Origin of the sequence: Arenibacter amylolyticus, from assembly GCF_002150785.1 — a bacterium.
Taxonomy (GTDB): Bacteria; Bacteroidota; Bacteroidia; order Flavobacteriales; family Flavobacteriaceae; genus Arenibacter; species Arenibacter amylolyticus.
In genome coordinates, this window is the sequence record NZ_MTAZ01000020.1 from 1 (window position 1) to 57,671 (window position 57,671).

Here is a 57,671-nt window from a genome sequence, read left to right on the forward strand (position 1 = left end):
GGTACACTGTACCTTTGTCTCTCGGCCCTGGACAAGCAAAGAAAATGAAAGAAAGTTTAATTGTGGTTAAAGGTATTAATTGAAATCCGATGAATAATTTCTACTCAAACCAACATTAATTAGTCATGATCAAATAATGGGGCTTCACTTTTTAAGGGCGCTATAGCCCTATATAATTCAAACACCACTACAGTAAACCGTAATTATATCACTATATGAAACTTTTTATTCTAACTTATATATCCATTATAACAGCGCTCTCTCTTTTTCTTTTCAACGATAACGATAAGGAGTTAAAAGAAAGCATTAAACGCGGGTACGATATCTATAACGATTTTTGCGTTACCTGCCATCTGCCCAATGGCGAGGGAGTAGAAAACACTTTCCCTCCGCTGGCCAAGGCCGATTATTTATTGAAGAATAGGGAAGAAAGTATCCGAGGTGTCAAATTTGGGCAACAAGGGGAAATTGTAGTAAATGGCGTTACCTATAATAATACCATGCCGGCTATGGGATTGGACGATGAAGAAATTGCCGATGTAATGAACTACATCCTCAACTCATGGGGCAACAAAGGGAAAGACATTGTTACCCCCGAAGAGGTCTCTAAAATACAGAAGAAATAATTTTAGGATTTTTGGGCGTCGATCACCTTTTTTACAGAACCATATTTCTTCAATAAGGTTTCCGCCTCCTTATACTCCAAATTTAGCTCTTCCACCAAGTAACGTGTACCCCGGTCTACCAGTTTAATATTGCTCAACTGCATGTTCACCATTTTATTTCCCTTAACCCTTCCAACCTTGATCATGAGGGCTGTGGAAATCATATTGAGCACCAGTTTTTGGGAGGTTCCACTCTTCATTCTGGTACTTCCAGTGACAAACTCCGGGCCTACATTTACCGCAATGGGTATTTCCACTGCCATGGCCAAAGGCGATCCAGGATTATTGGTGACACAGGCCGTAAGCAAGCCGTTGGACTTCGCTTCTTTTACTCCCCCAATTACGTAGGGCGTAGTTCCAGAAGCAGCTATCCCAACCACTGCATCATTCTCATTGATATCATAGGCCAAAAGATCCTTCCACGCCTGTTGGGCATCGTCCTCTGCATTCTCCACTGCGTTCCGGATGGCAGAATCACCCCCCGCAATCAAGGCAATCACCCTATCGTGAGGCAATCCGTAGGTAGGCGGAATCTCTGAGGCATCTAGGATCCCCAATCTACCACTGGTTCCCGCTCCAATATAAAAGAGTCGGCCCCCTTTATTAAATCGTTCTACCAAGGCGTTTACCAATTGGGTAATGGCAGGAATTTCATGCTCTACCGCTAGGGCTACCTTCTTGTCCTCCTCATTAATATTTTTTAAGATCTCATCGGTATCCATTAACTCCAAATCGTTGTAATGGGAGGGCATTTCGGTTATTCTTTTGTACTCGGACATACTTGCTACTGTTGTATTGTTCATTATTCTATTTTATACCAAGCGTACAGGATCTTTCCACCTAACCTTGTTTCTTAGATTAGTGGCAAAAGCTTGGGTTCCTGCTTTATTGCTCTATTTCGTTTTTATTATTTCTTTCTAAAATGGACTTCCTCCTCATTTACCAACTGCATAGATTAATCCCTTCTTTTTCTCTTCTTCTCAATAACCAACGAGTTTCACATTGGGAGTTTATAAGAGTTCAAATCGCTTGTCGCGATAATACCCTAGTAGGGAATCTTTTGGATCCAACTCGGTAATCAGGGTGTCTATATCCTCTAGGTCACAAATTTTATATCGTTGAATGGTATTCAGTTTTTCAGATATTACGGGGGCTACTATTTTTCTGGACGCCTTGATCATGGATTTCTTCAACTGCACAATTTCCCAATCAAATTCGGTAAGACCATGTGATAGGTCAATAGAGTGGGTTCCCAGAAAACACAGATCCACAGAAATCTCGGACAACATATGGATGGCACTACCACCAACCGTAATTTGAGAATCCTTAGACACCCGGCCTCCTATAAAAATGACCTCTACATTAGGCTTTACTAATAACTGGCTAGCTACGGGGAGACTGGGCGTAAAACAGGTCAGTTTTAAATTGGGCGGCAACAATCTTGCCATTTCCATATTGGTAGTTCCTCCAGTAAATAGGATTACCTGTCCGTCCCTTAACAAAGAGATTGCCTTTTCACAAATTATAGACTTTTCATCCTTGGAATACACCTGAACGCCCTGATAGTTATAATTGTGAAACCCTAAGGAAATAGCGCCCCCGTGGACCTTTTGGAGCTTCTTTTTTCGATGCAATTCCGTTATATCGCGTCTCACTGTGTCAACAGATACATTCACCAGGTCGGCCATATCGGGTAACAACACCCTATTATGCCTTCTAACCTCGTTTAATATTATTTGTTGTCTCTCCGCTTTTAACATAATTGTAACAATAAGAACAAAGATAAACATTTAAGCATGCGATTGCAGTATTTTGAAGGCAAATCAAAAAAATATTGCAAAAAATTGCAAACCATGCGTTTTATTGCCTATTTTTGGAAAGACATCTGTGTGTTTTGTTTCATAACTTGCAAAAAATTGCAATAAACCGAATCAATTGGAACAGCTGCCTCACTGAATTATTAACGTAAATTTTACAAATTGAGCTAAGATTAAAAGTCATCTAACCTTTTTAACAGTACCCTTTTCACAACCGATTTAAATAACTCATTAAACTAACATTGATTATGGAAAAACGATTTCAAAAATCATTTTTGTTCTTGGCGTTTCTGTTTACCATACAAATATGGGGACAGTCTAAAACCGTCACAGGGGAAATTTACGACCCCGAAGGAGTACCTATCCCAGGTGCGGGAATCTATGTAAAGAATACCACCAATGGTACCGTATCCGATTTTGACGGGAAATTCTCCCTTCAAATTCCGGTAAGTAGCAATACCGTGCTGGTATTTTCTTCATTGGGCTTTATGCAACAAGAAGTAACTGTTGGCAACAGAACCAACTTCACCATTACCCTACAGACCAATGTAGAGGGCCTAGATGAGGTGGTAGTAGTAGGATATGGTAGCCAGAAAAAAAGAAATGTCACCGGAGCGGTAGCCGCAGTAGATACCGAAATTCTAACGTCAAGACCAATTACAGACGTGGCTAGAGGGTTACAGGGAGCCACTCCCGGACTTACCATTACCTCCCCTAGTGGACAAATTGGTGAAAATCCAGTCATTAAACTAAGGGGATCTGTAGGAACCTTGGGGACAGGAGGTGGCGCACAGCCATTAATCTTGGTAGATAACGTGGAAATCCCTAGCCTACAATCTATTAACCCAGAAGATATAGAGGAAATTTCTGTTCTAAAGGATGCCGCTTCTACTTCTATATACGGAGCACGTGGAGCTTGGGGAGTTATCCTTATCACTACTAAAAAAGGAAGAAAGAACAGCGCCCCTACCGTAAGCTATTCTAACAACTTTTCTTGGGCAACACCTACGGTTACCCCAAAGGTAGCCCCAGCAGCAGAAGGCGCCGAAATGGCCTTTGCCGCGGTTAATAGAAGAATACCCTCCTTGCAGTCCTTTGGTATAGTTGGTATGCGAATAGACCAGCTAGCCATTCAAAAAATGAGGGAATGGGACCAGCAGTACGCCGGACAAGACCTAGGAATGGAAATGGTAGAAGGCAGGGATTACGAAATAAGGGATGGAAACCTTTTTTTCTATAGATCATGGGACCCTAGAAAGCTTTTCGTAAAAAAGTGGGCACCACAGCAAAAGCAAGATTTCTCGGTTACTGGTGGAGGTGAAAACACCACCTACTACCTTGGACTGGGTTATTTAAACCAAGGCGGGGTATACAAAACCAATCCAGACCAATACGAGCGTTACAACCTTAACCTCAGCATTAATTCTACGGTAACGGACTGGTTGGATATCAGAGCCAAAGTATCCCACAACAATTCGGCCACTACAGAGCCGTTTAAGTTTGGATCTAATACCTATGACGCTTGGTACTATACCACTAGATGGCCAGCCTACTATCCTTATGGAACAGTAGATGGGAAGCCATTTAGAAACCATATTTCCGAAGTGGAACAAGCTAAAATGAACGAAAATAACTATAGCTTATCCAGAATTAATTTAGGAACCACCATCACTCCTATAGAAGACCTATCGGTTAATTTCGACTTTACCCATGACAGGGTGGAAGAGCACGAAAAACAAGTAGGAGGTACCCTTAAGGCCTACAACTTCTGGGCACAAGGAGCAAACTTCTCCTATGTTCCCTATAGTAGCTCTGCCTATGACCGTGTACAATACAACTCGGAGTGGAGTAGAAGGAATACAGCCAAAGCCTACCTAACCTACGACAAGGACCTAGGAGACCACAACTTTAAATTTACCCTAGGGGGAGATATGGAGAAATATGATTACTGGTTCCATTACTCCCAAAGAAGAGATCTACTAAATCCAGACCAAGGAGAGTTGGCCCTTGCCACTGGCGATCAATATGCCAATGGTAGTAGAAGCAAATGGAATACCTTGGGCTTCTTTGGAAGAGCAAACTACTCCTACAGAAATAAGTTGTTATTGGAGTTAAATGCCAGATATGATGGATCTTCCAGACTATCTTCCGATAATAAGTGGGGCTACTTCCCCTCGGTATCTGCCGGTTATATCCTTACCGAAGAGAACTTTATGGATGCGTTAGATCCTACCTTGTCCTTCTTAAAGCTTAGGGCCTCTTACGGATCCGTAGGAAATCAAAACACCTACCTGTCCAGCATTTATAGAATTATGTCTTCCAGATCTTCTGGATGGCTTATAAACGGGAACAATCAGGTTACCACAGGGACTCCAGGAGCATTGCCTTCCTCGTTAACTTGGGAAACGGTTACTACGCTAGACTTTGGTTTAGATGCGAAGTTTTTTGACAATAAGCTAGGATTAACCTTTGACTGGTACGAGAGAACCGTTAGCGATATGCACAGCTCTGGTGTTACCTTGCCAAATACCTTTGGTACCTCCTCTCCAAGACGTAACTATGGAGAACTACAGACCAAAGGATGGGAACTGAGCTTGGATTTTAAACATCAATTTAACAATGACCTTAGGGTGAATGCCTTAGTAACCCTAACCGATTTTAAAGAGAAGTTGACCAAATTCTCCAACACCACTAAGAGTATCTACTCTAACTATGAAGGTAGAGTGCTGGGTGAGATATGGGGTTATGAAACAGATAGATTCTTTACTGAAGACGATTTTAATGCCGATGGTAGTTATGCCGATGGTGTACCCAATCAGGATATTTTTGAAACCAACTCCTGGTTTAAATACGGTCCTGGAGACGTAAAGTTTAAAGACCTTAATGGCGATGGCGTGATAGATTACGGTACCAATACCGTGGGCGACTCTGGCGATATGAAGGTCATAGGAAACTCTACCCCTAGATACCAATACGGGATTCAGTTGGGCGCCAATTTTAAAGGAGTAGACCTAAGCATGTTTATGCAAGGAGTAGGTAAGCGCGATTTCTGGGCTAACGGTCCGGTATTTATCCCAGGATATAGGTATGGGGAAGGATGGTACGAGCATCAGTTAGATCACTGGACTCCCGAGAATCCAAATGCCTACTATCCAAGACCCAATGACCAGCAGCAGAGCAATAGCAGGATGAACTTTTTACCACAAACAAAGTATATGCTGAATATGTCCTACCTGCGTATGAAGAACATCACCTTGGGATACTCTTTCCCAGAGTCTGTCCTAAACAAGTTAAAGGTAGATCGACTAAGACTGTACCTAAGTGGTGAAAACTTATTTGAATTTAGTGGAATACAAATTCCGGTAGATCCAGAGGTAGACTATACCAACGCAGGTACCAATGACACCTCAACTTTTGGAAGGGTCTATCCATTTAGAAGATCGTATTCATTTGGACTTCAACTTTCCCTATAATTTTAAACATTGAAAAATATGAAGACTATACATAAAATATCACTACTTTTCCTTTGCTTTATAGCATTCGTAGGATGTGAAGATGACTTATTGGATGTACCACCACAGGATATGTTGGTAGACGAAACCTTCTGGACAAGTGAAGGGAACGTAAAGACCTTTGCCTTTGGTTTCTACTCTGGATACTTTAGTGGTTACGGTTCTGGGTACACCTGGGGAAATTATTTCTCCGGACAATCCCTAAACGATGATTTTGCTCCCACCAACCCGCCAAGGTTTGCCTTGCAGGTACCCACTTCTGGTGGTGGATGGAGTTTTAGCTGGGTTAGAAAGGCCAATATATTCATAGATCGTGTGCAAACCGTTCCTATGGAACAGGAAGCCATAGACCACTGGACGGGAATAGGAAGGTTTTTTAGAGCCATGGAATACCATGACCTGGTGGCCCGATTTGGGGATGTTCCTTATTTTGACCAAGAATTATCAGAAGAGGATAACGAACAATTGTACAAGACAAGGGACGAAAGAACCTTTGTAATGGATAAGGTATTGGAAGACCTTCAGTTTGCTGCTGCCAACGTAAGGGCATCCGTAGATAACGATGGCTTAGAAGTAAACAAGGATGTAGTATTGGCCTTTATGTCGCGCATCATGCTATATGAAGGAACTTGGCAGAAATACCATGAAAACAATAGTGCAAAAGCCACCGAGTATTTGGAAGCTGCCAAATGGGCCGCAGATCAAATTATCAACTCTGGCAACTACTCCTTGGCAAACTATAGGGAGGTATTTAGCTCCTTGAGCCTAGCCTCTAACCCAGAGGTAATCCTATACAGAGAATACGAGCCAGGCCTTATTACCCACGCCCTAAACAGCTATAACAATAAGGAACCACAAACCGGAATTTCCAGGAATGCCATTGAGTCCTATCTTGCAGAAGATGGATTGCCTATCTCCTTATCTCCTTTGTACCAAGGTGACCAAGGTATAGAAAAGGTTATGGCCAATAGGGATGGTAGAATCTACGAGACTTTTGTATCTACCGAACTAAGGATCAACGGGGTAGCACCCAACCATTCCACAACAGGAATCGCCACCCATAAGTTCTTAAACGAAAGTATTAAGGACGATCCTATAGGAAGCTCTAACCTTAACCCAACAGACGCTCCAATTATCCGATACGGAGAGGTGCTACTGAACTATATTGAGGCTGTTGCAGAGTTGGCAACCCTAGGAGGCGCCAGCGTAACACAGGGAGACCTGGATAAATCCATCAATGTATTGCGAGACCGCGTAGGTGTAAACCTGCCACATCTGCAAGTATTGGGAGATAATCCTGCTGTAAATGGTGTAATCTATGACGACCCTAATAGAGATCCGGAAGTTCCAAGTCTGCTTTGGGAAATACGCAGGGAAAGAAGAGTGGAGCTGATTATGGAAGGTTTTAGATTGGACGACTTAAAGCGTTGGAAAAAGTTAGAATACGTAGACCAGGTAGCCAACCCAGAAATTAATCAGGGAGCTTGGATCAAGAAATCTGACTATCCAGATAGCGAGCTAAACGATATAACGCTAACAGACGGTGAGGAAGGCTATATCATACCAACCTCAGCAGCTGCATCACTCCGGGTATTTGACAATGAAAGAGTGTATTTAAGCCCACTCCCATTAGACCAGATTACCCTGTATGCCGACCAAGGCGTAACTTTGGAGCAAAACCCAGGATGGTAAGCACCACTAATTCCTGATTGCAAATCTAAAGTACTTCAGAGCATAGCTCTGAAGTACTTTTTTTTCATTATTATTCACTTGTTACCTACCTAAAAGGACATTTTATAACATCAAATTCCATTTTAACACCAATGAGAATAAACCCCTTACACATTATACTTCTTGGGATGCTCAGCATCCTATTCCTGGGATGTGCCTCTTCCAAAACATCGGCTTATTTAAACAAACAGCCCATCCGCACAGCGGCCACCAATAAAAAAGCGGTAAAATGGGACCCAAATACACCGTATAATATAGAAGAATTTAGAGCTGCATGGGTAGCCACTGTTGCTAATATCAACTGGCCCAGCTCCCCCGGACTCCCAGTCCATGAACAAAAAAAGGAAGCCCTAGAATTGCTAGATCTACTGGAAGAAAACAATTTTAATGCAGTTATTTTCCAAGTACGGCCACAGGCAGATGCCCTCTACAAAAGCAACCTAGAACCTTGGTCTTATTACCTTACAGGAAATCAAGGAGCTGCCCCGGACACAGCCTATGATCCCTTGGAATTCTGGATTCAAGCTGCCCACCAAAGAGGATTGGAATTACACGCTTGGCTAAACCCCTACAGGGCACACCATACGGCGGGAGGGGAAATAAGCGATCAATCCATCATAAAAACCAACCCAGAATTAGTGGTTTCCCTAGAAAATGGTATGTATTGGATGGATCCCTCCCTACAAGGAACCCAAGACCATTCCCTGGCAGTAGTGATGGATATTGTAAATCGCTACGATGTAGATGGCATTCATTTTGACGATTACTTCTATCCCTACGACTCCTATAACAACGGCAAAGATTTTCCAGATGACAGTAGCTGGCAAGCCTACCTGGCAACTGGCGGCAAATTATCCCGAGCAGATTGGAGACGCCAGAGCGTAAACACCTTTATAAAAACCGTCTATACCGAGATTAAATCCTCCAAACCCCATGTGAAATTTGGCCTTAGCCCCTTTGGTATATGGAGACCGGGATACCCAGAATCTGTGGTAGGTCTAGACCAATACGATAAACTATATGCCGATGCCAAGCTTTGGCTAAACGAAGGTTGGGTAGATTACTACACCCCGCAACTCTATTGGAGGATTAATAAAAAAGGCCAAAGCTTCCCAGAACTATTGGGATGGTGGCAAAGCGAAAACCACAAACAACTTCACCTATGGCCCGGTCTAAATATTGGCCTAGGAGGCGATGAGAAAAATACCGATGAAGTAATTAACCAGATTATGATTACCCGTGGCATGGTTCCCAAAAGCAAAGGTGCCGTTCATTGGAGCATTGCCCCCTTGGTAAAGTACGATAGTTTGGCAATGGCCATAAAACAAGGGCCCTATAACAACAAATCATTGGTACCCGCTTCGCCATGGTTAAATAACTCCCCCCTCTCTCCACCAAGCCTACAAATAAAAAAGCAGCTAGGGGAAGTTGAGTTTTCCTGGGAACACCCAATAGAAAACAAGGTATTTAGATGGGTTTTATATTACCAACGGCAAGGTAAAGGCTGGGAACACACCATCCTAAATAAAGGAGATAGATCCATCACCCTACCGCTTAGCCTAGAAAATGGTAAATTCCCCCTGCGCAAAGTAGGACTAACCGCAGTGGATAGGACCGGCAACCAAAGTGAATTTTTTGAATTGGAAATCAACTAAAATTACCCCCTATGAGCCCATTGATTGTATTTGGAGTGATCGCAGCCTATTTTGGGTTGCTTATGGCTATTAGCTACTTCACCTCTAAGAATTCTGATAACAAAACTTTTTTTACAGGAAACAAAGAATCGCCCTGGTACCTAGTTGCTTATGGAATGGTAGGCGCCTCCCTTTCCGGAGTCACCTTTATTTCCGTTCCGGGAGAGGTGGGCAATACCGCCTGGACCTACCTACAATTCGTAATGGGCAATATGGTGGGCTATGCCGTAATTGCCTTTGTGCTTATCCCATTGTTCTACAAGTTAAATCTAATTTCGATCTATGGATACCTAAAAGACCGATTTGGAATAAAATCCTATCGTACGGGGGCCTCATTTTTTATCATCTCCCAGACCATTGGCGCCTCCTTCCGTCTCTTCCTTGCCGCATTGGTTTTGCAAATTGCATTTTTTAATGCTTTTGGAATTCCCTTTTGGGTGACGGTTTTTATAACCATTCTATTGATTTGGCTGTATACCTATAAGGCAGGAATAAAGACTATAGTGTATACGGATACCTTACAAACTACCTTCCTATTGGTGGCGGTGATCATTAGTATTGTGGTAATCTTACAGCATCTAGATTTGAAGATGGGAGACCTTTACAGTGTAGTAGCTTCCAATCCAATGTCTAAAATATTTGAGTGGGACTGGTTATCGGATCGTAATTTTTTCAAAACATTCTTAGCTGGGGTCTTTATTACCATAGCAATGAATGGCTTGGACCAAAATGTGATGCAGAAAAACCTAACCTGTAGGAATATTAAGGATGCCCAGAAAAACATCCTTTGGTTCTCCATTACTTTTTTCCTGTCTACCATGTTGTTTTTAACCCTTGGAATTCTAATTTACGAGTATGCAGTAAGTCATAATATAGCCATCCCAGAACGCTCGGATGACCTATACCCACTATTGGCCCTAAATTACTTTGGGATTTTGGCGGGAACCGTTTTCCTTATAGGAATAGTGGCTGCCGCTTTTTCTAGTGCCGATTCAGCCTTAACAGCCCTTACTACCTCATTTTGTGTAGATATACTGGAAATAGAGAAAAAACAAGCTTCCCAAAAAAACATTCGGCAATATGTACATATCGGATTTACAGTATTGATGTTCACCGTTATTGTCATCTTCAATGCCTTTAATGACAGTAGTGTAGTTAGCGCCGTGTTTAAGGTTGCCGGATTCACCTATGGCCCCTTACTGGGACTATTTGCCTTTGGACTCCTTTTTAAACAAAAAATCCGCGACAAATGGGTACCCTATATCTGCATCCTATCGCCTATCATATCCCTAATCCTAGACCGCAATTCCGAAGCCTGGTTTAACGGCTTTAGTTTTGGTTTCGAGATTCTGTTGGTGAACGCAATTATCACTATGGTCGGACTTTGGATATTGACCAAAAAAAGTAAGACTCAAATGGCCTAATTAAAAACTCTGCTGGTTTGTGAAATTTAGCTTTTACCAGAATAGGGGCAACCCCTTCCAAACTCTTTCGAGATGAGGAGGTTTCGCATTATCGACCATCATTTTCAGGCACAAATCCCCCCTCTAGGCCAAAAACCAAGCCCCTTGCTGCTATTTTTTCAGTTTTTAATATTTTAAATCAAAAAAAAGAAGCAACTTTATATGGTATTTATTGCAACTATCCCATGATAGTCAATTGGAAAACAAGAGGTTTATATCAGATTAATCTGAATACATTTTAAGGGAAACTTTTCCTTAATGTATAAATTGATGGAGGTAATCATCTAAAAGTTCGGATTATGCAGAGAAGGATTCTCTGATAGGTAATCTTTAATAATATTCGGGAACAGCGCTAATCTATTTATTTTAAAAAGGAAGTTTTTCGAATAGGTAGTCAGGTCCCCAAAAATTTAATAAATCCTAAAACCGCACTAATCGGATACCAAGGAATTTTTCATTTTTTTTCGATAGCTAACTTAATTTAAACCAGCATAGATTATGAGAAAACAATTCCCAAAAAAAAGGATAAAATGGTTAGACCAAATATTCTTTTGCCTATTGGTGGTTGGGTGCACAAATGTATTTGCCCAACTAAGTCCCGTTACAATTAATGGGAATATCATTGAAAATGGTCCTGGAATACCCATAGCTGGGGTTTCGGTCTATATTGAAAACACCTCATATGGGGCCGTTACGGACTTTAATGGCGATTATAGTTTAACCGCTGAATTGGAAAACAAAGACTATACCCTAGTCGCCAGTTACCTCGGGTTTACTACCCAAAAAATTACCATTCGTCCCACATCCGATCAAATTAATCTAGATATTAGACTAACGGAAGATCTTTTAAGTTTGGATGAAGTAGTGGTAACCGGTACTGGGACAGGAGCCAATAAACGGTCGTTGGGAAATGCGATTTCTTCGGTAAAATCCGAAGATCTAACCAACAATGCTGCAACCCAAGTTGATCAGGCCATTGCTGGAAAAGTTTCCGGAGCCCTGGTTCAACAAAATTCAGGTGATCCTGCAGGCGGAATTAGTATTCGACTCAGAGGGCCAAGTACTATTTCCGGTAGCTCTGACCCACTATACATTGTCGATGGAATCATCATTAGTAACTCTAGCAATGAACTTATAGATTTGGGAGGAAATTCCCAGAATAGATTGGCAGATCTCAACCCGAACGACATAGATAAAATTGAAATTATCAAGGGTGCTGCCGCAGCAGCCATCTATGGGTCGAGAGCAAGTAATGGAGTAGTTCAAATTTTCACCAAAAAAGGAAAGACTGGTAAAGCGAAGTTTACTTTTATGACCAATACAAGGCTTAACGAACTCCGCAAGAACATGGATTACAATACCGTTCCCCTTGCATGGGAAGTTTCTACGGATAGAAACAATCTAACAACCGTACCCGTAGAACGATATAATTTACAAGATTTTATATTTGACAGCGGTTTTGGTCTGGAAAATTATTTCTCCGTTAATGGAGGAAATGAAAAAACATCATACTTCCTATCGGCCTCCCATTTGGATAACGAAGGAATTGTGAAAAGTACCAATTTTAAACGCTACGGAATTAAGGCCAATATTACCCAAGAAGCTTTTAACTGGCTAGATATTACAGGCGGTTTCAATTATATTAGAAGCGTAAGTGACGATGTACCCAATGGGGGAATCAACTCGGCCTATGGTGCATTAACAGGCTTCTTGTTTAGTGACAACTCCATAGACCCTAGACCAGATGCTTCAGGGGTATATCCGGTTACTTCTCCCCTAGTAGCGAGAACCAACCCCCTGGAAGCGGTGGATCGTTTTAATTTTAATCAAAAAACCAACCGCTTTATTACTAGTATTACCTTGGATGGAAAATTCAATGAACACCTGACGGCTAAATATACCCTTGGGATGGACTTTTACAATCAATCTGCCTTTGCTTTTATCCCGATCAATAATACCTCTACCGTACCTGATGGTTTTTCAAGAAGATCGGATTTAAATAGTTTTCAACACAACAGCGATCTAAACCTATCGTATAGAACAGCTATTACCGATGATTTGAATTCCATCACCACCTTAGGGGGATCTTGGCAATATGAAGAAAGGGACCGTGTTGGAATAAATGCAACCGGACTACCGCCCGTAGTACAGACTGCCACGGGAGGAAGTATCGTGGAGCAAGGAGAATCGAGATCCCAAATTTCGTATTGGGGAGGCTTTTTACAGCAATCTTTTTCATATAGAGATAAGGTATACCTCAACGGTGCACTTCGAATGGATGGTGCTTCTACTTTTGGTAAGGATGAGCGGAATCAGCTATATTTTAAGGCCAGTGGATCCTATGTGGTATCCGATGAGGATTATTGGAAAAACACCTTTTCCGAATCCTTTAACTCTTTTAAAATAAGGGCATCCTGGGGACAGGCAGGTAACCTTACCGCATTGGGGGCCTTTGATAGATTCTCGGTTTATAACCCCTCTTCCATAAGTGGGGCGGTAAGCCTTGTTCCGTCCACTGCACAGGGAAATGAGAATTTAAAACCTGAGAGACAGGACGAAATTGAATTGGGCTTCGACGCCGGACTCCTCAATAATAGATTAGGTCTGGAATTCTCCTACTACCATCAGAAGGTGACCGATTTATTGCTTCCAAGGGTCTTAGCTCCATCGAGTGGATTTAGTTCAAGATTTGAAAATGTCGGAAATCTGGAAAATAAAGGGATAGAAATTCTTCTTAGGGCAGCCCCTATTAAAAACGAGAATTTGATTTGGGATATTACCGCGACCTTCTCAAAAAATAAAAATGAGGTGACCAATGTGGCAGGTGGCGGAAGACTAACCCTGAGTGGAAGCTTCGCAACAAACTATGTTATTGAAGGAGAGCCACTGGGGGTTTTTTACAGACAATTCTATGCTAGGGAAGCAGATGGGAGCATTTCCCTGGATGAAAATGGGTACCCCTTTAGAGGAACCACGGAAGATGGTGAATCTTCTAAAGTACTGGGTGACCCCAATCCGGATTGGTTTGGATCCCTTATCAATGAAGTTAAATATAAAGATTTTACCTTCCGTGTACAATTCGACGCTGTACAAGGATATGATGTATTCAACTGGAACCGGAGACTCTTGGATAATGTAATATTTGGTGGAGGGTATAATGTAGGTCAAGAATTATTGGGTAATCTTCCAAAGGGATACGGCAGTGCACAGGCCAATATCTTTGAAGAATTTGTAGAAGATGGTTCTTTTGTAAAATTAAGGGAGGTTAGCCTAAGCTATAATTTAGTACCTAAATGGGATTTTATTGATAATGTGGAAATAAGTTTAGTAGGTAGAAACCTAGTTTCCTGGGACGATTATTCCGGATGGGACCCTGAAGTTAGTGCCGCTGGCCAGAGCAACGGAGTAAGGGGGTTCGACTTTGCAACCGTACCCATTCCGAAAACATACCAACTTGGAGTAAATGTTAGTTTCTAACTTAAAAATACAACGATGAAAAAATTCATAAAATTCAATATAACGGCAATTACCTGTCTTATCAGTGTTTTGATACTAATTTCATGCGAAACTGATTTCGAGAACCCAAACGCGGCGACGGACAATCAAGTATTTTCCTCGAGGGAGGGCATATTTGCGGCAACCATTGGTATGCAACAATTATATGCCACTACAGGAATGCGATGGATCGTGGAAACTCCAGCAGTAACCACTAGGGAAGTGGGAATTACCACCACCTTTCAAAATATGATCGATTTGGAGGACGGTGGGGATATCCCTAATTCTACCTCCAATATAGTTGGACTTTGGTCTACGATGTTACGGGTAATATCAATTTCTGAGGACGTCGCAACAAATGCACCAAATTTATCTGTAGATGAGGGTACCAAGAGTGGCTTGGTGGCTTTTTCAAATCTTTTTAAGGCAATGGCTATTGGAAGTTTGGCACAAAACTTTGAACAGGTAATCGTTGCCATAGATAGGGACGGAAATGCACCTTTTGTATCCAGGACAGAAGCTTATAATACGGCTGTAGCACTCCTTAACGAAGCAATGACCCTAATTTCCACTACCCCAATATCGGCAGAATTCAATTCAGAAATCTTAAGGGGAAATATCGATTTAACGAATACCATACAGGCCATGGCAGCAAGATATAACTTGTATGCCGGAAATTATGAAGCAGCTATTACCTCGGCCAACGCGGTAGATCAAACCGTTGGCTCGGTGTTTACCTATGACTCCCAAAATTTAAACCCTGTATGGAGTAGAGTTTTTCAAAACAACCTTCCCAATTTTAAACCTAGGGATAACTTTGGATTACCAGACTCCTTTACCATAGATGCCAATGATGGTCGTACCGACTTTTATTTAGTGGCCTTGGATGAGCTGAACATCAATCAATTACCCATCGAAGACCTCGCTGGCTTTTTTGATGAAGAAAGTGGTACGGAATCTATCCCCATATATCTCCCCGATGAGATGAATCTTATTATCGCAGAAGCCAATCTCAGAAAAAGTTCTACTGACCTATCTGCCGCCGTTGAAGCAATTAATGCAGTTAGGACCGACAACGACGATATTTTTGGGGTAAATGCGAATATTGGAGAATATGCTGGTGATATGTCTATCGATGCTTTGTTGGATGAGGTTTATCTCAATCGCAGACTGGAGTTGTTCCTAACAGGTACTAGCTTGGAAGACAGTCGGAGATTTGGACGCCCAGAGCCCACCCCTAGTGCTAAGGTATTTACCGATGAAAGAAATAGGAACTTTTATCCTTATCCTAATACGGAAAGGGATAATAATAGTAATACACCGCCAGACCCATCCATCTAAAATTCAGGTGAGACTTTCTACCAAAAGGCCCGTATATGCTTTGCTATATACGGGCCTTAGCGTAAAGGAATTATTTATTTCGATAGGTGAATCCTGTCGAAATAAATTATTTTAGTGAATCAACTTAGTCAATTTAATCAATAAGACTATAGGACCATGGAGAACGATATTATAACATCCTGGAATAAGAATGCAAGGGAATGGATTAATTTAATGGATAACTCCGAAATAGAATCTAGAAAATTCACCAACAGGGCTATTTTGGAGCTGCTGAACAATTTATCCGTATCCAAAATATTGGATGTAGGCTGTGGGGAAGGATGGCTTACACGCAGCCTTATTCAAAATGGCAAAAAGGCAATTGGTTTGGATGCCACTAATGAACTGTTAGTAAACGCCAGAAAAAAAGGACCTGGCACCTACTACCAATTAACTTACAAAGAAATTATCGATGGTAAGTCCATTCCCGAAACTCCCTATGACGCCGCTGTTTTTAACTTTTGCTTATACCAAAAGGAAGGATTAAGCACTCTCCTTCAACAAGTTAAAAACTCCCTATCCAATAATGGACAAATAGTCATTCAGACTCTACATCCATTTTTTTTGAAGGAAAACGACCTTGAATACAAAAGTCAATGGATACCCGATTCTTGGAAAGGGCTTCCTGGTAATTTTACCCAAGGCCATTCTTGGTATGCCCGCACACTTCAGGATTGGATGCACGTATTTAAACAGTCTAAGTTACAGCTAGAATCTATACACGAAGTGATTAACAACGACAATAATCCTGTTTCCATAATTTTTGTCATTCGTTGAAAATTAAGTCCATTGACACGGTTAGTACCAATGGACTTATAACATCCAAAACATATTTTAATGCACATAACAACCTAGCTGGCAGACTACAATCAGCACCTTTGCCCCTTACCGTAATTCGCGCTCAGGATTAGATGTGTCTTCCCCCTACTCCTTCAATCGATACATATAATAGCCCCCACCTTTATCCCAACTACAAAAGATTAGGGTCTTTTCATCCGGGGATACACCCAGCCCCCTGGGTTCCGCTCCGTCCAATTCCGGTAGCTCCAAGGTCCAGACCTGTTTCTTTTCATCATCCCTAAAATGAAAGGTGGAAGGTGAAATTCCACTAGATCGGGTAGCCACATACAACGCCCCCTTCCTCGGCACACGCAAGGCACTGCTCCCCCCGTAGGTACTGGCAATAGGCTCTTCTTCCCTATATTGCTGCCCGTCCTCACTGGTAAACACCTGTATTTTAGCGGCCCCCGGATCTGGAAAATACAGGGTAGTTCCATCAGGGCTCATGTCAAAAGTACGGGCCAAAATCCTATTCTTTAGGGATAACGTCCTTACCAAATCAAATGTAGAAGGATCCTCATCATTCTGTCGCAACACATAATTTAAATCATCCGCAAAAAGAGACATGGCGTAAATCTCTCCTGTATCCGTTACCCTCGGCGCCGTAATGGCCCGCTGCCCAGGGGGCACCTCCCAAACGGCTATGCCCTCCCCGGTATGGGCATCTATCTTAATGAGACGTCTATTGATTCCTGCCAGGATATGCCCATCCAAATCTACCCCCACCCCGTTCACGGGACTAAGCCTATACTCAACCCCTTTTATGGTAACCGATTGCAAAGGCGAAAAACTGGCAGACTTCCCCTCCGCGGTTCTAATCACAAACCCCTTGCTATAATTGGCCATCCAAATTTTATTACTCCCGTCCCAAACGGCACCATACCCCCCTCCGGAGGGCACTATTTTCTCTACAAACTCGTAATTGGGCGCTACTATTTCGGCAAAATCTTCCAAGGGTTCATCAGATTTTATCAAGGCTAACTTTTGAGTGCTGCTAGTGGTACTATTACTCCCATCCGAGCTTATCACCCTGTGGTAAAAAACCTGGGACTCTCCCTCCTTAAGAGCTTCTAAATGCTGGTACCATTTACTTTCCAAGGTTTTAAACCTAGGCTCCCTACCCGTTTGCTTTTGCCAGAGAAGTTCTTTAAAATGGGGGTCCCTTGCCAATTGATAGGTGTAGGAAACAAAATCCCCATCCTGGTCCGCCGCGGGTTTCCAGGATACCTCATACATGGTTTCCATATTTCTAATCCCATAGGTATTCTTGGATGGGTGGGAAACAATTTCAGAAGTTTCCGGTGCCCTATTTCCCGCTGGGTAGAGCTGGGTTCTATAAACCTGATCCCCAAAACGTACCACCACGTTTATTGCCCCTACCGCAAGGGCCTCCCTTAGATCCTGGTCCATCGCCAATTCCCCCTTAAAGGTGAGCAAGCCTTTTTTATTTCGCGTCACCTTTAAAGTTTTAATGGTTTCACTGGCTTCGGTATTCCTGCCCAGTCCCAAGAGAACCTCTAGTTCTTTGGGAAACCTACCTTCGGACAATGCTAATTGCCCCTCCAACAATAAAGTGTTGCCGCGGATATCCGAGGATACCTCTCCTTCCCCCATCTGGGTTGGGCCTGTCCCAGCATCGCTCACCAGCCTAAATTGCCCCTTGGCCTGTGAGAAATTAGTATCTATATCCCTACGGATGATATGCCCATGTACCCCAAACATAGCGGAGGGATACCTAGAAGTTTCCAAAACTTCCATCTTAGAAGCATCCCTTTCCTTAATATGGTAGGTAGTGTACTCCCATCGTTTACCTTCATCAAAGAGGTCTACAATAGTAATCGTATTTTCCGGAGCCTCATTGATCCCCAACCAAGCACGGGGCCCAGATCCCGCCGCCCCAGCATTCAACAATTCCAATCCCCCTTTTTTACCGGGATAATAGGCATGCTGGTGCCCACTGATATACGTATGTACCTTATACTCCTCCAATAATCGTTGTAGCTTTTTGGGGTTTTCTAAGAGATTCCCTTTGGAGTCCCTTCCCTGAGCTACCCCGTATAGGGGCATATGCCCAATAACCACCCGTACGTTGGCATTTTTCGCTGCTGGAGTTTGGAACTGTTTTTCCATCCAATCCAAATTCTCTTGTGTGATTACGGATGAGGAGGCCTCCCATGAAACTATAAACACCCCGTTCTGCTCAAAGGAATAGTAGTGCGGAAAATGGGAACGATCCACAAAATTGAGTCGGGTTCTATCGATATGCTCCTCCCAAAATTTTCTGGTTGCTGTGTGTTCTATTGGGTAGGATCTAGGACCATCGTGATTGCCCACGGTAAAGGCAAAGGGAATTTCTGCCTTATCCAAGGGGTCCATGATATGTTTGTTGAATCCCGCCCACATCTTTTGAAGCTGCACCGTATCGGACACCCCCATTCCGGCCACCATATCCCCTCCGCATAAAACTAGATCTGGTTTCCAAATACGTGGGATTCGCTGTAAAATACTATCCACCTGCCACTCATAATCTGCCGCTCCCAAACCAGAATTTAGATCACTGATCACCGCAATCCTCAGGTCGCCACGCTGTGGAAGCTCAGGGCCATCGCCATCGGATACGAGTCGGATAGCATCTGCAGTAAACCATCCTTCCCCGCCTCCAACAATTTCAATGGCATCTCCGGCACCAAGTTGAAAGGATCCCAACACCTCCCATTTCCCGGGTTGATCTATGGATTGCTGGTTTACAGACAAAGTATCGCTACCAGCCCTGCTGTGTAACACATAATACACCTCATCCGAATGCGTTTTATCCGAAACATACCAGACCCCTAGTTGGTACTTTTTCCTTTGTATACCCTCTAATTGGTAGATAGCCTTGTTTATATGGTTTACCGCACTACGCCGTGCGGGACTCTGTCCGTAATAATTATTGTCCTTACTGCTTTTCCAAATTCCTACCTCGGAATAGGCAGCACTCTCGGTATCCAAAATAATGACTTCCCCGCGTTTCCCGGGTACTTTTTCGGATAACACCAGGGCTCCCGCATTATTTCGCAAACTATTTCTATTACCACCGGTAATATCGGTGGGAACATTCACCACCTCGGTACTGGCTACCATGGCAGAGGAGCCACCCCCATCCAAATTAACAGCTTCTTTGGCGCCCACTCCCAATAGTAGCGCTGCCAACTCCTCTAAAGTGACCCCCACACTGGCCGCTTGGCGCCCATCTACCACCATCAACAACAACGTATGTTTATCCACATATCCTATAGCACTTCTGGGATGCCTGATTAACAGGTTTTTACCAAAGCCTTCTTCGGCCGATGTTACCTGTATCTTCCCGTTTTTTATCAATACCGGCCCGGCACCTACCGCCTGCTCCGGATTCCAAACTTCACGCTTGGATGCTTCCTGGGGCGTAGGGTATTTCCAAAGGGTCCCCAACTCCGCAGATCCGGAAGACCACACAATTTCTGGCAGCCCATTTACCATCCCAAAGGCCCCACGGGCTACATCCCCAGTAGGCCCGGGAGCTACCGTCTTGCCATCCTGTACAATGAGACTCACGGAACGGTTGGGAGCAAAATACCCCCCATTGATTGCCAAAATTCCTCCATGCTTACGCTTTGTTTCCAAAGTGGTCTCTCTTAGGGTATTGCTCCCAATAGATCGCAGGTAGAGATTATCGTCCCGCAAATCAACTTTTGCATAAACGGCACGTATAGGTTCACCATCCTTTAAGGTACCAGCAGCGTCATAGACCTTTACGGACTTGGGTAGCACAATATTCAGGTCTTCCCTAGGTTTCCAGTCCAATACCAACTCCTGGGAAAAGGTAGGAAGCGAAAAAGAAATGGATAGCAAAAGAAAAAGAAGGACAGGCCAAGGATTTACCCCATAGGAAATAAAGGGGAATCTGCCCATTAGATGCGTGTTCATAAATACAGAAATAGATTAGTTATTAGTTAAATTTCCAGTTGGATCTTTCTTACAAATCACAAACCTTAAATATAAAGCTACGCCCCTTCGTAACCAAGGATTTACCCAGCATTACCCACAAAACCCCCACTTTTTTTCAAAAACTGCCATAAATCCCTCAAAACACCTTAAAAATAAGGGTAATACCACTATCGATTCTGAAAAAAAACCTTACTTTTAGAGATTTGAATATCAACTAAACCGCAGGTTCAAACCTGTCCTAAATCTTTAAAAAACCAACACCAAATGGAGAAAACGCTTACGAAAAGATACTATGCCTTGGATATCCTGCGAGGTATGACCATCGCCTTAATGATCATGGTAAACAACCCTGGAAGCTGGTCTAGCATCTATCCCCCACTTAAACACGCCGCATGGCATGGATTTACCCCAACAGATTGGGTTTTCCCGTCCTTTTTATTTGTAGTAGGAACCGCCATGAGCTTTAGTATGCGAAAATACGAGCAGCTCGGCAATGCTGCGATTCTAAGAAAAATATTTAAACGTGCAGGAGCCATATTCCTAATCGGTCTCCTCTTGAATGCCTTCCCTTTTATCTATCGCACCGATGGTGGAATCGCGTTTAAAAACCTTGCCAATATCCGGATCATGGGCGTCTTGCAACGGATTGCCCTATGTTACCTCTTTGGAGCGCTCATCATTCATTATTTAAAACTAAAAAAGTCCGTAATCGTAGGGGTTGTTATCCTATTTGTCTATTGGGCTATTATGTACTTTTTTGGATCTTCCCCCCTGCCCTATAGCTTGGAAAACAATGCCGCTTTAAAGTTTGACAATCTTATTTTTAGACCCGAAAATATTTACAAAGGCTTTGGTATTGTCTTTGATCCCGAAGGACTTTTAAGCACGCTAACCGCCACCGTGAACGTTATTGCAGGATACGCAGCGGGCGTCTTTATACAAAAATCGGGCAAGCAGCTCAAAACCGTATTAAAATTAATTGGCGCTGGCGTACTATTACTTGCCGTGGCGCTTCTTTGGGATCCTTTTTTCCCGATTAACAAACCTATCTGGACCAGCTCCTATGTACTGTATAGCGTGGGTTGGACGCTAATAGTCCTAGCCATATTAATCTATGTTTTAGAGCTATGGAACCTTAAGAAATGGGCTTACTTCTTTGAGGCTTTTGGAAAAAATCCCTTGTTCATTTATGTACTTTCAGGGGTGGTTGCAAAACTCCTAGGTTTTATTCAAATTAATGGGACCTCCCTACATTCCTGGATCTATAAAAACCTATATTTAAGCTGGTTAGACAACATAAATGCTTCCCTTGCTTTTGCCATTAGTTTTATAATCGTAATGTGGCTTATAGGCTATGTATTGGACAAAAAAAGAATCTATATTAAAGTATAATAATTACCACTAACATGTTTATTAAAAAAACATCCTTACTCATCGCCTTCTGTCTGCTTTTTCAGCTCGCACAGGCGCAGGAAGACACTACAAAGACTCCTGAATTCCTAAAATACACCCATAGTTCATGGGTAGATTCCATCATGAAATCGATGACGCCCAAAGAGCGAATTGGGCAGCTAATATGGGTGTCTGCCTACTCTAATCGGGGGCCAGAACACAGGGAAAATATCCTTCAGACCATTGAGGAATGGAACATTGGGGGATTGGTGTTTTTCCAGGGTGACCCCGTCACCCAAGTAACACTGATGAACGAATACCAAGAAGCTTCCAAAGTACCCCTAATGGGTGCCATTGATGCCGAATGGGGACTAGGGATGCGGTTAGACAACACCATTAGCTTTCCATATCAGATGGCATTGGGAGCCATACAAAATGATGATCTCATCTATGAAATGGGGTTGGAAATGGCACATCAGATTAAAAGAGTGGGGCTACACCTCAACTTTGCACCCGTGGCCGATGTGAACAATAACCCCGATAATCCGGTAATCAACTATCGCTCCTTTGGGGAAGATAAGTACAAGGTGGCCAAAAAGAGCATCGCCTATATGCGGGGGATGCAAGATGGTGGCCTCATCACCACAGCCAAACATTTTCCGGGGCATGGAGATACCAATACGGATTCCCATTACGATCTCCCGCAGATTAATCATGACTTGAAACGTTTGCACGATTTGGAATTGTATCCGTTTAAGGAACTTATAAACGCCGGAATCAACGGAATGATGGTGGCTCATTTAAATATCCCTGCCCTAGATCCCTCCGGAGAACCCTCTACCCTTTCCAAAGCAATCATCACCGACCTATTACAAGAGCAGCTGGGTTTTAAAGGCTTAATCGTTACCGATGCCATGGAAATGAAAGGGGTAACCAAAGGCAATCAACCCGGGGTGGTAGATAAAAAAGCCGTTTTGGCAGGCAATGACGTTTTGGAACTTGTACAGGATGTTGCCAAAGCAGTTACTGAGATAAAAAACGCTGTAGACAAGGGCATCATTTCCCAAAAAACAGTGGATGCCAGGGTGCGTAAAATCCTAGCAGCCAAACAATGGGTAAACCTACACCAGTATCAGCCCATACCCCTCGCCAATCTCTTGGAGGACATCAACAATCCAAAGGCCTTGTTATTGGAGCGGAAACTAACGGAAGCCTCGTTAACCGTCCTAAATAACAAGGAAAACACCCTACCCTTAAAACGCTTGGACACCCTGAAGATTATGAGTATTTCCATTGGGGCCGATAAGAAGACCAAGTTCCAGGAAACACTAAACCTTTATCAGGAGATGGACCATTATACGCTACCCACAGAGGCGAATCAAGAAGAAGTAGCGGCCATTCAAAAAGCATTTCCACAGTACAATGTAATCCTAGTGGGGGTGCACGACAATAGCCTCAGACCCAGAAACAATATTCCATTTTCGGAATCGGTCCAAGGGTTTATTAAAACACTCCCCTATAATAAAACAGTCGTAGCCTATTTTAAAAACCCCTATTCCATTGACAAATTACCTAATTTGGAAAATGCCAAGGGCCTTATAGCTACCTATCAGGATAGCCCTTCTGCCCAAGATTTGGCAGCACAATTAATCTTTGGTGGTGTGGGTGCCAACGGAAAGCTACCGGTTGGGATCGGCAAAAAGTATAAGGCCGGGGACGGACTAAGCGTGGAAGGCGGCATACGATTAAAATATACCCTGCCCGAGGATGCCGGCATGGATTCTAAAACCCTTTACCAGGGAGTAGACTCCTTAATGAACCAGGCAATAAATGCCAAGGCAACCCCAGGAGCACAAATTTTAGTGGCAAAAAACGGTAAGGTAGTGCTGCACAAGGCCTACGGACACCAAAAATACAACGACACCACCAAGGTACAGCTGGGCGACCTGTACGACCTGGCATCCGTGACCAAAATATCATCGGCCCTCCCTGCAATTATGAAACTATACGATGAGGGGAAATTTGATCTGGATAAGGGAATTGCCGACTACCTGCGTTATTTTAAAAACTCTAATAAGGCCGATGCCAATTTTAGGGAAATCCTAGCCCATCAGGCAAAATTCACCCCCTACATTACCTACTGGAAAAATACCCTAAGAAAAAATGGCAGCTATAAGTGGAGCACCATTAAAAAGGACTCCTCTGCCCGATTTCCAATAAAGATCGGCACCAATATGTGGTTGCATCGCAACTATCAAAAGAAAATATTTAAGGCGATTAAGAAGTCGCCCCTCCTAGAGAAAGAAGAATACAAATATTCGGGCTTGCTGTTTATGCTACTACCCACTATCATAGAGGAGATCACCCAGGAAGATTATGTGGATTATGTAAATCAGAATTTCTATGATAAGCTGGGAGCAACTACCCTGACCCATAATCCGAATCAAAAATTTGATAGCCAACGGATTGTACCCACGGAGCACGATTTTCTATTTAGACACAGACCCGTCCATGGGACCGTTCACGACGAGGGCGCTGCTATGATGGGAGGTATCTCTGCCAATGCCGGACTCTTTTCCAATGCGAACGACTTGGCCAAATTAATGCAAATGTACCTCAATGGAGGTACGTATGGAGGCGACCAATTTATTTCGGAGAGCACGCTAAAGGAGTTTACCAAGACTCAGTTCCCGGAGAACAATAACCATCGAGGTCTAGGCTTTAACAAACCCTTCCTAAAATACCTTGGGGAAAATAGCAGTACCGCCAAAGATGCCAGTAGCGACAGTTTTGGACATACAGGATTTACTGGAATTATGGCATGGGTAGATCCACAAGAAGAACTCTTATACCTGTTTCTCTCCAATAGGGTACTACCTACACGGGAGAATACCACACTGTATAAATTGAACACCCGTACCAATATTCAACAGCTACTGTACGATGCCATAAAATAAAAAACATTTTGGAAGGAATGAAAATCTACAAAGTTTTAGGGCTCATGTCTGGCACTTCCTTGGATGGGCTAGACCTCGCCTATTGCCATATTTGGAAAACGACCACTGGATGGGACTTTTCCCTAAAGAATACGCATAGTATCGACTATTCCGAAGCGCTGAAGGAGCAATTGAAAAATGCAATTTTCCTTCCTGCAGAAGAACTCCTTCAACTTCACAATACCTACGGAACTTGGTTGGGTAAACAATGTAGGGAGTTTATAGAATTGCACTCCCTAGAGGTAGATTTCATCGCTAGCCACGGGCACACTACCCACCACCAGCCTCAATTGGGACTCACCTTTCAAATTGGATCTGGGCAACACCTAGCCAACGAAAGTGGCAGGAAGACGATATGCGATTTTCGCACCCATGACGTGGCTCTGGGCGGACAAGGGGCTCCACTAGTACCCATTGGAGACCGACTCTTTTTTGGGGAGTACGATTTTTGCCTCAACCTAGGGGGGATCAGCAATATTTCCTTTGAACGCAACGGCAACCGCCTAGCCTACGATATTGGACTCGCAAATATGATCCTAAACCATATTACCCAAAAAATAAACCTGAACTATGACAAAGACGGGGCAATGGCAAAAAAAGGCAGTATAAACCAAAGCATGCTTGGCCAATTGAACCAGCTGGAATATTACCAACTACCCTTCCCAAAATCCATCGGTTATGAGTGGTTTGTAGAGAAGGTAGCCCCCATTGTTGACGCTACCCAAGACAGCATAGAAAATCTTTTGCACACCAGTATCCATCATATTTGCGAGCAGATAGCAAAACAACTAAACCTACAAAAAAGTAAAACGGAAAACACCCTGCTGGTTACTGGCGGTGGTGCCCTTAACGGTTTTTTAATGGATACGCTACAAGAAAAAGTAGGCGATAAAACCAAAGTGATAAAACCTTCCAAAACTTTGGTAGAATTTAAAGAAGCCCTCGTATTTGCCCTTATGGGGGTATTGCGGGAAGAAAACGCTATCAATTGCCTGCGATCCGTCACAGGGGCAAAACGCGATAGTTCTGGCGGGGTAATCTTCCTACCTTCCTAAAAAAAATACGGTCTAAATATAAAAAATCCTTACCTTGGAAACTGCAAAACACCAATAAGCATTCTTTAAAGACCCACCCCATGGAAGACAAACAAAAGAAGGCCACCGCCTACTGGAAGGAAAATGTCCGCTACCTCTTTATACTACTTTCCATCTGGTTGGCAGTCTCCTTTGGAGCGGGGATTCTCTTTAAAGACTTCCTAAACTCGTTTAAAATAGGCGGATTTAAACTTGGCTTTTGGTTTGCGCAACAGGGTTCCATTTACGTATTTGTAATCCTCATCTTTATCTATGTTCGACTAATGAATAAATTGGATAAGAAATACGGCTATAACGAGTAAAACCCACCAGACCAAACCCCTAAACCAACCGCTATGAGCGTTCAAACCTGGACCTACCTTCTCGTCGGAATTACCTTTGCCCTGTACATCGGAATTGCTATTTGGTCTAGAGCGGGCTCTACCAAAGAATTTTATGTAGCCGGCGGTGGCGTATCCCCGCTGGCCAACGGAATGGCCACTGCGGCCGACTGGATGTCCGCTGCTTCATTCATATCCATGGCGGGTATTATAGCCTTTGCTGGATATGATGGCTCCGTGTACCTCATGGGATGGACCGGCGGCTATGTACTCCTGGCACTACTCCTAGCGCCCTACCTAAGGAAATTTGGGAAATATACCGTCCCAGACTTTATTGGGGAACGCTACTATTCCAATGCAGCAAGATTGGTAGCCGTTTTTTGCGCTTTAATCGTATCCTTTACCTATGTAGCCGGACAAATGCGCGGCGTTGGTGTGGTCTTTTCCAGATTTTTACAGGTAGATATCAATACCGGGGTGCTCATAGGCATGGCCATTGTTCTGTTTTATGCAGTTTTGGGCGGCATGAAAGGAATTACCTATACCCAAGTAGCACAGTACTGCGTCCTAATATTTGCCTTTATGGTACCTGCCATTTTTATTTCACTTCAAATGACCGGGAATCCCATTCCTCAATTGGGAATGGGTGGCACCTTAAACGATGGCTCCGGCACCTTTTTACTGGACCGTTTAGACGGACTCTCCACAGAATTGGGTTTTGCTGCTTATACCGATGGCACCAAAGCTACCATAGACGTATTTGCCATTACCCTGGCCTTAATGGTGGGTACGGCCGGACTCCCCCATGTTATTGTAAGGTTCTTTACCGTAAAAAGGGTACGGGATGCCCGTAAATCGGCCGGATTGGCACTGCTGCTGATCGCTATCCTCTACACTACTGCCCCAGCGATCGCTGTTTTTTCCAAGATTAACCTAATCAACACCGTAAGTGAACGCCCCTATGCCTCCATGCCCCTATGGTTTAAAAATTGGGAAAACACAGGGCTATTGAATTTTGAAGACAAAAACCAGGATGGGAACATCCAGTACCTCGCCAATCCTACCCAAAACGAACTCACTGTAGATAACGATATTATGGTATTGGCCAATCCAGAAATTGCCAACCTACCGCCCTGGGTTATCGCCCTAGTAGCTGCTGGCGGACTGGCAGCGGCACTATCTACGGCAGCGGGATTGTTATTGGTAATTTCGTCCTCGGTATCGCACGACCTGATTAAGAAAGTATTACTGCCCAATATCTCCGAAAAAGGAGAATTATGGGCCGCACGTGGGGCAGCCACCGCAGCCGTAATCGTTGCAGGCTATTTTGGCATTAACCCACCTGGTTTTGTAGCTGCAGTGGTAGCACTAGCCTTTGGCCTGGCAGCTGCTTCCTTTTTCCCTGCCATCGTATTGGGAATATTTTATAAAAAAATGAACAAAGAAGGAGCTATTGGAGGTATGGTGGTAGGGATAAGCCTTATGCTCTTTTATATGGCCAAGTTTAAATTGGGATGGCTGGGTCCCCTTCCCGATAAATCCGAATGGTGGTTTGGGATCTCCCCAGAGGGTTTTGGTACCGTAGCCATGCTCGTAAATTTAACTACCGCCCTAGTTATCAACCGCTTTACCCCAGAGCCCCCATCACAGGTCCAGGACATCGTAGAAAATATCCGGATTCCAAGCGGCGCAGGTGACGCCATTGATCATTGATCACCAGCATAAAAAATCCTATGGAAAGGAAAACCTAAAGACCGTTTTCAATACTCCTCATTATTGGCAATAAAAGCTTGCGGAATTTTAAATTCGTTTCCCAAAACTATAGGAAATTGGAGGATTTGTATAATTTTATAGAAAAATATAAATAACCATGAGTAATTATCACATTAAACATTTGGAGGAATACTATCAGGTGTATCGGAAATCTGTCCGAGAGCCTGAAAAATTTTGGGGCGAAGTCGCTGAAGAACATTTTTTATGGCGTAAGAAATGGGATAAGGTCCTAAGTTGGAATTTTAGTACTCCGGAAATCAAATGGTTTGAGGGTGCAAAACTTAATATTACTGAAAACTGTATAGACCGTCACCTATTAAATAGGGGCGACAAGACCGCGATTATTTTTGAACCCAACAACCCCGAGGAGGAGGCAGAACACATAACCTACAAAGATTTACATGCCAGGGTTTGTAAACTGGCCAATGTCCTAAAAGAACAGGGCATAAAAAAAGGAGATCGGGTATGTATTTACCTGCCCATGATTCCCGAACTAACCATATCCCTACTTGCATGTGCCCGTATTGGGGCCATCCATTCCGTAGTATTTGCCGGATTTTCATCTACGGCACTATCGTCTAGGATTAATGATAGCGAATGTAAGCTGGTTATCACCGCAGATGGTTCCTTTAGGGGATCCAAAAACATAGATCTCAAAGGAATTGTAGACGAAGGACTTAAAGACTGCCCTGGGGTAGAGACCGTTTTACTGGTAAAACGTACTAAGGCCGATATTAATTTTAAGGAAGGTCGTGATAAGTGGCTACAACCCTTGATAGACGAGGCATCCCCAGAATGCGAACCAGAAATTATGGATGCGGAAGACCCCTTGTTTATCCTGTATACTTCTGGCTCTACTGGGAACCCCAAAGGAATGGTACATACTACCGGGGGCTATCTGGTCTATACCGCCTATACGTTTAAAAATGTATTTCAATATACCGAAAACGATGTGTACTGGTGTACGGCAGATATCGGATGGATTACCGGCCATAGCTATATCGTTTACGGACCCCTGGCCAATGGCGCCACCTCCCTTATGTTCGAGGGAGTACCCAATTACCCAGACTATAGCAGGTTTTGGCAGATAGTAGAGAAACACAAGGTAAACCAATTCTATACCGCCCCCACCGCCATTAGAGCGTTGGCAAAACAGAATATAGAATACACCAAGAAACACGACCTAAGCTCGCTAAAGGTGTTGGGGTCCGTAGGAGAGCCCATAAACGAAGAAGCATGGCACTGGTATAATGATGTAATTGGAAAGAAAAAGAGCCCCATAGTAGACACTTGGTGGCAAACGGAGACAGGCGGAATTATGATTACGCCCATACCCTACGTAACCCCTACCAAACCCACCTATGCCACCCTCCCGTTTATTGGGATTCAACCCGCCATCATGGATGAGCATGGGGAAGAGATAAAAGGCAATCAAGTGGATGGCCGCTTGTCCATAAAATTCCCATGGCCGGGTATGGCGAGGACTATATGGCGCAATCACAAGCGATATAAGGAGACTTACTTCTCTACCTACCCCAACTACTATTTCACAGGCGATGGTGCCTTTAGGGACGAGGTAGGCTATTATAGGATCACCGGCCGTGTAGATGATGTAATCATCGTGTCTGGTCACAACCTGGGTACCGCACCAATTGAAGATTCCATTAACGAGCATCCGGCCGTTTCAGAATCGGCCATCGTTGGCGTTCCCCACGATGTAAAAGGTAGCGCCCTCTATGGTTTCGTAACCTTAAAGGAGACCGGGGAATCCCGTGACCATGACAACCTTAGAAAAGAGATCAACCAAATGATTACGGAACATATTGGCCCCATAGCCAAACTAGATACCATCCAATTCACCAGAGGATTGCCTAAGACCCGCTCCGGGAAGATTATGCGAAGAATCCTAAGGAAATTGGCCAGTAGGGATATGGAAAACCTAGGAGACACCAGCACCCTTCTCAATCCAGAAGTGGTAGATCAAATTAAAAAGGATATTATTTAATATTTAATTTTTTGTGAGGGCATTGCCACTTTATAGCTTCTATAAAGTGGCACGTGCTTTCCGCTATATCTTTTTTATAGCCATAAAAAAGGATGCCGCTGCAATCACTAATGCAGTGCTTATGGCAAAAAGAAGCCGTCACTACAAAATTTAAACACAGGACTATTCCTGGAAATTAACTTCAGAAGAAAGCTCGGAAAGACCTCTCTCACCGTCAAAAGCATCAGGCTATATAAAAGTTATCTAGGCAGGCTGTAAAAGGGCACTTCTCCGTACTGCGATAAATATTAACAGGGATAATCCTCCGCAGAGTGCAAACCCTACAAAGAGTGGAAGTGTAGTTCCCTCCATAAAACTACCAATGTAGGTTGCTATCGGAATGGCGATTAAGGTATAAACAAAGCCGGTAATTGCCGCTCCAATACCCGCAATATGTCCAATAGGCTCCATGGCAATGGCCCTGAGGTTTCCAAAGATAAACCCCAAACTAAAAAACTGCATCGCAAGGAAACTGATCAGCACCCACAAGGGCGGGTTATCGGTATTCCAAAACAAACTTATATAGATAAGGGAAACCGCCGAGAACAAACTAAGGGAAATTAATGCCAACCTACGCATCCCCAATTTAACTACCAAGGTACCATTTAACAAGGTAGACACCCCTACCGATATGGCCAATCCAGCAAAGATATATGGGAAGTCGTCCGCCAAGCCGTACTGGTCTTCAAAAATCTGCTGGGCCGCACTTAAATACACCATAAAGGCACCCGTAATTAGCCCAGAAACAATCGTAAAAGCGACCGTCTCCCTATACCTCATCAATTCCTTAAGTCCCTTAAAATAAATATCCTTGGAGAATTTAATAGTGTGCTCTGGTTTTAAGGTTTCGGGCTGTCGCCTCCAAAACCATATACTAATAGCCAAGGTGGCCACCAATTGCATGTAAAAGATGGATTCCCAGCCAAATCGGTCTAGAAAGAATTTCCCCATGGCAGGCGCTACAATAGGTACCAAAATAAAGAAGGCCGTAACAAAAGACATAATCCTGGCCATATAATCCCCTTTGTACGAATCGCGAATCATGGAAATACTAATAGAGCGTGCAGCCGATAGCCCCACTCCCTGTAATATCCGTCCTGCCAGCATCCATTCTAGGGATGGGGCAAAAATACAGATAAGACTCGCTATGCTAAATATCCCAAACCCAAAATACACCACAGGTTTACGGCCAAAACTGTCCGATAGCGGCCCCAATAGTAACTGTCCAATTCCCAAGCCCAGAAAAATCATGGTGATTAACTTCTGGTTCTCTACAGGATCGTAACTACCTATGTCTAAACCAATAGTGGACATGGCCGGTAGAATAGCGTCTATGGTTAAAGCTACAACGGACATTAGAGAGGCCATCATAGCTACAAATTCAAATTGAGGGCGCTGCTGTGATTTTTGCATCCTGCAAATGTAGGCATATCCAACCCTATTGAAAAATTGGACCTTCAAAATAACATTATCATAACAGTTAAAGGGCAGATCCAAACGAAAAATTGACCCCGGTATGCTACTCGCTTACTCTTGATTTTTAGATGTACTTGGCTAAAACAGTTAGGGCAAAAACAATCTTGTCCCTTATTGACGTAAACAACCCCCTAAGTAGGCAATAAACTAAACAGGCATTACCAACCTACATTAGGTGAAAGAAGCTTAAAACCTCCTCGTTATCAACCTCTTTGGTTGTTGGGTGGCATCTACCACTATCTCAAAAGAAATCACTCCCAATACCAACTCCTCCTCCGTTATTACCTCTACCTTCCATTCACCTGGTTGTACGTTATTCTTATAGGTATACCCACGGAATCCGCCATCCCTGCCTCCAGTAATCTCATAGCCTATGTCCTCCACCACCTCCCATTCTTTTGTACTGGGGTTGTACCAGTTCCAACGATGAAAAACACCCATTTTAAGGTCGGTAGGTGCAAAAATAGCGGAGAAAACATACACCTCATCCCCAGGCTTGTGAATATAGTGGTACCGATGATCTCGCCAAAACACCTCCCAATCCTCTCTCTCATGCGTCACATAATAGCGGTTGTTTTTCATCTCTATTTTATGTGCTACCACTCCACTCTGCATGGCAAGAGGTACCGGGGGAATCATTTTAAAAAAATAAAAAACATGGATCAAGGTATAAATGCCTACAATAATCCCCAGTAGCTTTCCTAGATGTACCTCTGCCCGTGTACTGGGACTAATTTTATAGATAGCAAGGATCACCACCAAGGTGATTCCCAAACTCACCCCTCCGGAAATTAGAAAAATTTTGGTATTCATCTCCCTCATAAAAACGGGAATCATAAAAGCGAAAAAGGTGAAGCTTATGAAAAAGTATACCCCAAACTGCAGGTATTTATTCGAGATTCTTTTTTTAAGCAATTCATTGGCAAAAAGCAATACCACTAAAATAACAAAGAAAGAAAGCGTCTTGGATAGGGAGACACTTCTAGAAAAATAGATTACGAAAGCACTGGAAAGCCCCCCAAAGAAGAATTGTATCGCCAAGGGTAAATAATCCTCGTACTTACCTAAAAGCGTATTTTTCCACCACCCATCATCCGCCAAATTATATAAAAAAAGAGTGAGGGTCAAAGATGTCATATGCAGGCACAGTACCGTTAAATCGTATAACCTATCTATACGTCCTAGGGTAAGAGAGTCAAAGATAAAACCAGCAACAAAGAAAAATATAGGGGCGTACTTCTCATGTTTCCTAATAAACCTGTGAAACCCGCTATTCCTAAGTCTTACTAATGTTCTTTCCATGAATTACCCTTGGTTACCGCTATTTATACTATTCATAGGTATCTCTGGAGTCGCCTCCTAAAATATTGGGCATTGCTAGCCGCACTCTTTAAAGAGTTTTCGCTATAATTACCGCCTTGTTCTATATAATAGAATTCCAAGCCCGATTCTTTAGGATCTGGCAATATGGCTTCATAATCTATAGAACCATTCCCCAATTCGGTATAATCCCTACTTAGCTTATCCATATCCTTTATATGCCACATGGTATATCGCTTAGGTTGCTTACGGATCAATTCTTGGGGAGTGTATTTGGAAGATCGCACTACCCAATACATATCCATTTGCAATTTCACCAAGGCTGGATCTGTTTCATTAACTAAAATATCAAATCCGTTTTCCCCATTCTGATCTTCAAATTCATACCCGTGGTTATGATAGGCAAAACCAAGCCCTGCCTTCGTAACCTGTTCCCCTATCGCATTCATTTTACCGGCTAATATTTTATAGCTATCAATGGTCCGTTGTTCCGGTGCAATCCACGGTAAGGTAATATACTTACTATTTAAAGTATGCGCCCCTTCAATACACCTATCAACAAATTGTGCTAATTCGGCATCAGATTGATCTAAGTAGGGCGAAAAATTATAGTGACCACTACTCACGGTTAGCCCCAATTGGTCTAACAACTCTTTAAACGCTTGGGAAGCATACCCGTAATAACTGCCCTTTTCCGCATCAAAACCATAGATCTCAAAATCCTCATAACCCAACCCCTTCAAATATTCTAAGGTACTTTTAGGATCCTTTGCCATTTGGTCCCGGATAGAAAATAATTGATACCCCATTTTAAATTTCGGCCTGTCGTTCAGTGAAAAAGAAGTGAGGGGCAGCATGGAAGCCACTCCTAATACACTGGAATTTTTAATAAAACTTCTTCTATTCATAGTCTTCTAAAATAGCTGGTTAACATTGGGTTGTATTAACGCTTTATACGCCTCATTTCCTCAGAGGATTATTTGGATGCCCCAGTAGCTAAAACCGGCGCCTCCTGACTTAACATCGAAGCCAAAACCTACTCAATACGGGAAATACTAAAGGATATAATTGCGTAAAACATCCTTCCAAGGTAATTAAATTTTTCGCAATAATCAGGGAGCCATTCAAGGTTAAATGTAGGGGCAGGCAGCTAATTAAAATCCAAGCACCCCAAATAACCCAATCAAACAACTTATAAGCTTGGTTTATTTTCAAATTCAACAAAGCTTAAACATCCCCTGGCTGGTTGTCAGTATTCACGGAAGGGCGATGATGTGATTTTAGGTCTATGAACGATAATTAAAAAATCTGACCGAATTTATTAGGTAGGAGGAAAGGGATTACAATAATTGGAATTACCTTTAAAAAAAATACGCTGATTGCCACTTAAATTATGATAAGACTACTGATTATATGCCTATTACTATTTAATTTCCCTCATTTTGCCAGGGGACAAAAATTGAATAATCAAGAAATAAAAGAACTGATCCAAGCCTATAAAATGGATATTAGGGGCCCCTATAAAGAAATTAGGTGGTTTTGTACAGATGGCAGTATTCGTATGCCCAAAGACCCTTGTCCTGCTAACATTGGCCCCGGAGTGCAGCACGCCACCTATAAAAACTCGGTCACTGATCTTGGGAAGAGAAACCATCTATATTTTGGTCAAATTCTTTCCTATACCGATAAAGAAGCGTTCTGGGATAAGGAGAATAACCATTCCCGAATTAAGCAGTATCAGCTAGATAAATATTTAAGATCGGTAGATGATGGATGGGTGCTACAAAAAGGTCAGTATTATAGAGGGGCCATCCAGTCCGAAGACGAAGATGCCTGGGGTGTTGAATTTTATAAATGGTTGCTCTCCGATACCGATAATTTAAAAAAACATTATTTCCTTATCAGACAATCCCTAAAGGACATACCACACCAGGGAGATGATAATTTAGCCCAAAAGATTAGAAGCGAATCCAAGGTAATTTCGGACCTAGCACCAAGCTTTATGGATTTACGGGTAAAAATCCATAGTCAGCCCGATCTGGGCGATATCGAAAAGGTAAAAGCTTTTAAAGTAAAGCACAACGACAAGCTAAGTGCGGAGGTCAGAACAAAAATTGATGCTTTAACCCGCACCATGACTACTTTCTACCAGCCTGTAGATATTGCTGCCTTACCAAAAAGAACCTCGCTGGTCCTTGAGAAACAAATTGGCAAGGAGATAAGTACCTATGTCAATCAATTTGCCGAGGAAAAAAACACCGCCTTATTAATAGAGGCAACCGCAGAATTACTGCTTTCCATAAGACAGGCCATCATAGAGGAAGAATCTGCCGCAGCCAGATTACAATTGTTGGATGCCTCCTTAAAGCTGGAAGAAATCATTTTTAAAAAATCTCCCCAATGGCAACCCCAAGATATAAATGGACTCCTAGACAAGGTATGTTATTTGGGAATGGCCAACGCCGGGGCAGGATATATAGAACTTGTGGAGTGGCAGCAATTAAACCTAGCTTCCAAAGGGAACTCGCTGGGAGATCTTACCTCAACATTAGAACATGCCCGTAGGGAGGTAGAATGGAGTTCTTCCATGGTAAAGGCCAATTATCAGGAGGTCGTAGACACCTATACAGGCTTTGAGCCCAAGGCCTATGGATATATAGATGATATCATTAGAGGATCTATAGCCCTTCATCTTGGCCAGGCAGTGGGTGATTTAGGCGATATCATCGCCAAAGAGTCGGCCCTCACCAATAAGGTGATGGATCTTTCCAACCAGAGTGGCTTCCGCGGATTAAATGCGGGTTATGCCTTGGGAGAATTAGTGGTTGTAAATGGATCACCCGATGAAATTGAAGTAGTTTCAGACAAGATTTATGTGTTTCAAAGACCTCCATCAGATTTAAAACCTATAGCCGGTATCGCCACGGTGTCCGAAGGAAATATGGTTTCCCATGTACAACTCCTGGCTAGAAATTTAGGTATTCCGAACGCTGCACTAGCCGATGACAACCTTAGAAACCTCTTAAAACATGATGGAAAACGTGTGTTTTATGCGGTTTCCAATAAAGGGAATGTAATTATGAAGCCCGAAGCTGATATGACCGATGAGGAGCGTGCCCTATTTTCCAAAAAAGAACGCCGGGAAGACCGAGTGAAAGTCCCCATAGACCACATTCAATTGAAAGAAAACAATATCCTAGACCTCAAGGAAGTGGATGCAAGCGATTCGGGAAAACTCTGTGGCCCTAAAGCGGCCAATCTAGGGCAGTTAAAGAAAATGTTCCCCAACAAAGTGGTGGAAGGCCTGGTAATACCTTTTGGAATTTTCAGATCGCATATGGATCAGAAGATGCCAGATGGAGAACTTAGCTATTGGGAGTTTTTAAACGCCATCTTTAAGGAAGCCGAGGCCCTAAGTGCTCAAGGAATCAGCCCTGGCGAGGTAGAAAACTTTCAACTGCGAAAACTGGAAGTATTAAGGGAAGAAATAAAGAAAATACCCCTGCAAGTAGAATTCCTACAGCAGTTAGAAAAAGGATTTACAGACATCCTCGGAGATAAATTGGGTGAGATCCCTGTTTTCCTCAGAAGCGACACCAATATGGAAGATCTAAAAGACTTTACCGGGGCGGGACTAAACCTAACCATCTTCAATGTGGTAACCAAGGAAAAGATAATTGAGGGAATTAAAAATGTATGGGCCTCCCCTTATACGGAACGCAGTTATAAATGGAGACAAAAATTCCTGCTCAATCCAGAAAATGTATTCCCGTCCATATTGGTCATCCCCAGTGTAGACGTGGATTATTCTGGGGTCTTAATTACCAAGGGAATCAATTCTGGTAGCCCCCAAGATTTAACGGTTGCCTTTAGCCGAGGTGCTGGGGGTGCAGTAGACGGGCAATCTGCAGAAACCTATGAGATTTATGCCGCTGGAGGAACCCAATTACTAGCTCCTGCTAGGGAACCCTACCACAACAGACTGCCGGCAAGCGGTGGCTTGGAAAAGAACGTAGCTACCTTTGAAAGCTTTATTCTTAACCATCAAAATATTAAGGACATTAGAGACCTGGCAAAATCTATTAGAGAAACTATGCCTAGAGAAACCACCGCTGATAATGAAGCGGTCTATGACGTAGAATTAGGCTTCCAAAATAATAAGTTATGGTTGTTCCAGATTAGACCATTTGTGGAAAATAAAAGAGCCCAGAGCTCCGAATATCTGGAATCCATTTCCCCGAAAATAAATCTGGCCAAGAAAATTAACCTCTCACAAAAATTATAAGATGCGAAAATATCTAATATACACCCTTCTAATACTGAGCTGTACAGCCTTTACCGTGGTTTACTATTACCCTATTGACGGATATCTACGTACCGGTATAAAGCGCTTAAAGTACTTAGAACTGGTTAAAAGCGGGGAAATAAAATTGAATGCGCCACTTCCAAAAGGGGCTTTTAAGTCTTATGAGGATATAGAGCTTAACCTTCTCCCAAAAAAGAACGACAGCCTAGGGGCACTATTAACTATAGATGAAAATTTTCAGAAAGAGATCAATGGACTGTTCAAAGGCTTGGATAAAAGTTATTCCCTTGCGATACTGGATATTTCCGACCTAAATCAGATTCGCTATGCCAAACGAAATGAGACTGCGGGCTATCAACCAGGAAGCGTAGGGAAACTGGCCGTATTGGTGGCATTATTTGACCAATTGGCAAAAATCTATCCCGATTCGTTCGAAAAACGCATCCAACTTTTGCGCTCAAAATCTGTAAAAGCAGGAGTTTGGGGCCTTACCGATTCACATACCGTTCCCATTTATAATGTTGAGACCAATAAACTTATTAAAAGACAGGTGGTGGCCAGCGACGTTTTTACCTTGTTTGAATGGGCAGACCACATGCTTTCTGTTAGCAATAATGGCGCCGCTAGCATTGTATGGCGGGAAGCCTTACTTATGTCGGCCTTCGGACAGGCATACCCAGACCTCAGCCAGGAAGAGGCAGATGCCTACTTTAACAACACGCCTAGAAAACAGCTCACAGACTTATCCAACGATATTGTAAACCTGCCTTTGCGCAGCTTGAATATTGGTGCGGATGAATGGCGCCTGGGAAGTTTTTTCACTTCTGGAGCCAACAAATATGTAGGCGATAAAGGGGGGAGTATAGGATCTACTTTGGGATTGATGAAGTTTCTAATCCAATTAGAACAAGGGAACGTCATAGATGAGGCCTCTAGTTTAGAAATGAAGCGATTGATGTATATGACGGATCGTAGGATCCGATATGCACAATCCCCTGCCCTAAAAGAAGCAGCGGTTTATTTTAAATCGGGGAGTTTGTACCAATGTAACAAGACCAGTGGCGAACCTTGTGGAAAATATATGGGGAACATCAGTAATTTCATGAATTCGGTAGCCATTATTGAGCATCCGGACAACTGTACGTATATGGTGGTACTAATGACCAATGTATTGCGAAAAAATTCGGCCACAGACCATATGACCTTGGCCAGTAGTATCGATAAAATAATTAAGAAGTAGGATTTTTCAAGGATTCTAGGATTTCGGCAGCCTTGTTCCGCACTTTTTCATGAGAGTCTTTCAAAGCCATTTCCAATAAGGAATTAAACTTAGGATCATTAATTTTTTGGATCAAATAAAGTACCGCCAGCCGCAACTTAACATCCTTTCTTTTTAAAAGGGCATAATAACATTCAGATTCACTAAGGACCTTTATATTGAGGTCCTTTAGTTTTTTTTCGGAAAATGTTTCTACAAGGGTCGATTCGGCCACGGGAATCAATTCTTTTTTAAGTTGAATATCCAGGATGTTATCTAAAAATTCGATGGCATGTATCCGTTGTTCCTCCTTTCCGTGCAAGATGGAATTTAGGATGGGGTCTACGTCTTGCGGGGGATATTTTATGCCCAAAAATTGAAAAATTCGCTGTAACTGCCTATCCAATCGCAACTCCAACAAATGTATCAATCCGTTTCTAGCATCGTTTTCTTCGCGAGATTCCGGGGTTTCCGTATTTCTTTTGTACCGAATAATGATCTGGGAATGAATTACAGAGAGGGTGTTCTGGTAAAGGTGACATTCGTCCAATATTCTATCCACTACAAATCGGTCGTTCACCTTTAGATGTGGATACTTCCACTTCAACCTTTTTAAGGCCTCAATAGCTTCAATTTTCACCGTATGCTCCAATTCCCCAGTTAATTTTATCAGGGTGTTCACAGCCTTTTGCGAGGCAAATTTTTCCAATACCAATACTACTACCGCTGCATCTTCTAAATCTAACCCATGGTCCGTAGCTATCTTATCGAACAAAATATCGATGATAGGCTCTCCATAGAAAAACAAGGCTTCTATGCTGGCTTTCCTCGTTTCCTTTCCTGATAATTTAGGGATAATTAGCGTTATAAACCGTTCGTCTAAGGTTTTTGATGCAGCTAGGATGGCGGTATTAGCCACCGCTGTGTTGTCCGACTCTATATGGGTGTTAATTACCTCATAGAACTTTTCTACCTTGGCATTCCCAATAGCTTCCAAAATAGCCTGAGTTTTATTAGTTTTCTCCTGTTCGTCACTTAAAAACGCAAGTTGGAATAGGGCATTTTCTATACGGCTCTCCAAACTAAAACGAGCTTGCAACAACGCATTGTTCCTCAATTCTAAAGACAAACCAATCAAAGCGGCATTTGCAATGGTATGATCGTCCATATTGAGATAGGTATCAAAAAGCTGAACTTGATCCTTGTCGTAGTTTTTAAGGAGATAACGGAACGCAGAGGTAGTTACCTGTTGATCTTTATCCAACACCATTCCTTGCATCGGTTCGCATAAATTTTGAGAATTAAGAAAGTACAGATTTTCTATAGCCAGTGCCCTCACCTTGGCAGAAGGACTATCTAGCAGGTTTTTAATGGCATTAAAGAAACGTTCATCCTTTACTTCCAAGGTTTTATGGAGCATGTGTAGTATTTGATTTTCCGATCCATTGGTCAGCACCCGGATAACCGTATCTATTATGGAAGTGACCTTTATTTCATTCCTGTCTCTTTTTTGCTTTTTTACCCCAGATTGCTCCAGCAATCCCTTAAATGCAACTATATATTCCCTTCTCAGGTGAAAAATGAAATACAGCCATATAGATATTAGCCCAATAATGATTAAGCTGATGTAGGTTGAGGGAATTTGAAGCGCGTTGATAAAGAAAATCAGGATAAAGCCCGCCAAACCCGTTGCAATACTATCTACCACTACATCTGTAAAGGTTTTGGTCTTCTTTTTAATTTCTATAGGGATGGGTATGGAAAGAAGCTCGGTTGCCGCCTTGTTAACGGATTGCTTTAAACTCCCGTCCACTATTTTAATGAATACCACTACCCATAGCTGGGGAAGCAGCAATAATAAGATAGATCCTATTAATATACCCGTTGGCAACCACAATAAGGACTTCCCTACCCCAAAGGTCCCCACAATCCGTTTGGTAAGGAATAATTGTATCAATAGGGAGATGACACTGAGCGTGGAAAACCAAAAACCAAAAAATGAAGTCAGCGCCTCCTGGTCTTGTATAAATCTTGAGGCATAATCACTATACTGGTAATCTACCAACTTAGCAATCAATACACTAATGCCCACCACCAGAGCAATTAAGCTTAATAATTTGGATTGTTTAATGAGCTTAAAAGGAGACTCGCCCTTAGGACCGGATCTTCCCGAAACTTGGAAAGGATTTAATTTCACCACTTCCTTCCTCCAAATGTACCGGGTAATGGGTAGGCAGCACAACAGCAAGCCTGCCGCAACAAATAGCAAGTTCTCTGTATAGAGAATCTTGGTCAGCAAAGAGGTTAAATATCCTCCAAAAATTCCGCCCGCTATTGCCCCGGCCCCAATAAAACCAAAAACCCGTTTGGCCTCACGGACATTGTATACTAAATTGGCCATTATCCAAAACTGCGAGGCAGTTAGCAGGCCAAATATCGCAACCCATACATAGGGTATGTACAGGATAAATCCACTAGCCAGGTTAAAACTAAATGCAATACCAAATAGCACCAATGAGATAACCGACCCAATTATGGTCCTATCCACGATAGTATTAAGGGCATACTTTTCCATGGCGCGGTCATAAAAAAATGAGCCTGTAATCGCCATAATGGCCGTTAACACATACCCAAGGGGAAGTGCACTGGAAGAGAGTTCTGAGAGAAATAAGGAGTTGATAGTTGGTTTTACAATCAATAAAACCGTTATGATAAGGAAGATATTCAACTGCAGCAGCAGCGTTTTGGTCAATTCCTCCTCCTTTAGATCAAATGCTTTTAATATATATGTTTTAATCAGGGATAACAGGTAGTTCAATTGCTATGCTTTAGGTGAAAATTAGTGGTCCGTTATAATATCAAGCCTAAGCTAATTTAAAAAATTAAGACCTAAAACTGCCATGCTACCCAATCCAATTTTGGATAGTCTCCCAAGACTTAATTATTGGCCACTTGGTTACGACCAACCCTCAACACTTTTTCTATAGGTTTCACCAATTCCCGAATAATTTGCTCTCCCGAGGCATCATCTACCAAAGCAACCAAAATATAACGCCTATTTGGGTTTTTTCCCCATACTAGTACCGAGTCTGAATGAAAATCCCTCCAAGATCCCGATTTTCGATACAGCCTGGCACTGGGCGCAATAACGTCTAAGGTATTTACAAATTTATGATGCAATTCAGGATCGCTCATAATATCTAACATTTGCTTGGATCTAGCCCTATTTACCAATTGTCCATTTGCCAATAAATAATAATAACGACAAACCTGATTCACCGTAGCAGCATGGGATAGATTTTTTAGGGGCTCCCTATTGGTATCTCCCCCACCGCCATAGCGCTTTCCTACCCAGAGTCCGCCTCCAAGGTCCTCGTTATAAAACCTATATCTGGGGTCTGTCATAACAGCCTGGATTTTATCATAACCCAATCTATCTATCATCCTGGTAGAAGCTGCGTTACTAGATTTACTGATCATAATACGCATATCCTCTTGAATGGCCGGACTATCGGTAAGCTCTCCTTTTTCCAAAGCATCCATGGAAGATAATAAAATGGCTATTTTGGGTAAGCTTGCCGCATACATCATATGATTTCCATTAATACTAGCAAATTTCACCTGTTCCGGATTCTTTAAATCCACCAAGCCTACGGCCATTTTCTTGTTTTTCATCAATGCCTTCCACTTGGGATTGGACATAAGTTCACGTTCCAAACTTTGTTGCAGACTGGTGCTCGACAAGCTTGCCAATGGTTTTACCTCAGAGTTTATTGTTCTGATGGGCAGGTCTTTTTGAGCCTGTAAACCGGTTGCAAATAAGAAGGTGAGTATAATTAGATTAAACTTGTTTCCCATAAAATAATTATAAGCTTATTATATAGTAAACAAAATTATTCATTTATAAGATTCCCTCTTGTTAATTTTTGGGAATGCTAAAAAATTACAATTCCCCTATTTTATTGGTATTTAAGCAATTCCAGTTCCTTCAGAATGTTAAATCTTTTAAAGTTAACCGATAAAGGGGACTTAATATGTCTATCTTTATAATACCCATGTAAATCCCAGGTCATGAAGGCAATAAGGCTACCTCTTTTACTTTTGTCAAAATCAAAAGCTACGGGTTTTCATCCCAAATCGTTATTTTTGAAGCAAAATATAAAGAAATGCTAATTATAGGAATTGCGGGAGGAACCGGATGCGGAAAAACAACCGTGGTAAACCAGATTATCAACGAGTTACCAAACGAAGAGGTTGGGGTAATCTCCCAAGACTCTTATTACAATGATCTTTCCGATCTGTCCTATGAAGAGCGGTCGCAAATAAATTTTGATCATCCCCGTGCTATCGATTTCGAATTGTTGGGAAAACACTTACAAGAATTAAAAAAAGGAAATCCCATTCAACAGCCGGTATATTCTTTTGTGGAACATAACCGCACCAAGGAAACTATCCTTACCCACCCTAGAAAAGTAATGATTGTAGAGGGGATTCTAATCATGACCAATCCACAAATCCGTGATATGTTCGATATCAAAATTTTTGTACATGCAGATTCGGACGAACGGCTGCTAAGGAGGCTAAAACGGGATATTAATGAGCGGGGACGAGACCTAGAGGAGGTCTTGGGAAGATACAAAGACACGCTAAAACCCATGCATAATCAATTTATTGAGCCCACTAAGGAATTTGCAGATATCATCATCCCCAACAACAAATACAATACCGTTGCCGTAGATATTGTTAGGTCTATTATAAATCTAAAGTTAGCATAATAATATATGGGCTTAAAAGAAATAAGAAAGAAAAAATGGTTTGCCATAGTCACCAATATGTATGTATTGGTCCTCACCGCTTTTTTAATATGGATGGTTTTTTTTGACACCAATTCCCTCCTCATACATTGGGAACTTAAAAGGGAAATCAACAACCTAGAAAAACAACGCGAATTCCTTAAGGAAGAAATAGCGAGGGATAGGAAAATTATTGAGAAACTCTCTGATCCCGAGGAGCTCGAAAAATTTGCTAGGGAGCAGTACTACCTAAAAAAGAAAAACGAGGAGATTTATTTAATTGAATACGAAGACGGTAAAAAATCCAATAAAGATGAGTGATTCCGATTTGTTCAGTGAATTTAGGGAGATTTCCTCCAAAGAATGGAAACAACGAATACAGGTAGACCTTAAGGGAGGGGATTACAATGAGGAATTGGTATGGGAATCGCCCGAAGGGATAAAAATAAAACCGTTTTACCATAAGGAAGATACGGATACCCTAGCCCTACCTAAGTTTCCAATAGCAACTTGGAGAATTGCTCAGGAAATTTATGCCGGCAATGCGGAAATGGCCAACAAAAATGCCTTGGACGCCCTTAAACGAGGGGCAGAATCCATTTGTTTTACCGTTCCAAATAATACTATAGACCCTAAGGAGCTACTACAACACATAGACCTAAATAAAACCCCCCTCTATTTTAATTTGCAGTGCCTTTCCGATACGTTCTGCAAATCTGTTTTGAAAGCCGCCGCCAAGGAGCCCTCCCCTATTTTTTTAAACATCGATATTGTTGGAAATTTAGCACGCAGCGGCAATTGGTTCTCCAATATGAAGGAAGATCATCAGCAATTAGATACCATCCTTGCCCTGGGACATAGCAACACTTTAAGCGTAGACCTTGGGCTTTATCAAAATGCAGGAGCAAATAAGGTGCAACAACTGGCTTATGCCATGGCACATGCCAATGAATACCTAAACCATTTAGACCGGCACCACAAGCCCCTTTTAAAATCTTCCTTAATGACTTTTAAGGCAGCTATTGGCGGGAATTATTTTTTTGAGATCGCCAAACTTAGGGCCCTTAAAAAACTGTATGCCACCGTGGCAAAATCCTACGGTGCAAGACCAGACTGCCATATTATTGCCACCCCTACTAAGAGAAACAAAACCTTGTACGACTATAATAACAACATGCTCCGCACTACCACGGAATGCATGTCTGCCATCCTCGGAGGAGCCCATACAGTCTGCAATCTTGCCTACGACGCCATATATAAAAAGGACCACGAGTTTGGAAATAGAATGGCTAGAAACCAACTGCTGTTGTTAAAGGAAGAAAGCCACTTTAACAAGGTGGGCAATCCCGCAGATGGCAGCTACTATTTGGAAACACTTACCCATCAACTGGCCACTAAAGGCCTAGAGCTATTTAAACAAATAGAGGCAGGAGGCGGATTTTTGGCTCAGCTGAAACAACAGCTCATCCAGAAAAAAATAAAGGAGAGCGCCAAGAAAGAGCAAGAGGGTTTCAACAATAAGGAAACCGTCCTTGTTGGGACCAACAAATACCCAGCGGCCGAGGACAAAATGAAAGACCAACTAGAACTATATCCTTTTGTTAAAACCAAGGCCAGAAAAACCCTGATTGAACCTATTATAGAAAAAAGACTTTCCGAGGTACTGGAGCAAAAGCGTTTGGAACAGGAGTAATTATTGGCTATTTTCCCAAAGGGCCAATCACCCCAAGGTGCTACTGAAAAACCTCGCGCTATACTTTTAAAAAGAAATGAAATAAATGGCTAGAAAAAATCTTCAACATATTCAGCTGGATACCGATGGGGATTCCCACGATCCAAAAAACGAGCGGGATCCATTTATAACAGCCGAGGGAATTCCACTAAAGGAAAAATATTCCCCAACGGACGTAGAAGGGCTAACACATTTAAACTTTGCTGCCGGAATCCCCCCCTATCTTCGGGGCCCCTATAGCACCATGTATGTTAAACGCCCGTGGACCATCAGACAATATGCCGGATTTTCTACAGCCGAAGAGAGTAACGCTTTTTACCAGCGAAATTTAAAGGCGGGACAAAAAGGGCTTTCTGTAGCTTTTGACCTCCCCACCCATAGAGGATACGACAGTGACCACGAACGCGTGGTAGGCGATGTGGGAAAAGCCGGAGTGGCTATAGACACCGTAGAGGACATGAAGATATTATTTAAGGACATCCCCCTAAACAAAATGTCCGTTTCCATGACCATGAACGGGGCAGTTCTCCCCATTATGGCATTTTATATCGTTGCTGCCGAGGAACAAGGCGTCTCCCTAGAACAATTAAAGGGCACCATCCAAAATGATATCCTAAAGGAGTTTATGGTCCGCAACACCTATATCTACCCCCCTACTCCCTCCATGCAAATCGTTGCCGATATCTTTGAGTTTACCAGCAAGCACATGCCACTATTTAATAGCATTAGCATCTCGGGCTACCATATGCACGAAGCTGGGGCTACGGCCGATCTGGAGCTTGCCTATACCCTTGCCGATGGGTTAGAATATATAAGAACAGGACTAAAGGCAGGCTTGGAAATAGATACCTTTGCTCCTAGGCTCTCCTTCTTTTGGGGAATTGGCATGAATCATTTTATGGAAATTGCAAAAATGAGGGCAGCGCGTATGTTATGGGCTAAACTGGTAAAACAGTTTCATCCTAAAAACAATAAGTCCTTGGCCCTACGCACCCATAGCCAGACCAGTGGGTGGAGCCTTACCGAACAAGACCCTTTTAACAATGTTGCCCGGACCACCATAGAAGCTTCCGCAGCCGTATTTGGCGGTACTCAAAGCCTGCATACCAATGCCTTGGACGAGGCCATTGCGCTCCCCACCGATTTTTCGGCCCGGATTGCCCGTAACACCCAACTATTTCTACAAGAAGAGACAGGCATCACCAAAACCGTAGACCCCTGGGCAGGAAGCTATTATGTAGAAACCCTAACCCAGGAAATTGCACACAAGGCCTGGAAATTAATCCAGGAAATTGAGGAGTTGGGTGGGATGACCAAAGCCATAGAAGCAGGTATCCCCAAACTTAGAATAGAGGAGGCGGCAGCAAACAAGCAAGCCCGCATAGACAGCGGCAGGGATATTATTGTGGGCGTAAACAAATACCAAGCAGGGGAAGATGTAGATAGCTTTCAGATATTGGAAGTGGATAATGCAGAAGTACGCAGACAACAGCTAGAGCGGTTACAACAAGTAAAGACTAATAGGAATGCCAGTGAAGTACAGCACGCCTTAGACCAACTTACCGCTGCAGCGGAAGAAAAGATGAAGGATACCACTTCCATAAATAGCAGCAATACTGCGGAAGGTGATAATAATTTATTAGCTTTATCCGTAAAGGCGGCTAGGGCAAGAGCCACCTTGGGCGAAATAAGCACCGCCCTAGAAAAAGCCTTTGGAAGGCATAGAGCAGAAATAAAATCGTTTACTGGGGTGTACTCAAAGGAAATAAAAGACGACAATAGCTTTGAAAAAGCGAAGGAAATGGCCAATACGTTTGCCACTCAGGAGGGACGTAGACCTAGGATACTGATCGCTAAAATGGGTCAGGATGGTCATGACCGGGGAGCCAAGGTAGTGGCTACCGGCTATGCAGATATTGGGTTCGATGTGGATATTGGCCCCCTTTTCCAAACCCCGGCAGAAGCCGCAAAACAGGCAGTAGAAAACGACGTTCATATTTTAGGGATATCCTCCTTGGCAGGCGGACATAAAACCCTGGTTCCCCAAGTGTTAGAGGCTTTAAAAAAATACGGCAGGCAAGATATTATGGTCATCGTAGGGGGAGTGGTCCCTAAGCAGGATTATGATTTTTTATACGAAGCCGGAGCGGTGGCTATTTTTGGCCCAGGGAGAAAAATTAGCAATACCGCCATCCAAGTTTTGGAGATTCTGCTAGACTAACGAGGAGCACACACCCCTAAAAATAAGGGATTATCGCAGATTCTATCCCTTGTGAATGCGAAGTAAAGTCGCTATTTTTCGCCTGTTAACAAAATACATTTTATAACAACGTAAATAATCGTATTTTTACCCACTAACTTACTATGATAATGGGCAAAATAATTGCTATTGCAAATCAAAAAGGCGGCGTAGGTAAAACTACCACTTCGGTAAACTTAGCAGCTGCCTTAGGAGTTTTGGAAAAAAAAGTCTTATTAATTGATGCCGATCCTCAGGCCAACGCAACCTCCGGTTTAGGAGTGGATGTGGAAACTGTGGAAATGGGAACCTATCAATTGTTAGAACATTCCAAAACTGCTAGGGAAACTATTGTGCAGACCACCTCTCCCAATGTGGATCTTATTCCATCGCATATCGACTTGGTTGCCATTGAAATAGAATTGGTAGACAAGGATGATAGGGAGTATATGATGAAAAATGCAACCCAAAAGCTAAAAGACGAATACGATTATATTCTTATAGACTGTGCACCTTCCTTGGGACTCTTAACCTTAAATGCCCTTACAGCGGCAGATTCTGTTATGATCCCTATACAGTGCGAATACTTTGCATTGGAAGGATTGGGGAAATTATTGAATACCATTAAAAGTGTTCAGAAGATTCACAATCCCGATTTGGATATAGAAGGAATGGTACTTACCATGTACGATTCTAGGTTACGCCTTTCTAACCAGGTTGTGGAGGAAGTGAAAAAACACTTCTCAGAAATGGTTTTCGACACCATTATCCAAAGGAATGTGCGATTGAGCGAGGCACCAAGTTATGGCGAAAGCATTATAAAATATGATGCCAGTAGTACAGGAGCAGCCAATTATTTAAATTTGGCCAATGAAGTAGTAGTGAAAAACAAGGAGAAAGTATAATGGCGAAAGCGACAAGAAAACAAGCGTTGGGCCGCGGACTATCGGCCTTATTAAAAGACCCCGAAAACGATATTCAGTCGGCTTCCGATAAGAATGCCGATAAGGTGGTAGGAAATATTGTAGAATTAGATCTGAATACCATAGAGGTTAACCCTTTTCAACCCCGTTCTAATTTTAATGATGAGGCTCTTCACGAGCTGGCCTCTTCCATCAGGGAATTAGGGGTGATACAACCTATTACCGTAAGGAAGTTAGATTTTAACCAGTACCAATTGGTTTCTGGTGAGCGTCGTTTTAGGGCTTCCAAATTAGTGGGCTTAGAAACCATCCCTGCATATATCCGTATTGCCAATGACCAAGAGTCCTTGGAAATGGCGTTGGTAGAAAATATACAGCGACAGGATCTAGACCCCATAGAAATAGCCCTTTCCTATCAAAGATTGATAGATGAAATACAATTAACCCAGGAAAAAATGAGTGAACGGGTAGGCAAAAAAAGGTCTACCATCACCAACTACCTGCGTTTATTGCGTTTAGATCCTATAATCCAAACAGGGATAAGGGACGGCTTCGTAAGTATGGGCCACGGGAGGGCCTTGGTAAACATTGAGGAAAAGGAAGATCAAATTGCCCTCTATGAAAAAATCGTTGGCGAAAACCTATCGGTAAGAAATACGGAAAAGGCCGTAAAGGAATATCAGGAAAGAAAAGCTGCCGCAAACCAAGATCCCGCTAAAGAAGATAAAAAGAAAACCAAAACCAGTCCAGAGTTTATCTCCAAGAACTTGCGAAAGTTCTCCGACTACCTGGATGTAAAAGTAGATATTAAGGCCACTGAAAAAGGAAAAGGAAAGATTACCATTCCTTTTCACTCCCAGGAAGAATTCAATCGATTAAAAAAATTGATCACGGGTGAATAAGTGCTTTCTATTGCTGGTAGTCTGCTTTCTGGTCACCGCCCTAGGCCTTGCCCAAGACAAGGACATCCAGGAACAACAACCAGATTCTGTACAGCAGACCCTAAAGGAACAGGGCGTTAGGGTAATAGATACCCTAAAAATCAAAAAAAAGGGTATCAATCCCTTGGCACCTAGTAAAGCTGCCTTTTATTCCGCCGTATTTCCCGGATTGGGTCAAATCTATAACAAGCGGTATTGGAAGGTCCCCATAGTCTATGCAGCCATAGGAACAGGGGTATACGCCTACACCTATAACGACGACCTGTACAACCGGTTCAGAACCGCCTTTAAACGCAGACAGGCCGGATTTACCGACGATGAGTTCTACGACCTAGGAACCCCTAATCCACCAGGTTCTCCTCCAGACTTTTCTAACCAGGCCTTGGAAAATGCCCAGGAAAGATACCAGCGCGATAGAGATCTTTGGCTCTTGGTCACTATTGGAATGTATGTCCTAAATATTGTGGACGCCAATGTAGACGCCCACCTAAAACAATTTAACGTGGACGATGATCTAAGTTTGGATTTTAAACCTTTCTTGGATACAGACGCCCTCACCGCCAATCCGGTTTACGGAATGGCCTTAACTATTAAATTTTAAAAAATGAACATTGCCCTGTTCGGATATGGTAAAATGGGAAAAATGATTGAACAAATCGCCCTAAAAAGAAACCATAACATTGTAGCTAAAATAGACGTGGATACCACGGAGATAAACTATTCAGAAATAGATGTAGCCATAGATTTTAGTATGCCCGATGCTGCTTTTGGCAACATAAAAAAATGCATGGAAAACAATATTCCATTGATCTGCGGTACCACTGGTTGGTTAGAAAATTATGAGAATGCCGTGCAGCTCTGTAAAGAAAAGGACGGTGCCTTTATCTACGCCTCCAATTTCAGCTTAGGAGTTAACCTCTTTTTTGAACTAAACTCTTATTTGGCCAAAATGATGAGCAACCTAAAGCAGTATCAGGTTAGCATGGAAGAAATTCATCATACCCAAAAACTAGATGCCCCTAGTGGCACGGCCATTACCTTGGCAGAAGGGGTCATCCAAGAGACCGATTATACTGCTTGGAAATTGGATACTGCCGAAGCCAACGAAATTCCCATTACTGCCAAACGGATTGCCGATACTCCCGGCACCCATACCGTGGCCTACCAAAGTGAAGTAGACAGCATAGAAATTAAACACACCGCCCATAATAGGGAGGGATTTGCCCTGGGAGCGGTGGTAGCTGCAGAATGGATTCTAGATAAAAAGGGAGTGTTCTCCATGAAAGACGTGTTAAACCTTCGTTAAGGAACGTAACAATCCCCCATTAAAACATACTTAAAGATTGATTGTTAACAAGAAGCAGCAATCCTAAATCAACAATACGGATATGAACGGAACACAGTGGATTATTTTTATTTTGATCATTCAAATAGTGCATTTCCTCGGAACTTGGAAATTGTACGTTAAGGCAGGTAGAAAAGCATGGGAAGCAGCTATCCCAGTTTATAACGCCATAGTTTTAATGAAAATAATTAATAGGCCCAAGTGGTGGGTTATTCTGTTGTTTATACCCATCATTAACCTATTGATGTTCCCTGTGGTTTGGGTAGAGACCCTTAGGAGTTTTGGTAAAAATAGCCTTTTAGACACCTGGTTGGCTATTCTCACCTTGGGGCTCTATATCTATTATGTAAATTATTTCACGGAGGTTGCCTATGTAGAAAATAGAGACCTTCACCCAAAAACCGCCTTAGGAGAGTGGGTAAGCTCCATCGTATTTGCCGTTGTGGCCGCTACTTTGGTACACACTTATGTAATACAACCCTATGTGATCCCTACCAGTTCTTTGGAAAAAACCCTTTTGGTGGGCGATTTCCTATTTGTAAGCAAGTTCCATTACGGAGCTAGGGTTCCTATGACGACCGTTGCGGCACCCATGGTACACGATACCCTGCCTATTCTAAAATCCAGATCCTATGTGGCCGATGTAGATCCTGCTACCTATAAAACCTCGATATGGAACAAACTACAGCTTCCCTATATGAGACTACCTGGATTTAAGGAGATTAAAAGGAATGAAATTGTAGTGTTTAGCTGGCCTGCAGATACGGTTTATCAATTTTTTAAACAACAGGAAGGGGTTCGCAAGCCTATCGATAAAAAATCTAATTACGTAAAACGTGCTGTAGGTATACCAGGGGATTCCTTATCTATAGTTGACGGATATGTACATATCAACGGTAAAAAAACCGTACTGCCCTACAGGGCTAAGCCAATGTTCACCCACACGGTTACTGTAGAGAACGGTTTTTCTAATGCCGCCATTGACCTCTTGGGAAGACAAAATTTCTCAGGAAATGTGGTCCGCATCCCTAACAGTTCTTTAGAGTTGGAAAATCTAGACCAAGTAATCTCTGCAATGCATATGGAGAAAATAAAGTCCGACTCAGCCTATACCTACTACTCCGGGAATGTAGACAATGCAAGGGTTCGCGACTACTTAAAGTCGGAAGACGTAAGCACTATGGCTCTTTTTAACTTAACAGAGGAAGAAGCCAAGAATTTCACTGGAAAAAATGGTATAGTATCCATTCAGAAACTTGCGTTTACCACCAAAAAAACCTCTCTTTTCCCCCAAGATCCAGCGCATCCAGCAACCTTAGACAATATGCCAGCGATCTATATCCCTGAAAAAGGCAAGACGGTAGAACTTAACCTAGAAGTACTCCCCATTTATGAGAAAATAATAAAGGAGTACGAGGATAACACCCTAAAAGTAAATGGCAATCAAATACTGATTAATGGACAAGTAGCCAACTCCTATACTTTTAAACAGGATTATTATTGGATGATGGGAGACAATAGGCACCGTTCCGAAGACAGTAGAACTTGGGGCTACGTTCCAGAAGACCATATAGTAGGTACGCCCGTTTTTATATGGATGAGCATCGATGGCATTAACGATGGCATGATGAATTGGAAAATTCGTTGGGACAGAGTGTTTACTACGGTCCACGGAGACGGGGAACCTACCTCCTACTTTAAGTACTTCTTAATAGCACTTGCGGGGTGGTTTGTTTGGGATTACTTTAGAAAGCGAAAAAAGAAGGTGAAAAAATAGACATCAACATCACAAGACCTTAGGCTTTAAGCGGTAGTTACCTTTAAAGCCTTGGGCCTCCCCCCTTCAACACATTAGTACATTGATACACTAGTAAATTGATACATTAACTCATTGCTACATTAGTTCATTGTTACATTAGTTCATTGCTACATTAGTTCATTGCTACATTGGTTCATTGCTAAATTAGTTCATTGCTACATTAGTTCATTGCTACATTGGTTCATTGCTAAATTAGTTCATTGCTACATTAGTTCATTGCTACATTAGTTCATTGCTACATTAGTATATTTACACATTGGTATATTTACACATTGATAAATTAGTACATTAAATAAGTAAACAATGCAAGTGCTTCTTCATCCTGGATATTTTTTAAACATCGCCAACTTTGCGGCTCTTGTCCAAAATGATATTTGCTGGGAAGTAAATGATAATTACCAGAAGCAAACCTATCGCAACCGATGCTATATCGCTACGGACATAGGAAAACACATGCTTACCATCCCTATTAAACATGTGGGGAACAACCGAAATAAGCAACGATATTCCGAAGTAGCTATTGACAATACCTATTTTTGGCAACGTCAACATTGGCGCACCCTACAAACAGCGTATCGCACCTCGCCCTTCTTCGAGTTTTATGAAGATGATATTGCCCCTCTTTATAACGACACCTTTGACTCTCTGATGGAATTTAACCTTAAATCCATAGCGACCATTTGTGATTGTTTACAGATTCCCATGCCTACGGATAAAACTAGTAGCTACCAGGCAGCCGCTACCGATATGACGGACGCGCGACATTTCATCAATTCAAAAACGGAAATCCCTTTTCAACAAGCTCCCTATGTGCAGGTATTTAATGATAGAAACCCCTTTATACCTAACCTAAGTATTTTAGACCTCCTATTTAACGAAGGAACCAACACCCTTCCCTATCTCAAAAGTTTAAAACTGAACCTTCCCCATGCTTAGATGGTTTCTTCATTATGGCATTCATTTTTTAGTTCCCATCCTTATCGGACTTCTATTTTATAAGGGATACCGATGGAAGGCAATTTTAATACTGTTAGCCGGAATTGTGATAGACTTGGATCACTTCTGGGCAGACCCCTTATTTGACCCTAATCGGTGCAGCATTAATTTTCACCCCCTACACACCTACTGGGCCATTGCACTCTATGTACTGCTGTTAATTCCCAAAAAGACCAGAATATTCGGTTTAGCATTAGTAATTCATATCGTAGCAGATATTACAGATTGCCTCTTAATGTAGTTGAACATCTTGGGCTATTCATTAGACCTCGAAAAAAACACTCCTTTATAACTAGCACCTCATTTTAGAGGTAGGCTCCTAGGCCAATTCTTATAGTTTTTTGTCCTTCCCCCTTTAGAGAATAGAAAATTATCTCTATTTTGTATGCTTCATTTAATCTTAACTTATCAAACTCATAAATTACTATGGGAAATCATAAAATTACCCCCTCTTTTCCCTCCGGAAGAAGGGATTTCATCAAAAAATCTGGCATTGCCCTCATCGGGGGATCCTTAATATCGCCGGCAGTCACCTTTGGTGCCAATAGCCTCTATAAGGATTCCACCCTAAAAGTGGGCTTAATTGGCTGTGGTGGCCGTGGTACCGGTGCCGCTGCCCAAGCTTTGCAAGCAGATCCAAACGTTATTCTCTATGCCATGGGCGATGTGTTTGAGGACCAATTAAATTTGGCACATCGGGAGTTGCAGAAGGCTATGGGTGACAAGGTAAAGGTTGCTCCAGAAAACAAATTCATAGGATTTGACGCCTACCAAAAAGTAATAGATTCGGGCGTGGATGTAGTGTTACTTACCACCCCACCAGCCTTTAGACCAGACCACCTAAATGCTGCGGTAGAAGCAGGGAAACACGTATTTTGCGAAAAACCCGTAGCCGTGGATGCACCCGGAATTCACAAAGTGTTGGCAGCTGCCAAAAAAGCTAAGGAAAAGGGGCTATCCCTAGTGTCTGGTTTCTGTTTTCGATACGACTATCCCAATAGGGAAATTTTTGGGCGTGTCTTAGACGGCCAGATTGGGGACATCAGAACGGTTACTACCTTTCGTCATGGAGGTGAGGCTTGGTATAAGGAACGTCAGCCAAATTGGACGGATATGACCTACGAAATGCGCAATTGGTATTACTACAATTGGTTATCGGGGGATATTGTGGTAGAACAAGCAGTGCATAGCCTTGATATGATGTCTTGGGTCATGGGAGATAAAATGCCCGTAAGCGCTACTGGAACTGGAGGGCGACAAGTACGTGTAGATAGTAAATACGGAAACATATACGATCATTTTGCGGTAGAGTTCGAATATGAAAACGGCGCCAAGGGTTACCACTTTACCAGGCAACAAAACAATACCTCCCATAGGAACAGCGTAGAGGTGCTAGGTACCGAAGGCTCGTCTATAACCCATATTGGACGCAGGTATGAAATTACCGGTAAAAACAGCTACACCTATGACGGGGAAAGGAATAATATGTTCCAGACCGAACACGATGAGCTTTTTGCCTCCATCCGAAAGGGTCAGCCCATGAACGATGGAGAATGGATGTCTAAGAGCACCATGTTGGCCATATGGGCACGTATGGTAGCCTATACCGGCCAAACGCTCACCTGGGAACAAGTCTTTAATTCCAAGGAAAACTTAGGTCCCAAAATAGACGAATACAATTGGGATTTAAAATGGCCTACTCCACCAGTAGCGATTCCTGGTAAAACTAAATTCATCTAAGCCTATATCAAATTATAACTAACCGCTGTTTACTCTTTTGGCGCATAGATCGTCAAAGGAGTAAACAGCTCCATAACACACCAATTTAATATGAAACCCTCCTTATTATTATGCCTCTTTGTGCTATGGGGCAGTAGCTTAAAAATAAAAGCGCAAGAAAAACCCCTATTCTTTGGCACCGAAACCAGTTTTGATCAATTGGTAGCTGGAGACAAGGACAATGCACAAGAAATAAAATGGATCAATGTAAACACGGAGCCAGACACCTGGCATAAGGAAGGCGATCTTCTGGTATGCAAAGGCCTACCAATAGGGGTTATGCGCTCCGAAAAGATGTACGAAAATTTCATTCTAACCGTAGAGTGGCGCCATATGGAAGCAGGGGGCAATTCTGGTATGTTTGTATGGAGCGACGCCATCCCCGGCGAGCATAACAGACTCCCAGGGGGTGTAGAAGTACAGATGTTAGAACTAGATTGGGTAAATCAGAATATACGCGACGGCGTAAAGCCACCAATTGCCTATGTACACGGAGAGTTGTTTGGCGTGGGTGGGGTTACTACCGTACCGGACAACCCCAGAGGAACCAGAAGTAAGTCTGTAGAAAATAGAGCCCTAGGGAAGGGAGAGTGGAACAGCTATCAAGTAATTTGTGTAGATGGCACTATTAAATTATCGGTCAATGGAAAGTTTGTAAACGGCATTAGTAAGTCGTCCATTAAAAAAGGATACCTCTGCCTAGAATCTGAAGGAGCCGAAATCCATTTTAGGAATTTAAGGGTGATAGAACTACCACCAGGGGTTACCGCTGCAGATCAAATAGTAGATGAGTTATAGACCACTTACCTAATAAGATACAAGGGGCCCAATTGGGTCCCTTTTTTATTCCCTTATTTTCTTCGTAGCACGAAGTATGGAAGTTCAACTATAGATAGATAATCCAGGCCAAAGAAAGAGCATGGTAATGGCCTACCACTTCTTCCCCTATTGATCACCAATCCTATCAAAAGAAGCCATAATGGGGAAGTGATCGGATAGCTTTACATTAAAATTCTTGTGGGTCTTAACCTTAAATGCCTTATCCACTAAAATAAAATCTATCCGCACTGGATAGTATTTAAAATTAAAGGTTCTACCATATCCTTTCCCCTGCTCCATAAAAGTATCTTGCATATCCCCTTTAATCACATGGTAAACGTTAGAGAATTGGGTATTGTTAAAGTCGCCACAAACAATCTTCTTATAAGGTGTGGCCTCACGATGCTCATTAAAGATGGCCACTTGCTCTTGTTGCTTGGCAAAAGATCCGCTCATACGTCTAAAGAGCTTCGACTTTGGCTCCTTGGTAATTTCTTCTACTGTAGGCACCACCTTATGCGATTCCAAATGCATATTATAGACACGAACCGTATCATTTTTCATCAATACATCTACATAGATCGCATTGTTGCTACTCTCTGGAAAATGCAAAGACCCCTTGTTTATTATTGGGAGTTTGGAATAGATTCCGAGCACCACTTTTTTGTGTCCGTATTCAAAATCGATAAATCGGTGTTTGTACTGAGCAAAATCGGCACTCTCTTTTTTAGTATAATCAAATTCCTGAAAACAAACTATATCGGGATCTGCCTCTTTCACCAAGCTTACAATCTGATCACTAATAGTCTCATCCTTAATCATCTCAGAGCGATTAAATCCGCGAGTATTAAAACTCATGACACTTACCTCTCCCTTATCTATGGGCTGTTCCGAAGACTTAAATTTAAAGAAGGTACCCAAAACCAAGTACCCAATGAGCAAGACTACGGCAGACATCATCAGCTTGCGACTACCACGCAATAGCCAATAACAAAAGAAAAGCACGTTACAGAGAACCAAGAGTGGTACTAGTAGTGAAAGAATAGACATAAAAGGAACCAGCGTAACCGGGACCCATGGCGCAAAGCAGGCCAATAGCAGTAAAAGGGAAAAACACCCGTTGAGAAGGAAAATGAACCTGTTAATGAGTTTTCGCACCTTCTTAATCTTCCTTACCTGCCTTAAACAAAAAATCCTTTTCTGCCTTGGAAAGGCTTTCGTAACCAGATTTGCTTATCTTATCCAAAATGGCATCAATCTTTTTTTGATGGCTTTTTTTATCGTAGTTCCCCCGGGCAGCACTAGCTGTAGTCTTCTTTCTATAAACCGTTTTCATGGAAGCCTTTTTTTCCCTGCCCTTAAACATATTGGCAAAGCTATCTACTAGTTTTGAGAACCAACTACCAATGTCATTTCCTTTGGGGAGCTGGGTTGCATAATAATAACCAAGAGCTGCTCCCCCAATATGCGCTAGATGTCCGCCAATGTTATTCCCAACGGATATCTGTATTAAATCTAACAACACCACCAAGACCCCAATATGCCAAAGCTTTACATTAAAGAAAATAACACGCACCTCCTGATTAGGCAGATAGGTACAGACAAAGATAAGCACTGCCGTAACCCCTGCAGAGGCACCAATAAGGGCCGTATTCTGTCCTATCAGAGCTGGAAAGATATTATAGCTCAATAAGAAAATCATCCCCCCGAAGATTACCCCCAGAAAGTAAACATTAATAAATT

The 57,671-nt window shown here is 42.5% G+C and carries 39 protein-coding genes (1 of these 39 running past the window's edge); 29 read left to right on the top strand and 10 right to left on the bottom strand.

The genetic code is table 11. The features are described 5' to 3' along the window. Positions 1-215: 215 nt before the first annotated feature. On the top strand, positions 216-626 hold the full coding sequence (locus BV214_RS09750; protein ID WP_086477322.1) for a c-type cytochrome: 411 nt from the start codon (positions 216-218) through the stop codon (positions 624-626). A 2-nt stretch (positions 627-628) separates the two neighbouring features. Here BV214_RS09750 and BV214_RS09755 read toward each other — a convergent pair whose 3' ends face one another. Together BV214_RS09755 and BV214_RS09760 are read right to left on the bottom strand one after the other, a co-directional pair. After that, the gene (locus BV214_RS09755) at positions 629-1,444 is read right to left on the bottom strand and encodes an N-acetylmuramic acid 6-phosphate etherase (protein ID WP_086477323.1); all 816 of its coding nucleotides are present in this window, start codon (positions 1,442-1,444) and stop codon (positions 629-631) included. A gap of 231 nt (positions 1,445-1,675) precedes the next feature. Next, entirely contained in the window at positions 1,676-2,425 is a 750-nt protein-coding gene (locus tag BV214_RS09760; protein ID WP_086477402.1) for a DeoR/GlpR family DNA-binding transcription regulator, read from the bottom strand. A 305-nt stretch (positions 2,426-2,730) separates the two neighbouring features. Between BV214_RS09760 and BV214_RS09765 the strand changes: the two genes are divergently transcribed. The 7 genes from BV214_RS09765 (at position 2,731) to BV214_RS09795 (ending at position 16,534) form a co-directional block, all read left to right on the top strand. After that, a complete protein-coding gene (locus BV214_RS09765) occupies positions 2,731-5,955 on the top strand; it encodes a SusC/RagA family TonB-linked outer membrane protein (protein WP_086477324.1) in 3,225 nt (1,074 codons plus the stop codon). Between the two features lie 18 nt (positions 5,956-5,973). Next, a complete protein-coding gene (locus BV214_RS09770; protein ID WP_086477325.1) occupies positions 5,974-7,686 on the top strand; it encodes a RagB/SusD family nutrient uptake outer membrane protein in 1,713 nt (570 codons plus the stop codon). 131 nt (positions 7,687-7,817) lie between these two features. Further along, the gene (locus tag BV214_RS09775; RefSeq protein WP_086477326.1) at positions 7,818-9,380 is read left to right on the top strand and encodes a glycoside hydrolase family 10 protein; all 1,563 of its coding nucleotides are present in this window, start codon (positions 7,818-7,820) and stop codon (positions 9,378-9,380) included. A gap of 11 nt (positions 9,381-9,391) precedes the next feature. Further along, complete coding sequence (locus tag BV214_RS09780; RefSeq protein WP_086477327.1) at positions 9,392-10,843, top strand: sodium:solute symporter; 1,452 nt, start codon at positions 9,392-9,394, stop codon at positions 10,841-10,843. Positions 10,844-11,380: 537 nt separating this feature from the next. Beyond that, on the top strand, positions 11,381-14,359 hold the full coding sequence (locus tag BV214_RS09785; protein ID WP_086477328.1) for a SusC/RagA family TonB-linked outer membrane protein: 2,979 nt from the start codon (positions 11,381-11,383) through the stop codon (positions 14,357-14,359). A 15-nt stretch (positions 14,360-14,374) separates the two neighbouring features. After that, entirely contained in the window at positions 14,375-15,718 is a 1,344-nt protein-coding gene (locus BV214_RS09790; RefSeq protein WP_086477329.1) for a RagB/SusD family nutrient uptake outer membrane protein, read from the top strand. A 156-nt stretch (positions 15,719-15,874) separates the two neighbouring features. Beyond that, positions 15,875-16,534: a class I SAM-dependent methyltransferase gene (locus BV214_RS09795; RefSeq protein ID WP_086477330.1), complete on the top strand. Its 660-nt coding sequence runs from the start codon at positions 15,875-15,877 to the stop codon at positions 16,532-16,534. 147 nt (positions 16,535-16,681) lie between these two features. On the opposite strand, the gene BV214_RS09800 is transcribed toward BV214_RS09795, so the two are convergent. Beyond that, on the bottom strand, positions 16,682-20,542 hold the full coding sequence (locus BV214_RS09800; protein WP_086477331.1) for a phosphodiester glycosidase family protein: 3,861 nt from the start codon (positions 20,540-20,542) through the stop codon (positions 16,682-16,684). Positions 20,543-20,827: 285 nt separating this feature from the next. Here BV214_RS09800 and BV214_RS09805 point away from each other — a divergent pair, with 285 nt between their 5' ends. The 6 genes from BV214_RS09805 to acs all read left to right on the top strand — a co-directional run bounded on the left by BV214_RS09805 (position 20,828) and on the right by acs (position 30,143). Beyond that, complete coding sequence (locus BV214_RS09805) at positions 20,828-21,955, top strand: acyltransferase family protein (protein ID WP_086477332.1); 1,128 nt, start codon at positions 20,828-20,830, stop codon at positions 21,953-21,955. A 14-nt stretch (positions 21,956-21,969) separates the two neighbouring features. After that, entirely contained in the window at positions 21,970-24,912 is a 2,943-nt protein-coding gene (locus BV214_RS09810) for a glycoside hydrolase family 3 N-terminal domain-containing protein (protein WP_086477333.1), read from the top strand. Between the two features lie 17 nt (positions 24,913-24,929). Further along, complete coding sequence (locus BV214_RS09815; protein ID WP_086477334.1) at positions 24,930-26,006, top strand: anhydro-N-acetylmuramic acid kinase; 1,077 nt, start codon at positions 24,930-24,932, stop codon at positions 26,004-26,006. 80 nt (positions 26,007-26,086) lie between these two features. Then, the gene (locus tag BV214_RS09820; RefSeq protein WP_086477335.1) at positions 26,087-26,347 is read left to right on the top strand and encodes a DUF4212 domain-containing protein; all 261 of its coding nucleotides are present in this window, start codon (positions 26,087-26,089) and stop codon (positions 26,345-26,347) included. A 33-nt stretch (positions 26,348-26,380) separates the two neighbouring features. Further along, a complete protein-coding gene (locus tag BV214_RS09825) occupies positions 26,381-28,078 on the top strand; it encodes a sodium:solute symporter family protein (RefSeq protein ID WP_086477336.1) in 1,698 nt (565 codons plus the stop codon). A 157-nt stretch (positions 28,079-28,235) separates the two neighbouring features. Then, complete coding sequence (gene acs / locus BV214_RS09830) at positions 28,236-30,143, top strand: acetate--CoA ligase (RefSeq protein ID WP_086477337.1); 1,908 nt, start codon at positions 28,236-28,238, stop codon at positions 30,141-30,143. A 243-nt stretch (positions 30,144-30,386) separates the two neighbouring features. On the opposite strand, the gene BV214_RS09835 is transcribed toward acs, so the two are convergent. The 3 genes from BV214_RS09835 to BV214_RS09845 form a co-directional block, all read right to left on the bottom strand. Then, positions 30,387-31,595, bottom strand: coding sequence for a multidrug effflux MFS transporter (locus tag BV214_RS09835; RefSeq protein ID WP_086477338.1), 1,209 nt, complete (start codon positions 31,593-31,595; stop codon positions 30,387-30,389). A gap of 249 nt (positions 31,596-31,844) precedes the next feature. Beyond that, positions 31,845-32,960, bottom strand: coding sequence for a DUF2914 domain-containing protein (locus BV214_RS09840; RefSeq protein WP_086477339.1), 1,116 nt, complete (start codon positions 32,958-32,960; stop codon positions 31,845-31,847). 32 nt (positions 32,961-32,992) lie between these two features. Then, positions 32,993-33,886, bottom strand: a complete 894-nt coding sequence (locus tag BV214_RS09845) for a sugar phosphate isomerase/epimerase family protein (protein ID WP_217868689.1) — start codon at positions 33,884-33,886, stop codon at positions 32,993-32,995. Between the two features lie 485 nt (positions 33,887-34,371). On the opposite strand from BV214_RS09845, the gene BV214_RS09850 reads away from it, so the two are divergent. Continuing rightward, on the top strand, positions 34,372-37,263 hold the full coding sequence (locus BV214_RS09850) for a PEP/pyruvate-binding domain-containing protein (RefSeq protein ID WP_086477340.1): 2,892 nt from the start codon (positions 34,372-34,374) through the stop codon (positions 37,261-37,263). Position 37,264: 1 nt separating this feature from the next. Beyond that, entirely contained in the window at positions 37,265-38,524 is a 1,260-nt protein-coding gene (locus tag BV214_RS09855) for a serine hydrolase (RefSeq protein ID WP_086477341.1), read from the top strand. Here the strand turns inward: BV214_RS09855 and BV214_RS09860 are convergent. Together BV214_RS09860 and BV214_RS09865 are read right to left on the bottom strand one after the other, a co-directional pair. Next, a complete protein-coding gene (locus BV214_RS09860; protein WP_245806772.1) occupies positions 38,514-41,360 on the bottom strand; it encodes an Npt1/Npt2 family nucleotide transporter in 2,847 nt (948 codons plus the stop codon). The two genes, BV214_RS09855 and BV214_RS09860, sit on opposite strands and share 11 nt — an antisense overlap. Positions 41,361-41,479: 119 nt before the next feature. Next, positions 41,480-42,400: a serine hydrolase gene (locus BV214_RS09865; protein ID WP_086477342.1), complete on the bottom strand. Its 921-nt coding sequence runs from the start codon at positions 42,398-42,400 to the stop codon at positions 41,480-41,482. 308 nt (positions 42,401-42,708) lie between these two features. On the opposite strand from BV214_RS09865, the gene udk reads away from it, so the two are divergent. The 13 genes from udk (at position 42,709) to BV214_RS09930 (ending at position 55,907) form a co-directional block, all read left to right on the top strand. Then, the gene (gene udk, locus BV214_RS09870) at positions 42,709-43,317 is read left to right on the top strand and encodes a uridine kinase (protein WP_086477343.1); all 609 of its coding nucleotides are present in this window, start codon (positions 42,709-42,711) and stop codon (positions 43,315-43,317) included. 6 nt (positions 43,318-43,323) lie between these two features. Next, positions 43,324-43,656, top strand: coding sequence for an FtsB family cell division protein (locus BV214_RS09875; protein WP_086477344.1), 333 nt, complete (start codon positions 43,324-43,326; stop codon positions 43,654-43,656). Continuing rightward, positions 43,649-45,028, top strand: coding sequence for a methylmalonyl-CoA mutase subunit beta (locus BV214_RS09880; protein WP_086477345.1), 1,380 nt, complete (start codon positions 43,649-43,651; stop codon positions 45,026-45,028). Before BV214_RS09875 ends, BV214_RS09880 begins: the two co-directional genes overlap by 8 nt. An 85-nt stretch (positions 45,029-45,113) precedes the next feature. Further along, positions 45,114-47,288, top strand: coding sequence for a methylmalonyl-CoA mutase (gene scpA / locus BV214_RS09885; protein WP_086477346.1), 2,175 nt, complete (start codon positions 45,114-45,116; stop codon positions 47,286-47,288). A 149-nt stretch (positions 47,289-47,437) separates the two neighbouring features. Next, positions 47,438-48,211 (top strand): ParA family protein, encoded by a 774-nt coding sequence (locus BV214_RS09890; RefSeq protein ID WP_086477347.1) that lies wholly within the window; start codon positions 47,438-47,440, stop codon positions 48,209-48,211. Continuing rightward, a complete protein-coding gene (locus BV214_RS09895) occupies positions 48,211-49,131 on the top strand; it encodes a ParB/RepB/Spo0J family partition protein (protein ID WP_086477348.1) in 921 nt (306 codons plus the stop codon). Before BV214_RS09890 ends, BV214_RS09895 begins: the two co-directional genes overlap by 1 nt. Continuing rightward, positions 49,124-49,771 carry a DUF5683 domain-containing protein gene (locus tag BV214_RS09900; RefSeq protein WP_223883385.1) on the top strand — a complete coding sequence of 216 codons (648 nt, stop codon included), beginning with the start codon at positions 49,124-49,126 and terminating at the stop codon, positions 49,769-49,771. Before BV214_RS09895 ends, BV214_RS09900 begins: the two co-directional genes overlap by 8 nt. Positions 49,772-49,774: 3 nt before the next feature. Continuing rightward, on the top strand, positions 49,775-50,476 hold the full coding sequence (dapB, locus tag BV214_RS09905) for a 4-hydroxy-tetrahydrodipicolinate reductase (protein ID WP_086477349.1): 702 nt from the start codon (positions 49,775-49,777) through the stop codon (positions 50,474-50,476). 82 nt (positions 50,477-50,558) lie between these two features. Beyond that, positions 50,559-52,292, top strand: coding sequence for a signal peptidase I (lepB, locus tag BV214_RS09910; protein WP_086477350.1), 1,734 nt, complete (start codon positions 50,559-50,561; stop codon positions 52,290-52,292). Between the two features lie 345 nt (positions 52,293-52,637). Next, positions 52,638-53,270: a WbqC family protein gene (locus BV214_RS09915; RefSeq protein ID WP_086477351.1), complete on the top strand. Its 633-nt coding sequence runs from the start codon at positions 52,638-52,640 to the stop codon at positions 53,268-53,270. Continuing rightward, positions 53,263-53,571 (top strand): DUF6122 family protein, encoded by a 309-nt coding sequence (locus tag BV214_RS09920; protein WP_086477352.1) that lies wholly within the window; start codon positions 53,263-53,265, stop codon positions 53,569-53,571. The genes BV214_RS09915 and BV214_RS09920 overlap by 8 nt, the downstream gene beginning before the upstream one ends. Before the next feature lie 185 nt (positions 53,572-53,756). Further along, entirely contained in the window at positions 53,757-55,070 is a 1,314-nt protein-coding gene (locus BV214_RS09925) for a Gfo/Idh/MocA family protein (RefSeq protein WP_086477353.1), read from the top strand. A 90-nt stretch (positions 55,071-55,160) separates the two neighbouring features. Next, the gene (locus BV214_RS09930; RefSeq protein WP_086477354.1) at positions 55,161-55,907 is read left to right on the top strand and encodes a 3-keto-disaccharide hydrolase; all 747 of its coding nucleotides are present in this window, start codon (positions 55,161-55,163) and stop codon (positions 55,905-55,907) included. Between the two features lie 147 nt (positions 55,908-56,054). Here the strand turns inward: BV214_RS09930 and BV214_RS09935 are convergent, their stop codons facing one another. Together BV214_RS09935 and BV214_RS09940 are read right to left on the bottom strand one after the other, a co-directional pair. Beyond that, positions 56,055-56,978: an endonuclease/exonuclease/phosphatase family protein gene (locus BV214_RS09935; RefSeq protein WP_086477355.1), complete on the bottom strand. Its 924-nt coding sequence runs from the start codon at positions 56,976-56,978 to the stop codon at positions 56,055-56,057. Between the two features lie 112 nt (positions 56,979-57,090). After that, positions 57,091-57,671, bottom strand: the 3' portion of a protein-coding gene (locus tag BV214_RS09940; protein ID WP_086477406.1) for a rhomboid family intramembrane serine protease. Its footprint extends 301 nt past the window's final position; only the last 581 of its 882 coding nucleotides appear in the window; its start codon lies off the right edge, out of view; it ends in the stop codon at positions 57,091-57,093.

Bases quoted from the DNA above. Each gene is read 5' to 3' on its own strand.
- BV214_RS09750 (WP_086477322.1), top strand. From the start codon at position 216: ATGAAACTTTTTATTCTAACTTATATATCCATTATAACAGCGCTCTCT.
- BV214_RS09755 (WP_086477323.1), bottom strand. From the start codon at position 1,444: ATGTCCGAGTACAAAAGAATAACCGAAATGCCCTCCCATTACAACGAT.
- BV214_RS09760 (WP_086477402.1), bottom strand. From the start codon at position 2,425: ATGTTAAAAGCGGAGAGACAACAAATAATATTAAACGAGGTTAGAAGG.
- BV214_RS09765 (WP_086477324.1), top strand. From the start codon at position 2,731: ATGGAAAAACGATTTCAAAAATCATTTTTGTTCTTGGCGTTTCTGTTT.
- BV214_RS09770 (WP_086477325.1), top strand. From the start codon at position 5,974: ATGAAGACTATACATAAAATATCACTACTTTTCCTTTGCTTTATAGCA.
- BV214_RS09775 (WP_086477326.1), top strand. From the start codon at position 7,818: ATGAGAATAAACCCCTTACACATTATACTTCTTGGGATGCTCAGCATC.
- BV214_RS09780 (WP_086477327.1), top strand. From the start codon at position 9,392: ATGAGCCCATTGATTGTATTTGGAGTGATCGCAGCCTATTTTGGGTTG.
- BV214_RS09785 (WP_086477328.1), top strand. From the start codon at position 11,381: ATGAGAAAACAATTCCCAAAAAAAAGGATAAAATGGTTAGACCAAATA.
- BV214_RS09790 (WP_086477329.1), top strand. From the start codon at position 14,375: ATGAAAAAATTCATAAAATTCAATATAACGGCAATTACCTGTCTTATC.
- BV214_RS09795 (WP_086477330.1), top strand. From the start codon at position 15,875: ATGGAGAACGATATTATAACATCCTGGAATAAGAATGCAAGGGAATGG.
- BV214_RS09800 (WP_086477331.1), bottom strand. From the start codon at position 20,542: ATGAACACGCATCTAATGGGCAGATTCCCCTTTATTTCCTATGGGGTA.
- BV214_RS09805 (WP_086477332.1), top strand. From the start codon at position 20,828: ATGGAGAAAACGCTTACGAAAAGATACTATGCCTTGGATATCCTGCGA.
- BV214_RS09810 (WP_086477333.1), top strand. From the start codon at position 21,970: ATGTTTATTAAAAAAACATCCTTACTCATCGCCTTCTGTCTGCTTTTT.
- BV214_RS09815 (WP_086477334.1), top strand. From the start codon at position 24,930: ATGAAAATCTACAAAGTTTTAGGGCTCATGTCTGGCACTTCCTTGGAT.
- BV214_RS09820 (WP_086477335.1), top strand. From the start codon at position 26,087: ATGGAAGACAAACAAAAGAAGGCCACCGCCTACTGGAAGGAAAATGTC.
- BV214_RS09825 (WP_086477336.1), top strand. From the start codon at position 26,381: ATGAGCGTTCAAACCTGGACCTACCTTCTCGTCGGAATTACCTTTGCC.
- acs (WP_086477337.1), top strand. From the start codon at position 28,236: ATGAGTAATTATCACATTAAACATTTGGAGGAATACTATCAGGTGTAT.
- BV214_RS09835 (WP_086477338.1), bottom strand. From the start codon at position 31,595: ATGCAAAAATCACAGCAGCGCCCTCAATTTGAATTTGTAGCTATGATG.
- BV214_RS09840 (WP_086477339.1), bottom strand. From the start codon at position 32,960: ATGGAAAGAACATTAGTAAGACTTAGGAATAGCGGGTTTCACAGGTTT.
- BV214_RS09845 (WP_217868689.1), bottom strand. From the start codon at position 33,886: ATGAATAGAAGAAGTTTTATTAAAAATTCCAGTGTATTAGGAGTGGCT.
- BV214_RS09850 (WP_086477340.1), top strand. From the start codon at position 34,372: ATGATAAGACTACTGATTATATGCCTATTACTATTTAATTTCCCTCAT.
- BV214_RS09855 (WP_086477341.1), top strand. From the start codon at position 37,265: ATGCGAAAATATCTAATATACACCCTTCTAATACTGAGCTGTACAGCC.
- BV214_RS09865 (WP_086477342.1), bottom strand. From the start codon at position 42,400: ATGGGAAACAAGTTTAATCTAATTATACTCACCTTCTTATTTGCAACC.
- udk (WP_086477343.1), top strand. From the start codon at position 42,709: ATGCTAATTATAGGAATTGCGGGAGGAACCGGATGCGGAAAAACAACC.
- BV214_RS09875 (WP_086477344.1), top strand. From the start codon at position 43,324: ATGGGCTTAAAAGAAATAAGAAAGAAAAAATGGTTTGCCATAGTCACC.
- BV214_RS09880 (WP_086477345.1), top strand. From the start codon at position 43,649: ATGAGTGATTCCGATTTGTTCAGTGAATTTAGGGAGATTTCCTCCAAA.
- scpA (WP_086477346.1), top strand. From the start codon at position 45,114: ATGGCTAGAAAAAATCTTCAACATATTCAGCTGGATACCGATGGGGAT.
- BV214_RS09890 (WP_086477347.1), top strand. From the start codon at position 47,438: ATGGGCAAAATAATTGCTATTGCAAATCAAAAAGGCGGCGTAGGTAAA.
- BV214_RS09895 (WP_086477348.1), top strand. From the start codon at position 48,211: ATGGCGAAAGCGACAAGAAAACAAGCGTTGGGCCGCGGACTATCGGCC.
- dapB (WP_086477349.1), top strand. From the start codon at position 49,775: ATGAACATTGCCCTGTTCGGATATGGTAAAATGGGAAAAATGATTGAA.
- lepB (WP_086477350.1), top strand. From the start codon at position 50,559: ATGAACGGAACACAGTGGATTATTTTTATTTTGATCATTCAAATAGTG.
- BV214_RS09915 (WP_086477351.1), top strand. From the start codon at position 52,638: ATGCAAGTGCTTCTTCATCCTGGATATTTTTTAAACATCGCCAACTTT.
- BV214_RS09920 (WP_086477352.1), top strand. From the start codon at position 53,263: ATGCTTAGATGGTTTCTTCATTATGGCATTCATTTTTTAGTTCCCATC.
- BV214_RS09925 (WP_086477353.1), top strand. From the start codon at position 53,757: ATGGGAAATCATAAAATTACCCCCTCTTTTCCCTCCGGAAGAAGGGAT.
- BV214_RS09930 (WP_086477354.1), top strand. From the start codon at position 55,161: ATGAAACCCTCCTTATTATTATGCCTCTTTGTGCTATGGGGCAGTAGC.
- BV214_RS09935 (WP_086477355.1), bottom strand. From the start codon at position 56,978: ATGTCTATTCTTTCACTACTAGTACCACTCTTGGTTCTCTGTAACGTG.